The organism is Myxococcus dinghuensis, assembly GCF_024198235.1.
GTDB lineage: Bacteria > Myxococcota > Myxococcia > Myxococcales > Myxococcaceae > Myxococcus > Myxococcus dinghuensis.
Map to the genome: position 1 here is coordinate 57,672 of NZ_JAKCFB010000026.1, position 57,671 is coordinate 115,342.

Sequence of the window (57,671 nt, forward strand, 5' to 3'; positions counted from 1 at the left end):
CTGGAGACGTTGCATCCGCGACGCTCCGACCTCGCTGGAATGCTCGGGACACTGGCGCGACTCCACGTCCAGGGCGCCACGGTGGACTGGGGACGCTTCGATGGGGAAGGCCGCAGGCGCATCTCCCTGCCGACCTATCCCTTCGAGCGGCAGCGCCACTGGCTCGAGGTCCCCACGCCCTGGGCCCCTCCGGTGGATGCGTCGACGCCGCACCCGCTCCTGGGCGCCCGCTGGGACTCGCCTGGAGTGAAGGAGGGGACCACCGTCTTCTCCACGGAGCTGGACGCCAGGCGAACGCCACTCCTCGGCGACCACAGGGTCTTCGGAAGGCCGGTGGTTCCCATGGCGGCCTTCCTGGAGATGGTGGTCTCCGCGGCGGCCCAGGTCATGGGCACGGAGGCGGTGGCGCTGGAGTCCTGGGTGGTGCACCAGCCGCTGGTGCTGTCCGAGCCGCGGTCGTGTGTCGTGCAGACGTTGCTGGAGGCGGACGCGACAGGCCTCGGGTGCAAGGTGGTGAGCCGACAGCGCACGCGCGGAGGTGAAGCGCCATGGACTCCGCACGTGACGTGTCGCGTGGTGTCTGCGTCCATGTCGCCGCCGCAGGTCGACGCGGAGACCTGGCGCCGACACTGCGCCACGCCCATCGACCTGGAGGCGTTCGCTGGGGAGGTCCGCGAGCGTGGCCTCGAATACGGTCCCGCGCTGAGGGTGCTGTCGTCACTCCATCGGGGGGAGGGCGCGGCGCTCTCCGTCAGTGAGGTCGTCGTTGGCACCAAGGATTTCCGAGCGCATCCCGCCCTGCTCGATGCCTGTCTGCGCACCGCCGCGGCCATCGCGCCGTTCCCCTCCGACGGCGCGTTGCTGTTGCCCGTGTCCATCCAACGGGTGGAGGTGTTCCGTCCGTTCCCTTCGCGAGTGTGGGCGTACGCCACGCACCGTACCGAGGCCCCGACGTCCGGACCGCCCACCACGGACCTGACGTTGACGGACGAGGAGGGCTCCGTCGTCGCGATACTCACGGGGCTCGCCGTGCGCCGAGCCGAGCGGGAGGTCCTGCTGCGAAGTATCGACAGCGGCTGGCAGGAGTGGCTCTACCGGGTCGGCTGGTCCCGACTTCCGAGTGGGGAGGCGTTGCGGCCGGCAGGACAGGACTGGTGGGTCTTCCACGAGGATGGTGGACTCGGCGAGGCCATCGTGGCCCTGTTCACGAAGCTCGGTGCCCGCGTCACCTCGGTGCGGCGTGGCACTGGGTTCAGCAGCACTCCTGGCGGGATTCGCGTGGACCCGGCATGCCCCGAGCACTTCGCCCGGTGGTGCGAGCGCGGAGACGCCGAGCCACCCCAGGGCCTGCTCTATCTGTGGGGCCTCGAGACGGACCTGGGCGACACGCCATCCGGAGACGCGCTCATGGCCGCGCAGGTGTCCGGCTGCGTGGGAGCCCTGCACGCCGCACAAGCGTGGATGCGTGTCAGGTCGAGCGCACCCGCGAGGTGGGTGGTCGTCACGCGAGGGACGCAGCGCGTGGGGACGGACCCCCGAGCGCCACGTGTCATCCAGTCGCCGCTGTGGGGCTTCGGCCAGGCGCTCGCGACCGAGCTGCCGGAGCTCCGCTGTCTTCGCGTCGACCTCCCGGTGGAGCCTGGCGCAGGGGACCTCCAGGCCCTGCTGCAGGCCTGTGCCCTTCCGGAGAGCGAGGGGCAGGTCGCCATCCGGAGCGGAGCGCTCTGGGGCGCGCGGTTGGAGCGCGTCCGGCCGCGGGCCGCGTCGCCGCGCAAGGTCTCCTTCTCGTCCGACGCCTCCTATCTCATCACCGGTGGGCTTGGTGGCCTCGGGCCTCGGCTCGCGGCGTGGCTCACGGCTCGCGGTGTTCGCCACCTCGTCCTGATGGGGCGTCATGCCCCGACGGAGGAGGTCCGACGACAGCTCGCCCTGCTCGAGGCGCAGGGGGTCTCCGTGCGCATCGTCCTCGGGGATGTCTGCTCCGCTGAGGTTGTCTCCCGGGTGCTCACGGAGTCGCATGGCGCGCCGCCCGTGCGCGGCATCTTCCACGCCGCGGGCGTCCTGCGCGATGCCACCCTGGGCCATCAGTCGATGACACACCTGCTGGAGGTCCTCGCGCCGAAGGTCCAGGGCGCTTGGAACCTGCATCGACTCAGCGCCGGCCTGGAGTTGGACTGCTTCGTCTGCTTCTCCTCGGTCGCCTCGCTCCTGGGGTCGCCAGGGCAGGCGAACTACGTCGCGGCGAACGCCTTCCTCGACGCGCTGGCCCACCTGCGCCAGTCCCAGGGGCTCCCCGCGCTGACCCTCGACTGGGGCTCCTGGGATGAGGTCGGCATGGCCGCGCGGCTGGCGCGCGAGGGCTCGGCGCCCGGAGGGGATTCGGGGCTGGGCCGCATCTCCGTCGCGCAGGGGTTGGACGTCCTCGAGCGGTTGCTCGGCGAGGGGCATGCCCAGCTCGCGGTGCTTCCGGTGGACTGGCTGCGGCTGGCGGCGCGGTGGCCGGGACTGGCTCGCCAGGCCTTGGTCCAGGGCTTCGTCGGTGGGAGTGTTCCCGGCGCTCGTCCCTCGGACTTCCGGGCCCGGCTGGAGGGGGCCGCGCCGCACCAGCGACGCCCACTGTTGCACCAGCATGTCGCCGGCCTCGTGGCGAGGACGCTCGGCTTGCCCGAGTCGGAGCGGCTCTCGGGGCGAGAGCGGTTGTTCGACCTCGGCTTCGATTCGCTCCTGGCGGTGGAGCTCAAGAACCGCCTCGCGGCCAGCCTCGGGCGAGCGCTGCGCTCGACCCTGGTCTTCGACTTCCCCTCGGTGGAAGGGCTGGTCGGCCATCTGGCGACGGAGCTGGGGCTCGCAGCGGAGTCCCAGTCGCCGGAGGCTTCCAGGTCTTCCGAGCGCGAGACCCTCGCCGCGCAGATCCAGGGGCTGTCTGAGCAGGAGCTGACGTCACTCATCGACCATGAACTGGAGAGCGCGCTGGCCCGCTGAGACCCCATGGCGAAACTACCGTCCCGCATCTCGGAGCTGCCCGCCGTCAAGCTCGCCTATCTCGCGAGCCAACTGCGCGCCAGGCGCGATGTCCTGGTCGCGGAGCCCATCGCGGTGGTGGGAATGTCCTGCCGGTTCCCGGGAGGAGGGGAGGGGCCCGAGGCCTTCTGGGAGCTGCTCGAGTCGGGCGTGGACGCGACGCGGGAAGTGCCGCGCGAGCGCTGGGACATCGACGACCTCTACGACCCGACGCCCGGCGTGAAGGGGAAGATGTACACGCGGCGCGGCGCGTTCATCGACCACGTCGACCTGTTCGAGCCGAGCTTCTTCGGCATCGCTCCGCGCGACGCGAAGGACATGGATCCCCAGCAACGACTGTTGCTGGAGGAGTGCTGGCGGGCGCTGGAGCGCGCGGGCATCCCCGCGTCGGGGCTGATGGGGAGCCGCACCGGCGTCTTCGTGGGGTTGATGCACAACGACTACAACGTGCTCGGTATCCACGCGGGCGTGGAGATGCGCTCGGCCTCGCTCAACTATCCGTCGATGGCCGCGGGGCGTATCGCCCACACGCTGGGGCTCCAGGGGCCGGCGCTCACGGTGGACACCGCCTGCTCGTCGTCCGCGGCGGCGCTCCACCTCGCGTGCCTGAGCCTGCGCAACGACGAGAGCGACCTGGCGTTGGTGGGGGGCGTCAGCCTGAGCTTGTCCCCCCTCACGATGATGTTCGAGTGCGAGAACCGGATGCTCGCGGCGGATGGGCGCTGCAAGACGTTCGACGCCTCCGCCGACGGCTTCGCTCGGGGCGAGGGCTGTGGTGTGGTCGTGCTCGAACGCCTGTCGGATGCGTTGGCCCGGGGCGACACCATCCTCGGGCTCATCCGGGGCTCGGCGCTCAACCACGATGGCCGGAGCAGCGCGCTCATGGTGCCCAACGGTCGCGCCCAGGAGCGCGTCATCCGGACGGCGCTGGAGAGCTGCGGCGTGGAGCCCGGGCAGATCGGCTACGTCGAGGCCCACGGCACGGGGACCGTGCTGGGCGACCCCATCGAGATGGAGGCCCTTCGCGGCGTGTTCGGCCGCGGAGAGGCGCGCACCAGTCCCCTGCTCGTGGGCTCGGTGAAGACGAACATCGGGCACCTGGAGGCCGCCGCGGGCATCGCGGGCCTGTTCAAGGTGCTGCTCGCGCTGCGCAACGAGGTCATCCCTCCTCACCTGCACCTGACGCGGCCCAACCCGAACATCAGTTGGAGCGAGCTGCCGGTGGAGGTGCCGACCCGTCCGAGGCCGTGGCCGAGGGGCGAGCAGCGGCGGTTCGCCGGGCTGAGCAGCTTCGGCTTCAGCGGCACGAACGTCCACTTCGTCATCGAGGAGGCGCCGGTCGTCTCCAGACCGGCGGCCGAACACCAGCGCCCCGTCCACCTGCTGAGCCTGTCCGCGAGGACCGAGGACGCGCTCGATGCCCTGGTGGAGGCGCACGAGGCTGCGTTGCCGGAAGACGCCGTTTCGCTCGGTGACTGGTGTTTCACCGCCAACGCGGGGCGCTCTCACTTCGAGCACCGCGCGGCCGTGACGGGGGCCACCTCCACCGAGCTGCGCGCGGCCCTGGCGCGGCTCCGGGAGGTGGGGCTCCGCCCCGCGATGGAGCCGAGGCGCGGCGCCGAGCGTCCCCGGCCGGTGTTCCTCTTCACGGGGCAGGGGACGCTTCGCCCAGGCGTGGGGCGCGAACTCTTCGAGACGTGGCCGGTGTTCCGGGAGGCGCTCCAGCGCTGCTCGGAGGTGTTGGCGCCGCTCATGGGCGCCCGGCTCGAGGACGTCCTCTTCGGTGGGGATTCCGCCGCGCTCCTCCAGGACTCGCGCTGCGCGCAGCCCACGCTCGTGGCCGTGGAGTACGCGCTCGCCGAGCTGTGGGCGTCCTGGGGCATCCGCCCGGGCGCGGTGCTCGGACACAGCCTGGGGGAGTATGCCGCCGCGGTGGTGGCGGGTGTCCTCCCCATCGAGGACGCGCTCCGGCTGGTGGTCGAGAGAGGCCGGCTCGTCCAGCAGGCCCCCGGCACGGGCGCGATGTTGGCAGTCCCCGCCCCCCTCGCGGCTATCGCCCCGGTGCTGGCGCACGTCAGCAACGTGGTGTCCGTCGCGGCGCTCAACGGTCCCGAGGAGCTGGTGCTCTCCGGGGACGCCGCGCTGCTGGGCGATGTCGCGAAGGCGCTGCAGGAGCTGGGCATCACCAGCAAGAACCTGGCGGTCGCGCACGCCTTCCATTCGCCACTCATGGACCCGGTGCGCGCGCCCTTCGAGGCCTGTGTCGCGGGCGTGCCGTTGTCGGTGCCGAGGTTGACCTTCATCTCGGCGCTCGAGGGAATGCCGGTGGGCGAAGCGTTGACCCGGCCTTCGTACTGGGGACGTCATCTGCGGGAGCCCGTCCGGTTCGCCGACGCGCTGGAGGCCCTGCGCGGCCAGCCCCACCGGACGTGCCTGGAGGTGGGACCCGCTCCGGTCCTGTCGGGCCTGGGGCTGCGGACCATGCCGGATCCGGAGGAGTGGGTCTGGTTGCCGAGCCTGCGTCCGGGCATGGGGGAGACGGCGCAGCTCATCGAGAGCCTGGGCCGGCTCTACGTGCGCGGCTTCGAGGTCGACTGGAGCGCCTTCGATGCGCCGTTCGGGCGACGAACGACCTCCCTGCCCACCTATCCCTTCCAGCGCGAGCGCTTCTGGATCCAGGCCGAGCCGCGGAACGGCGCGCGGGCGAGGACGTCGCGCGCGGAGACGGGGGAGGTGGGCCATCCGCTCGTGGGCGCGCCGTTGCCGCTCGCGGGCTCGAAGGAGCATCGCTTCACGACCGTCCTCGACGACCATGACCCCGAGTTCCTCTCCGAGCACCGTGTCTTCGGGGCGGTGGTGCTGCCCGCGGCCGTCGAGGTGGAGATGGTGTTGGGGGCTGCCCACGTCTCCTCCCGGAGCGAGCACGCGTGGGTGCTGTCCGACATGGAGCTGGAGAGGCCGCTCGTCCTGGAGGACACGCCTCGGGAGCTCCAGACCGTGCTCCTCCCCTCCGAGGGCCACCCCATGGGGTTCGAGCTCCACGCGAGGGACGTGGGCGCGGGGGACGGCTGGGTCCGCCTCGCTCGCGGTTGCCTCGAGCCGTGTCCCGAGGTCGAGGTGCGCGTCGACGTGGAGACGGAGCTGCTCGCTCACTGCACGCCCCCGCGTCCGGCCGAATCCTTCTATGCGCTGATGGCACGCCATGGCCTGGAATACGGGCCGTCGTTCCAGCTCATCGAGACGCTGCGATTCGAGGCGCGAGGCTGTGTCGCCCAGGTCCGGTTGCCGGACCATCACGTCATCGGGATGGAGGCCTATCGGCTGCACCCGCTCATCCTCGACGCCTGCTTCCAGGTCACGGCGGCGCTGTTCATGGAGGCCACGGACGTCGCGGTGGAGCATCGGCAGCGGGTGCCGGTGGCCATCCGACGCCTGCGCTGGCTCCGGCAGTCGGGGAGTCGTGTCTGGGTGCATGCCCGCCGTTCGGACGACTCACGCGCCGACTCGGAGGTGGTGGGCGTCGACCTCCGCGTCCTCGGCGAGGCCGGCGAACTCCTGGCCGACGTCGACGGCCTGTTGCTCAAGAGCGTGGACCTCCGCACGCCGATGGCCGCGTCGCTGGAGTCGTCCCGGGAGCTGCTCTTCGAGCTGGCCTGGCGCGAGGTCGCGCCCCGCTCGTCACGGGGCTCGGCGACGGGAGCGCTCGAGCGTTGGTTGCTCGTGGAGGGAGAGGAAGGCGCCGCCTCCGTGCTCGAGGCGCTCGTGCGAGCACGGCAAGGCTCGTGCGTGACGGTGACGTCGGTTCCAGGCGCGGAGCTCGCGCGCAGGACCGCGGAGCACGTCGTCCTCGACGCGGAGGATCCGACCGCCTTCGCGCGGCTGCTGCGGATGCGGGCGGAGGAGGGCGCCGCGCCGACCACCGTCGTCTGGTTGCCCGGGTCCGGAGGCCGTGACACGCCCGAGCCGTCGACGGAGGCGCTGGCCCGCGCCAGTACCCGGGAGGCGTGCGGCATGCTCCACCTCGTCCAGGCCATGGCCCGGACGTCCTGGTCCTCGCGGCCCTCGCTCTGGCTGCTGACACGCGCTGCGGTGGCGGTGTCGCCGGAGGATCGAGTGGATGGGCTCGTGGCCGCGCCCGCCTGGGGATTGGGGCGTGCCGCCGCCATCGAGCATCCGGAGCTGGGCTGCCGCCTGATGGACCTGGACGAGGGCGCCACGGTCGCGTCGCTGTTCGAGTGGCTGGTTCGCCCGCCCGCCGAGAACGTCATGGCGGTGCGTGGCGCTCGGCTCCTGGGCGCCCGGCTCGTTCGCGCGATGCCTCCGCCGGCTGGCGCCAGCGCTCCCCGCATCCAGCCCGAGGCCACGTACCTCGTCACGGGGGGACTCGGCGCGCTGGGGTTGGCGACCGCGTCCTGGCTGGTGGACCTGGGGGCGCGACACCTCGTGCTGGTGGGGCGCTCGGCCCCGAACGAAGAGGCCTCCTCGTGCCTGGACACGCTGCGGTCGCGCGGCTGCGACATCCAACTGGCCCGGGTCGACGTGGCGGATGCGCTGGAGGTCGAGCGACTCGTGGATGGCATCTCGGCGCGAGGTCCTGCGCTCCGGGGCGTCTTCCACGCCGCTGGCGTGCTGGAGGATGCCGTCCTGCTGAACCAGGACCGGGAGCGCCTGGCGCGAGTCCTCGCGCCCAAGGTTCAAGGCGCATGGAACCTGCACCGGGGGACCTCGGGCATCCCCCTCGACTTCTTCGTGTTGTACTCATCCGCGGCCTCGCTCATCGGAGTCGCGGGGCAGGCCAACTACGTGGCCGCGAACAGCTTCCTCGACGCGCTGGCCCATCACCGCCGCGCCCGCGGGCTGCCCGCGCTCAGCATCAACTGGGGACGCTGGTCGGGCGCGGGGATGGCGGGGCGGGCTCGCGGCCCGGACAGCTCGACGCTGGCGCCACAGCGGGCACTCCGGGTGATGGAGGCCCTGCTGTCCCGCGAGGTCGCCCAGGTCGGCGTGGTGCCCTTCGACGATGCCGGCGGGCGGGCTCCCCTGGCGGAGGGGCATGGCCCGCTGCTCTCGGAGCTGATGTCGCGTGCCCGGTCTCCGAGCGCCGCGGTGGAGCGGATGCAGACGCTGCTCGGGGAGTTCTCCCGGTCGGACCATGCTCGTCGCAGGACGCTGCTCTCGCACTATGTCCAGGGGCGGCTGGGATCGCTCCTGGGCTTCGCGCCGGGGCACGACGTGCTGCGCTCGCGGGCCTCGCTCAACGAGCTGGGGCTGGACTCCCTGCGCGCCGTCGAACTGAAGAACCTGATGGGGCGCGAGCTGGGGGTGGACCTGCCCATGTCGCGGTTCATCGACGGCACCGGCATCGACGGCATCGTGGAGGCGCTGCACGCGCAGCTCGAGCTCGACGCGCTGCTGTCGCGCGCGCCGACTCCGACCTCCGAAGGGGAGATGGAGGAGTTGACGCTATGAAGATGGGAGAGCTGCTCGCCGAGCTCAACCGGCGAGGCCTCGAGGTCTGGTCGGAAGGGGAGACGCTCAAGCTGCGGGGGCCGAAGGGCGCCGCGGGCGAGGAGCTCCGCCTGGCCCTGGCCGAACACAAGGGCGAGCTGCTCGCGATGCTGCGCGAGCGCCAGCGGGTGAGCGAGACACGCCCCATCGTCGCCACGCCGCGCACCGGCCCCGCGCCCCTCTCCTATGGTCAGCAGCGACTGTGGTTCCTCCATCGGCTCGAACCCCGGAGCTCCGCCTACAACCTGGTCATGCCCTTGTCGGTCGAAGGTGGGCAGCTCGACCCGACGCTCCTGGAGCGCTGCTTCGTCGAACTCACCCGTCGACACGAAATCCTCCGCACCCGCTACGCGGAGGAGCAGGGCGTCCCGGTCCAGCATGTCGAGCCCGAGCCGAGGCTCGAGTTCGCGACCATCCACGAGGCCGAGGTGCTGGCCTTCGAGCCCGGTGGAATGGAGGCCTTCCTGCGGCGCGAGGGTGAGCGCCCCTTCGACCTCACCTCGGGGCCGCTCCTGCGCGTCCTCGTGGTGGATCGCGGTGCCCAGGGGCAGTTCATCCAGGTCTGTCTGCACCACATCGCGGCGGACGTCTGGGCTCGGACCCTCCTCATCCGCGAGCTGACGACGCTCTACTCGGCGTTCTCACGGGGCGAGCCCTCACCGCTGTCCCCGCTCCAGCTGCAGTACGCGGACTTCGCGACCTGGCAGCGGGCACATCTACAGGGGGAGGTCCGTCGGGAGTTGGTGGATGCGTGGAGGCGGCGCCTGGAGGGGATGCCTCCCTTGCTGGAGCTCCCCGCCGACCATGCCCGGCCCCGGGTGCAGTCCTACGCAGGGGGAGAGGTCCGCTTCGAGGTGCCTCCCTCCGCCACCGAGGCACTCAAGGCCCTGAGCCACGCGGCCAACGCCACGCCGTTCATGGGCATGCTCTCCGCCTTCTTCGTGCTGCTGCACAGGCTGACCGGTCGGGACGACCTGGTCGTGGGGGCGAACTCCATCAACCGGGGCAGGCCCGAGCTGGAGCCGCTGGTGGGCTTCTTCGTGGACAACCTGGTGATGCGTGTGGACCTGGGAGGGCAGCCCTCGTTCGACACGGTCATCGAGCGTGTCCGCGAGGTGGTGCTCGATGCCTTCGCGCACCAGGACCTTCCCTTCGACCTGCTCGTCGAGGAGCTCAAGCCCCCGAGGACGCTGGGATACAACCCCCTGTTCCAGGCGGTGTTCTCCTGGACGCGCGAGGCGGATGGCCACCCGGCGTCGCCGGGCCTCCGCATCCAACCGCTCGAGTTCGAGACCACCACGTCGCGCTTCGACCTCAACCTCTTCGTGGAGGACCGGGGCGAGCGGCTCACCGTGCGGTTCGTGTTCAACCGCGACCTCTTCGCGCGGGAGACGGTCCAGCACTACGTGGACTGCTTCCAGCGCCTGCTCCACGCGTTGCTCGCCGAGCCCCACCGGCCCGTCACCGAGCTGCCCGTGTTGTCGTCCGAGGAGCGCGAGCGTCTCCTGCGCCAGTGGAATGACACCCAGGGCGAGGGCGCGGACGGGCCCTGTCTGCATGAGCTCATCGAAGCCCAGGCGGGCCGTACGCCGGAGGCCAGCGCCGTCGTCGTCGATGACTGGGAGCTGACCTACGGAGAGGTGGACCAGCGCAGCGACAGGCTCGCGGCCTATCTCCAGACCCTGGGCGTGGGGCCGGAGGTCGTGGTCGGCGTCTACCTGGGGCGCTCGCCCGAGCTCGTCATCAGCTTGCTGGGCGTCCTCAAGGCGGGAGGCGCGTTCCTCGCGCTCGACCCGGAGGAGCCGTCGGAGCGCCTGCGCCGCATCCTCGAGGACGCGCGGCCGAAGGTGCTGCTGGCGTCGGGGGCACATCCGGAGCGCACGGGGATGATCGTCGTCCAGGTGGAGGAGACCTGCTCGGCCCTCCCGGACGTCACGGGGCACCGCCTGCGCAGGAGCGTCACCCCGGACCACCTCGCGTACATCCTCTACACCTCCGGCTCGACGGGGCAGCCCAAGGGCACGCAGGTGACGCACCGGAGCATCGTCAACTACCTGCGCTGGTGCGTGCGCGCGTATCGCCTCCACGAGGGCGTGGGAAGCCCGGTGCTCGGGTCCGTCAGCTTCGATGGCACGCTCACCAGCCTCTTCGCCCCGTTGCTCGCCGGCAAGGCGTTGTTCCTGCTGCCCCGCCACCAGGAGCTGGAGGTCCTGGCGTCCCGGGACTACCTGGAGCGGGACTTCAGCTTCATCAAGCTGACGCCGTCACACCTGCGGGCCTTCGATGGCCTGGGGCGGTTGAAGGAGGTCCTCGACCGCACACGCGCCGTGGTGCTCGGCGGCGAAGGGTTGCATGGCGCGGACCTGGAGACCTGGGCGAAGTCGGGCAGCGGCGCGCGCGTCGTCAACGAGTACGGCCCGACGGAGGCCGCCGTCGCGTGCTGTTTCCACGAGCTGTCGCCGGACGGCGCCCCGCTTCCAGCGCGTGTCCCCATCGGCCGTCCCATCGCGAACACCGAGCTCTACGTCCTCGACCGTCACGGTCAGCCGGTGCCGCGTGGCGTGGTGGGGGAGCTGTACATCGGCGGTGTGGGGCTGGCGCGGGGCTACCTGGGCCGGCCGGCGCTGACGGCGGAGCGGTTCGTGCCCGACCCCTTCGTGACCGGGCGTCCCGGAAGGGAAGGCTCGCGGCTGTACCGCACGGGAGACCTGGCGCGCTGCCTGGCGGATGGGACGCTGGAGTTCCTGGGGCGCGTGGATGACCAGTTGAAGATCCGGGGCCACCGCGTGGAGACCGGCGAGGTCGAGGCGGCCCTGTCGCGACATCCCCGCGTCGTCCAGGCGGCCGTGGCACTCCAGCGCGCGGCGGGAAGGGAGCCACGGCTGGTGGCCTGGGTCCAACCCTCGAGTCCGCGAGGCGCGCAGGACTCGACGTCGTTGGAGACCGCCCTGCGCGGCGCCCTCCAGGGCTCGCTGCCCGAGTACATGCGCCCCGCCGTCTACTTCTTCGTCGACACGCTGCCGCTCACGGCGAGCGGCAAGGTGGACCGCAAGGCCCTGCCCGAGGTCTCGGCGCGCATGAAGGGCGAGGTGGCGCACGCGGAGGGGGACGTCGCGGGCCTGTCCGTGACGGAGGGCAAGCTCCAGGCCCTCTATGGGGAGCTGCTCGGCCTCCAGACCGTGTCGCCGGAGGCGAGCTTCTTCGACCTCGGCGGGCACTCGCTCCTGGCCATCACCTTGCTGTCACGCATCCGTGAGCAGCTCGGGGTGGAGGTCCCGCTGGGCGAGGTCTTCGAGCGTCCGTCCGTGAAGGCCCTGGCCCGGTGGGTGGAGGGGCAGTCGCATGTGCCGGCGCCCCGGCCCCGGTTGCCGGAGGGCGTGGTGGCGTTGAGGTCGAATGGGAGCAACCCACCGCTGTTCATCACGCCTCCTTCGGCGGGCAACCCGGCCGTCTACATCGCCCTCACGCGACACCTCTCGTCGGAGCAGCCCGTCTTCGGCTTCCAGATGCCGGGCGTCATGGACGACACGCCTCCGCCGGGCACCGTCGAGGACACGGCGGCCCTCTACGTCGACCTGATGCGGCGGGTGCAGCCGCGCGGCCCCTACCGCGTCGCGGGCTGGTCCTACGGCGGAATCATCGCCTGCGAGATGGCGCGGCAGCTCGAGGCGCGAGGCGAGCAGGTCGCCTTGCTGGGGTTGATCGACGGCGCGTCGCTCGACCGCAAGGCGGCGCGGGACAGTCGGGACCTGCGCGAGGCGGTGTCCACGGGCTCCCAACTGGTGAAGGTGATGGTGGAGACACCGTTGCCGCGCGACTACGCGAACCTGCGGCTCGTGGGGGAGTGGATGGGCATCAGCCTGCCCGAGTCCCCGGGGGAGTTGCTGCGCACGGACCCGGGCGGCAAGCGCTCCTATCTCCGCCGCCTCATGGGAGACGTGGGGCGCACCGCCCGGAACATGCGCGTCACGCTGCGCGCGGAGCGCACGTACGTCTTCACGTCCTATGGCGGCACGGCGACGTTGTTCCGGGCCGAGCCCCCGAAGGATGGACGGGACTCGCTGGTCGACAGCGTGCGCCGGTTCGCGCGCGGCGGCGTGCGGGTCGTCGTGGTCCCCGGCAACCACATGACGCTCATCATGGAGGACCAGCACGTCGCGGTGCTGGCCCGGCACCTCCAGGCCAGCCTGGACCTGGCGCTGCCGGACTCGCTGGTCCCGCATGGCCCCCGACCGCTGCTGGTCGCCGGCGGGGGAAGCCCGCAGTTCACCAAGGAGGTGGCGTGATGCCGCAGCGAATCCTGGCAATGGATGGAACCTCCATCTCGGGGGGAGAAGGCTATGTCACCGCGGGCATGCTGGGCGCCCTGCGGCAACTGCTCGACTCCGGCGGAGACAAGCGCACCCTGCTCAACCAGGTGGACCTCTTCGTGGGGACCTCCGCGGGGGCCTTCAACGCGGCCTTCTTCGCGCGGGAGGAGGACCCCGACAGCGCCTACGACAAGTGCCTCCAGTTCTGGGGCGAGGTCGTGGCCATGAACAAGAAGGGCGTGTCGCTCGGGCGCTCCCTGAAGGCGCTCGCGGGCCTGAGCTCCTTCCTCGACTCCAGCTACATGCGCGACTTCTTCAGCAGCTACTTCGGGGCGACCCTGCGGCTGGGGGACCTCAAGCGCAAGGTGGTGATCCCCACCTTCAAGCTCGATGGCCAGCGCAAGGGCCTGCGGACGTGGAAGGCGAAGATCTTCCACAACGTGGACCCCGACAACCCGCGCGAGCTCGACGAGCGCGTGGTGGACGTGCTGATGCGCAGCGGCTCGCCGCCGCTCTCCTATCCCATCTACCAGGGCCTCCAGGGGGATGGCAGCGGCTACGTGGATGGCGGTGTCTACGCCAACAACCCCTCGCTGGTGGGCGTGGCGCAGGCCATCCGCGACCTGTCGCGCCGCAGCAGCCAGGATCAGATCGACACGCTCGTGGCGGACCCACCCAGCATGGACACCATCCTCCTGCTGTCGATCGGCAACGGCATCATGTCCAGCTTCCTCGCGCCGGACTTCAGCCACGGCGTCGCCAACTGGGGCTTCGCGCGCTGGCTGCTCGACACCAGCTTCCCCATGGTGCTGGTGAAGATGCTGATGGAGGCGGGCTCGGACGCGGTCCACTACCAGTGCCGCATGATCCTGCGGAAGAAGTACTTCCGGGTGAACCCCGTCGTGGAGAAGCGCCTGTCCGCCTACGACTTGCAGCAGGTGGAGAAGGTGCTCGTCCAGGTCCTGGGGCAGCAGTCCACCGTGGACCAGCTCCAGCGCGCGCAGCGCTGGTTGCTGCGCTCCGGCTGGCTCGTCGAGCCGCAGCCGGGGGCGCAACCCGGTCCATCCACGCAACTGGGCGCATGAGGGGACCCATGGACCCTGTACGGCTAGGAGGCCCGCGATGACGCGGCTCATTCTCGTCTCGGGACGAGGCGGCGCGGGCAAGACGACGGTGGCGGCGGCGACCGCGCTGGCGGCCTCGCGCCGGGGGCTGCGGACCCTGGTCCTCTCCTTCGACGGCACGCGCGACCTGGGCGCGACCTTCGGCGTGGAGACACCGGGCCTCTCCGCCTCGGACGGGCTCCCCGTCCAGCTCGACGAACACCTGCACCTGCTGGAGGTGGACGTCGCCTCGGAGCTGCGTCGCGGCTGGGGCGGCGGACGCGGAGACGTGGCGGTCCTGCTCGGAGGCGGGTGGACCGACGTCACGGCGGAGGAGGTGGCGCTGGCGCCCGGCGTGGACGCCGTGGTGACACTCACCCGGCTGGGGACGCTCACCCGTGAGCGGCACTACGAGCTCATCATCGTGGATGGCCCCTCCACGGCGGGCGCCCTGCGCTTCGTCGCGGGGGCGGAGGCGGTGGGTTGGTTCACCCGCCGGTGGGGGAGCCCCCAGAACGGCACCCGGCGCATGCGTCCGATGCGGGTCGACGCGGAGGGGCTCGCCGCCCTCCAGGGGGCACGCGACAGGCTGATGGAGGTGGACGCGCTGCTGCGCGACCCGCGGGTGACGACGCTCCGGTGGGTGACGACCGCGGACTCGCGGGCGGAGCAGGAATTGCGTCGCGCGTGCACCGCCTTCGGGTTGCAAGGCATTGCGCCGGATTGTGTCGTCATCAATCGCCTCGCCCCCGAGGGCATGGTGGATTCCCCCGGGGTGGAGGACTTCCAACGGCTGCTCGGCTCGCTCCCGGTCGTGGGCATCGCCTCCCGGTCGCCGGCTCCGGTGGGCCGGGAGGCGCTGGAGGCCTATGCGGGGCTGCTCTACTCCGGCGACGACCCCGCACGTTTGATGACAGTTTCGCCCGCACGGGGTTTCGGCAAGGACGCGGTGGATGTGTATAGACTGGAAGTGCAGCTGCCATTCGTGAACAAGGAGGAGGTCAATCTCTCCCGTCGCGAGGCGGAGCTGGTCATCCAGGTCGGCCCGCTGCGCCGCAATGTCCTGCTCCCCAGAATGATTGCTCAGCTCTCCACCGCGGGTGCGCGGATGGAGGGCGATACCCTGGTCGTGGATTTCAAAAGAGAAAGGAGTGCGTGATGACCTGGAATGACAGACGCCTGCCCAGGGGGTTCTTCCGTCTCGAGACCCAGCCGGAGGAGGGAGCGCGCATCGCCGACGTCGTCGACGCGGTGATTCCCGGTGGGAAGGGGTTCGTGCAGCAGCTCTTCCGCGCGAAGAAGGACGTGCTGCAGGCCTTCTCCCATCTGCTCCAGGCCCAGGTCCGGGAGCTGGAGAACATCGACACCGCCATCCAGGACGGCGAGCGGGAGGGGAGTGCTTCGTCCTCGGGCGGCAAGGGGCCGGGGCTCAGTCCGCGCATGCGGACCATCAAGGAGATGATGCAGGAGGCGAGCGCGAGGCGCCGGGAGCAGGACGCCAGCGCGGGGCCGCCGCCGCCTCAATCGCCACCCGCCGCGCCGCAGCCGCCTCAGGGCGGAACCCCCGAGCCGGAGAAGTTCAAGCCCACCTAGACCTGGGCGCGAGTCATCCGCGTAGCGCATCCACGAAGTCCCCTCGTGTTCGAGGCGGGCCTGGGCCCGTCGCGTCCGAGGTCTCGTTCAGGAGGCAGTCGCGATGGACCAAGAGGGACCCGGACGCAGCCTCGCGGAGCGGCTCGCCGCGCTCACGCCGGAGAAGCGGGCACTGCTGGAGCTGGCGCTCAAGGCGCGTCAGGTCCGTCCGACGGTCGCGCCTTCGGACGCGCCTGGCCCGCGCCTGGGGCTGGAGGCCGTGCTCCAGACGGAGTCCTTCGCGACGCTGGCGCCGTTCCCGGAGGTCGCTCCCGCGTTCTCCTGGCTCCTCGCAGCGCAGGGACGCGCCACGCCTTCGCAGGTGGCCCTCGTTCGAGAGGCCCACCAGGACCTGCGAGGGGTCCTCTTCCGCTCCGTGGACCTCGCGGGCGGCGGACGGATCCTCTCGTGGAGCGTGGGCGCGGGGCACGAACTGGTGGACGTGGCGCGGCGCTCCAGTCTCTCGCGCATCGTCGGCCTGGCGTCTTCCCCCGAGGAGCTGGTGGCGGCGCGTGCCCGCGTGCGCGCGCGGGGCCTGCAAGAGCGCATCGAGGTCGTGGGCGGACCCCCGGAGGGGACCTTCGACGTGGCGTTCGGGTTGGAGTCCCTCCGGCGCGTGGAGTCGCCGCGGGCATTGTTCGCTTCGCTCGGGGAGGCCGTCCGCGAAGGCGGGCGGCTCGTGCTCGGAGACCTGTTCCTCCGCACGACCCTGTCGTTGCCGCATCTGGACCGGCTGTCGCTGCCGCTGCTCGATTCACTCGTCGAGTGGCTGGGCGAGAGTGGGTTCGAGGTCCTCGACTGCGTGGACGCGGGCCGCGAGGTCGGCAACTTCCTCCAGGAGTCCGAACCCGGCGCGGGCCTCGCGCAGCTCGGGTGGGAGGCCGGCGACAGCCGGTTGGCCGTGGCGAGCGCCTACGAGTCGTTGGGCGGGCTGCTGCGTGGCGGCGCCGCGTCCTATCTGCTGCTGACCGCGGAGAAGCGGAGGGGCGGTCCACGGGAGCCGCGGGACGCGCGCAACCGGGAGCGGCTGGCGCGGGCACAGCCCTTCGCGGAGCTACCCCACACCTGGCTGTATGCGCCCCGGTGGCGGCCGGTCGCGCGGCAGACTCCTCCGGAGGCGCCGGTCGCCTCGTCGCCGGAGCACTGCCTCATCTTCTCCGATGGCGCGGGGGTGGGCGCGGCCTTGTCGAGGCTCGTCGAGGAGGCGGGAGGACGCTGCGTGTTCGTCCTGCGGGGCGAGGGGTTCCAGCAGGAGGACGCGGCGCACTTCACGGTGTTCCCGCGCAATCCGGAGGACTTCCAGAAGCTGGTGAAGGCCTTGGGTGAAACGGGGTTCACGCCGACGCGCGTGGTCTACCTGTGGGGGCTCGATGTGCCAGCGCCGGAGGGGCAGGGCGTCGCGGCCCTCCAGGACGCCGCGCTGGATGCGTGTGGCGGCGCGCTCTACCTGACGCAGGCCTTGTTGCAGGGGAAGACGGGGGTGGGCACTCCCGCTTCGCTCTGGGTCGTCACGCGCGGGGCGCAGTGCCTGGACGACACCGAGGAGGCTCCCGGGTTGCTGGGCGCACCGCTCTGGGGCGTGGGTAAGGCCATCGCCTATGAGCACCCGGAGCTGGACTGTCATCGGGTCGACCTCGATGCCCGGGACGGGGTGGAGGACGCGGCCCGGAGCCTGGGGGCCGAGCTTCGCGTGCCCGGGCGGGAGGACCAGGTCCTCCTGCGGGCGGCGGAGCGCCACGTGCTGCGGCTCGAGCGCCACCGTCAGTGGGCCTGGGAGCGGGCCGGGCACCTCCAGTTCCGGAGCGACGCCACCTACCTCGTCACGGGGGGGCTCGGGGGGCTGGGGTTGCAGGTCGCGCGGTGGATGGTGGAGCGGGGGGCCCGTCATATGGTGCTCCTGGGGCGCAAGCGCGCCAGCGACGTGTCCACGCGGGAGGTCGGGGAGATGCGCGCGCGGGGCGCGAGCATCGTCTCGCTGGCCGGAGTGTCCGTGGACTCGGACCTCGACTTCGTGATGGCGGGCATCTCCAAGCGCATGCCCCCGCTGCGCGGCATCGTCCACGCCGCGACGGAGGTGGACGACGGCATCCTCGTGCACCAGACCCGCGAGCGGCTGGGGCGGGTGTTCGCGGAGAAGGTCGGCGGTGCGTGGAACCTGCACCGCTGGCTGGCGGGCGCGCCCCTGGACTTCTTCCACCTGTTGTCGTCGTCCACCTCGTTGATGGGGGCCTCGGGCCAGGTCAGTCACCTGGCCGCCACGGCCTTCCTGGACGGGCTGGCGGTCCACCGCCGCTCGCGAGGCCTGCCTGGGCAGAGCTCGAGCTGGGGCGCGTGGGCCGCGCCGGACGATGTCGCGGCGAAGGAGCTGGAGGCGCGCATGCGCAAGCGCGGCGTGGGCATGGTGCCGCTGGCGCGCGCCTTCTCGGTGCTGGAGCAGGTGTTCGGTCCGGTGCCGGCGGTGGTGGGGGTGATGCCCATCCACTGGCCCACGTTCCTGGCGAGCCTCCCCGGAGAGGGACCGCCGCCGCTGTTCGCGGACTTCGCGGCGGAGGACCGGACGGACCGCGCGACGGATGGCGCGCGACGCGAGCTGCTCCGGCGCGTGCGCGCGGGCTCACCGGAGGACGGCCGGCGCGCGGTGCTCGCCTGGTTCCAGGCGCAGGTGTCCCGGGTGCTGGAGCTGGGGGCCGCCCAGACGCCGGAGCCCGAGCAGACGCTGCACGAGCTCGGGCTCGATTCGCTCATGGGCGTGGAGCTGAAGAAGCACATCCACGCCGAGCTGCGGGTCGACGTGCCCCTCCAGTCCCTGCTCGAGGGACGCAGCGTCGGGGCCCTGGCGGAGTCGCTGTACGAAGCGTTGCGCTGAGTGTCGAAAACGGGGGTGGAACGTGTCTGCTGATTGCGTTCAGGTCCGCTTCGTCGTCACGCCGTTCCTGCCGGAGCACCAGCCCGCGCTCGGCGTGAGCACGCTGGTGAGCGTGCTCGCCAGACAAGGCATCCCGGCGGACGTGCAGTACCTCAACGTCCAGTTCATGCGGCAGATTGGCTGGGAACTCTACTACTACCTCTCCTACGCCACGCCGCCGGAGATCCTCGCGGGGGAGATGGCGTTCCTGCCCGCCTCGCCGGACCTGTTGCTGGGAGAGATGGTCTTCGCCCCCGCGCTGTGGGGCGAGGCGGCGGCGGACTGGGAGGCGTACGCGGACCTCCTCACGCCCCTGCTGGAGGTGAAGCAGCACGTGGACGGGGCGACGTCGGGCGGCGCCCGTCGTGAGCAGGCGCTGCACTGGGGGCGGGCGCGAGAGCTGATCCGCGCCCTCCGGGAGGACAGCCCGCGCATCGTCCGGCAGTGGGCCCAGGACATCCTCCGCGACGAGCCGCGCGTCATCGGCTTCACGTCGACGTTCCAGCAGAGCGTGGCGTCCCTGGCCCTGGCCAAGGAGCTGCGGCGGCTGCGCCCGCGCGAGGAGCTGACGCTCGTCATGGGGGGCGCCAACTGCGAAGGGGACATGGGCAAGGCGCTCTCGGACAACTTCCCGTTCCTCGACCACGTCGTCTCGGGGGAGGGCGAGGGCGTCATCCTCGACCTGGTCAAGAGCGTGCTGGAGCCTCGCGGGCGCCCGCAGCCCCGCTACGTGGCCGCGCCGCAGATCGAGGACATGGACTCGTTGCCCATGCCGGACTTCGACCACTACTTCGAGGCCATCAAGGACATGCCCATGGCCAAGCGGGCGAACCTCACGGCGGAGTCCTCGCGCGGCTGTTGGTGGGGCGCCAAGGCGCACTGCACGTTCTGCGGCCTCAACGGCTCCGGCATGGCCTACCGGAGCAAGGACCCGGGCCGCTTCGTCGGGGAGCTGCGCACGCTCGCGCGGCGCTACGGCTTCAACTTCTTCATGATGGCCGACAACATCCTGGACTTGAAATACATCAAGTCCGTCTTCCCGGCGCTCATCACGCAGGGCGACGAAATCACGATGTTCTACGAGACCAAGAGCAACCTCCGGAAGGAGCAGTTGGAGCTCATGGTCGCCGGGGGCGTCACGGAGCTGCAGCCGGGCATCGAGAGCCTCAGCACCTCCATCCTGGAGCTGATGGACAAGGGCACCACGCGCCTCCAGAACGTCCAGCTCATCAAGTGGTGCGAGGAGTTCGGCATCAACGTCAACTGGAACATCCTCTATGGCTTCCCGGGCGAGGCCCCGTCCGAGTACGAGGACATGGCGCGGCTCATCCCCGCGTTGACGCACCTGCCTCCGCCCGGAGGATGTGGGCGCATCCGGTTGGATCGCTTCGCGCCGTACTGGAAGACGCCGGAGAAGTACAACCTGCGGAACGTCCGCCAGAAGTGGTCGTACGACCATGTCTACGCCGCGCTCCCGGCGGAGGAGCGCCGCCGCGTCGCGTACTACTTCGACTACGACCTGGAGGGGGACCTGGACCCTCGCGTCTACCTCCAGGACACGCTGAAGCAGACCGAGCGGTGGCGCGATGGCTACAGCCGCGGCGTCACGCTGGAGCTGCGCACCGAGGATGGACGCTCGCGTGTGGTGGACAGCCGCGAGGGGCTGTCGACGGAGACCCCGCTCACGGCCGACGAGGTCCACCTGTTGAAGATCCTCGACTCCATCCAGAGCGGCAGGGCCGCGCTCGCGAAGCTGAACGAGGGGCGCGAGGACGGGCCGCTGTCGGAGGCGGAGTTCGACGTGTTGCTGGAGCGGCTCCTGGCGCGCGGCTGGGTCATCCGCGAGGGCGTGCGGCTCCTGGGGGTGGTGCTCGACCGGATGGAGCGTCAGCGCATCATCGACCTGAAGATGGCCGCGCAGTTGGGAACGCTCGACTGGGCCCGGCTCGGCGCCACGCCCGCGGTCGCCTCCGCCCGATAGGAAGAAGCCCATGTCCGACCCGGATTCGACTCCCTCCTCGCCCGAGGAGCTGACGCCATTGCAGCGGGCGGCCCTGGCCATCAAGACCCTCCGCGCCCGCGTGGATGCCCTGGAGCTGTCGCGCTCGGAGCCCATCGCCATCATCGGCATGGGGTGCCGCTTCCCCGGGGGCGCGGACGACGCGCGGCTGTATTGGGAGGTGTTGCGCGGTGGCGTGGACGCGGTGGGGCCCGTCCCGGCGGACCGCTGGGACGCGGAGGCCTACCATTCCCGGGACCCCGACGCGCCGTGGAAGATGGTCGTGCGCGAGGGGGGCTTCCTCTCGCAACCCATCGCCGACTTCGACTGCGAGTTCTTCAACCTGTCGCCGCGTGAGGCGAGCTACGTCGACCCCCAGCAGCGCCTCATGCTCGAGGTCGCGTGGGAGGCGCTGGAGGACGCGGGCATCGCCCCGGGTTCGCTCGCCGGGAGCGACACGGGGGTGTACGTCGGCTTCCTCAGCGGCGACTACGGGCGCGTGCCCTTCAACGCGTTGCCCACGCGGGACCTGCCCTACATGGGGACGGGAAACGAGCTGAGCTTCTCCGCTGGCCGCGTCTCGTATGTCCTGGGGCTCCAGGGGCCGTCCATGGTGGTCGCCACCGCCTGCTCCTCGGCGCTCGTCTCCGTCCACCTCGCCTGCCAGGCCTTGCGCCAGGGCGAGTGCTCGCTGGCGCTCGCGGGTGGGGTGAACCTGGTGCTCCACCCGGACAACAACATCGTCCTGTCGAAGATGCGGGCGCTCGCGCCGGACGGGCGCTCGAAGACGTTCGACGCCTCCGCCAATGGCTACGGTCGCGGCGAGGGCTGTGGCGTGGTGGTGCTCAAGCGGCTCTCGGACGCGCTGCGCGACCAGGACCGTGTGCTCGCCGTCGTCCGGGGCTCGGCGGTGAACCATGACGGCCCGAGCGGCGGGCTGACGGTGCCCCATGGGCCCGCGCAGGAGAAGCTGCTGCGCAAGGCCCTGAGGGCCGCCGGCCTGTCGTCCTCGGACGTGGGCTATGTGGAGGCGCACGGCACAGGGACTCCCCTGGGCGACCCCATCGAGCTGCGGGCCCTGGACGCGGTGCTGGGCGGAGGGCGCGGTCCGGAGTCGCCGCTCCGTGTGGGCTCGGTGAAGACGAACCTGGGGCATCTGGAGTCCGCGGCGGGGGCCGCGGGGCTCGTCAAGGTCGTCCTGTCGCTGCGGCACGGCGCGATACCGCCGCACCTGCACCTGAAGAACCCCAACCCCGCGGTCGACTGGGGACAGTTGCGCCTCACGGTGCCCACGGCGCTGACGCCATGGCCCTCGGGGCCACGTCCGAGGGTGGCGGGCATCAGCGGCTTCGGCCTCAGCGGCGTCAACGCCCATGTGCTCGTCGAAGAAGCGCCGCCCGCGCCTCCTCGCTCGCAGGAGGCCACGCCCCGGCCGCTGCATCTCCTGGCGCTGTCGGCTCGGAATCCCGAGGCCCTCGAGGCGCTGGCGCGACGCTACGAGGCGTCGCTCCGTGGACCGGAGCTGTCGTCCGCGCCGCTCGAGGACCTCTGCTTCACGGCGAACACGGGGCGGACACACTTCGCGCACCGGCTCGCGCTGGTCGCGCCATCGCGAGAGGCGATGCTCGCGAGGCTCCAGTCCTTCCTCTCGAAGCAGGAGGTGCCCATGTCTTCAGAGGGCCGCAGTGCGGGGAGCGCTCCGCGAATCGCGTTCCTGTTCACGGGGCAGGGCTCCCAGTGGCTGGGCATGGGCGAGGAGCTCTTCCGGACCGAGCCGGGCTTCCGGCGGACGATGCTGCGTTGCGACGAGGTGCTCGCGCCGCTCCTGGGGCAGTCGCTGGTGTCGCTGCTGTATCCAACGGAGCGGGACGACGCCGCCCGGGGCCGGCTCGATGCGACGGGCGTGACGCAGCCCGCGCTGTTCGCGCTCGAGTACTCCCTCGCGAAGCTGTGGATGCAGTGGGGTGTCGTGCCGGACTTCGTGATGGGGCACTCGGTGGGGGAGCTGGTGGCGGCGTGCGTGGCGGGGGTCTTCACGCTGGAGGAGGGGCTCGGGCTCATCGCCACGCGCGCGCGGCTGATGCAGTCGCTGCCGGCGGGAGGCGCGATGGCGGCGGTATCGGCCGAGCCCGCGTTGGTCGAGTCCGTGCTGGCGCGGTACGACGGTCAGTTGTCGCTGGCCGCGCTCAACGGGCCGCGCAGCGTGGTCATCTCCGGGCGGCAGGGCGCGCTCAGTGACTGCCTCGGCGAGCTGAGCCGTCTGGGCAAGCGCGCCACGCCGCTGCGGGTGTCCCACGCGTTCCACTCGTCGCTGATGGAGCCCATCCTGGAGGAGTTCGGCGTCGCCGCGAGCAAGGTGCGGCTGAAGGCCCCGACGATTCCGCTCATCTCCAATGTCAGCGGCAGGGAGGCGGGCCCCGAGATACAGGAGCCCCGCTACTGGGTGGAGCACCTGCGACGGCCCGTCATGTTCGCGCGCTCCCTGGAGTCGCTGCGTCGCGCGGGCGTCACCGGCTTCCTCGAGGTGGGCCCCCGGCCGACGCTCATCGCGATGGGACAAGGCTGCATCCCCGTGGACGGGACGCGGTGGTGGGGCAGCTTGAGGCCCGAGCGCTCCGACTGGGAGCAACTGCTCGAAGGGCTCTCCTCGCTCTATGTCGCGGGCGTACCGGTGAACTGGCGGGGGCTGGACGCGGGCCGGGAGCGGCGCAAGCTCTCGCTGCCGTCGTACCCCTTCCAGCGGCGGAAGCACTGGATGGAGCTGTCCGACGCGTCGTGGGAGCGTCAGGGCCCTCGGGCCCAGGGCTCCGCCGCGCCCCATCCCTTGCTGGGACAGCGGGTGGTCTCCGCCTCCCAGGTGCGGCAGTACGAGGCGCGGCTGGGGGCCTCCTCTCCCGCGCTCCTCCGCGACCACCGCGTCCATGGCCAGCTCGTCGTCCCAGGGGCGGCCTACGTGGAGATGGGGCTCGCGGCGGGACAGGGTGTCCTGGGAGGGAAGGGCGCCGTCCTCGAGGAGGTGACGTTCGTCCAGCCGCTGCCACTGCCCGACGAGGGCGCGCGGAGGGTCCAGCTCCTGTACACGCCGGAGGGAGAGCGCTCGGGCCGCTTCGAGATCTTCAGCCAGGACGCGCAGGACGGCGACGTGGAGCCCTCGTGGACGCTTCACGCGCACGGACGGCTCGGCGCCGCGACACGCCAGGAGGCGCCGCGTGTCCCGCTGGCGCGGCTGCGGGAGCGACTGTCCGACGAAGTCCCGGTGGAGGCCTACTACGAGAAGCTGGGGCGCGCGGGGCTCGCGTATGGCCCTGCCTTCCGTTCCCTCCGGGAGCTCTGGCGCGGCGGAAACGAGGTCTTGGGACGGATCGCCCCGGCGGGAGCGGCGGTCGCCGAGGCCGGCCGTTACGGACTGTCTCCAGCCATCCTGGACGCGTGCTTCCAGGCCGTGGGCGCCGTCCTGGAGGAGACCCCGGGCGCGACGTACCTGCCCGCGGGCGTCGGCCGTGTCGAGCTGCGGGAGCCGGGTGTCCAGGAAGCGTGGGTTCACGCCCGGGTGACGCGCGACGAGGGGCCGAAGGCGACGGGGTATGCGTGTGACCTGGAGCTCCTGACGTCGGAGGGAGAGGTCGTGGCGTCGGTGCGGCGCCTGCGGCTGCGGCGGGTCTCGCGTGACGCGTTTCTGGGAGCGAGGAGCAAGCACTTGCGGAACTGGCTCTACGAGCTGGACTGGAAGGAGCGTCCCGTCCCCATCCCCTCGCCCCACGAAGGGGGCGCGGAGGCCGGGCCCCGATGTCTCGTGCTCGTGGACGAGGCGGGAGTGGGCGCACGGCTCGTGGACGCGTTGGGGGCACGCGGGTGGAGGGTGTCGACGGCGCGGCACCCCGCGCGAGCGCTGTCGTTCGATGTGGCGCACGTCGAGTCGCTCGTCGCGCGAAAGGATGATGCGTCGCCGCTGCACGTCGTCGACCTGTGGAGTCTCGATGCGCAGGGTTCGGAGTGGGGCGTGGCGGACGTCGCGCTGGCGCACGCGACGCGAGGACTGGCGCTGGCGCAGGCCTTGTTGAGGGCGCGCCAGGGGACGGACGTCTCGCTCTGGCTGGTGACGCGGGCGACCCAGGCCGTCGCGGGTGACGTCGTGGCCGATGCGCCTGTCGGAGCCTCGCTGTGGGGGCTCGGCAAGGCCATCGCGCGCGAGCACCCGGAGCTGCACTGCCGTCGGGTGGACCTCGCGAGGGAACGCTCGCCGGAGGATGCAGACCGGTTGTTGGCGGAGCTGTTGGCGCGGACCGACGAGGACGAGGTGGCGCTGCGGGACACGCGTCGGTGGGTCCCGAGGTTGGTCCGCAGCCGCCGCGTCCCCCTGTCCGGTGCGGAGCCCGAGCCCGCGCTACGCGGTGACGGGAGCTACCTCATCACGGGAGGCCTCGGAGGGCTGGGGCTCGCCGTGGCGCGACGACTGGTGGAGCGGGGGGCAGGGCATCTCGTCCTGGTCGGACGCGGGGCTCCCAGCGGCGCGGCGCGAGCCGCACTCGATGCACTGCGGGAGCACGGCGCGCGCGTCCACGTCATCGCGTGCGACGTGTCGGCGGCCTCGGACCTCACGCGCGCGCTGTCCGGACTGGCGGGTGAGGTGCCGCCCATCCGGGGCGTCATCCACGCGGCCGGGGTCGTCGACGACGGGTTGTTCACGCAGATGACGCCGGAGCGGTTCTCACGGGTGTTCGCGTCGAAGGTCGCGGGAGCATGGAACCTGCACCGCGCGTTCGCCTCGGAGGAACTCGACTTCTTCATCCTCTTCTCGTCCGCGGCCTCGTTGATGGGCTCCGCGGGCCAGGCGAACTATGTGGCCGCCAATGCGTTCCTGGATTCGCTCGCGCATCATCGGCGAGGTCTGGGGCTTCCGGCGCTGAGCCTCGACTGGGGCGGGTGGTCGGACGTGGGCGCCGCGGCGGACCCGCAGCTCCAGCGGCGCATGGAGCTGCTGGGCTTCGGGGGGATTGCTCCCGACGAGGGGCTCGCCTTGCTCGAGCGCGCCCTGACGTTGGACGGGCAACTGGGCATCCTCCCCGTGGATTGGGACGTGCTCGGGCGCAGGGGGCGGTCACCGCTGTATGAGGACTTCGTGCGGAGCGAGGCGTCGGCTTCGGGTGAGGACCTCCGGGCGAAGCTGGAGCGGCTGCCTCCCGTCGACCGTCGCGGCGCGCTGCGTTCGCACCTCGGCTCGCGGGTGAACGGGGTGTTGGGGCGCGCGGTGTTGGAGTCGTTGGATCCGGACCAGGGCTTCTTCGACCTGGGGATGGACTCGCTCATGTCCGTGGAGCTGCGCAACGTGCTCCAGCGGGATCTGGGGGTGTCGCTCCCCGCCACCATCGCCTTCGACAATCCCACCGTGAACGCGCTGGTGGAGCACCTGGCGACGGAGGTGCTGGGCTTCCGGGAGGAGGTCGCGACACCCGTGGGGCCTCCGGTCGACGACGACCGGGAGCTGGACGCGCTCCTGGCGGACGTGGACGTCCTGGACGACGGCGCCGTGCAGGACATGCTGCGCCGGCGGCGCTGAGGGTGAGTGGGGAGAACGCCATGACGACGGATTCCCGACGCATCTCGGAGCTGCCTCCGCTCAAGCTGGCGCTCGCGGCGAGCAGCCTCCAATCGAAGCTCGCGCTGGCGTTGAGCGAGCCCATCGCCATCATCGGCATGGGGCTGCGCTTCCCGGGAGGCTCGGACTCTCCAGAGTCCTATTGGGAGCTGCTGCGCGCGGGGCGGGAGGCCATCTCCCCCATCCCCGCCTCACGCTGGGACATCGACGCGTACTACGACCCGACGCCCGGTACGCCCGGGAAGATGTACACGCGACACGGCGCCTTCATCCAGGGCGTGGAGGACTTCGACCCGCAGTTCTTCGGCATCTCCCCCCGAGAGGCCTCCCGGATGGATCCTCACCAGCGCCTGCTGCTGGAGGTGAGCTGGGAGGCGTTGGAGCGGGCGGGCATCGCCGCGACGGACCTGAGGGGCAGCAGCACCGGCGTCTTCGTCGGGATGATGAACGAGGACTTCTCGCACCTGATGAAGGACGCGACGCAGATCGACCTGCACACCGCCTCCGGGTCGGGCCTGAGCGTCGCGGCGGGGCGGCTGGCCTACAGCCTGGGGTTGCAAGGCCCGACGATGGCGGTGGACGCGGCCTGCTCGTCATCCCTCGTCACCGTGCACCTCGCCTGTCAGAGCCTGCGCACGCGCGAGTGCGACCTGGCGCTGGCGGGAGGCATCAGCCTCATCCTCTCGCCGCTGACGTCCGTGGTGAACTGCGCCATGCGCATGCTGTCCGTGAAGGGCCGGTGCAGCACCTTCGATGCCGGCGCGGATGGCTTCGTCCGGGGCGAGGGCTGCGGGATGCTCGTGCTCAAGCGGCTGTCGGATGCCGTCGCGGACAGGGACCCCATCCTCGCGCTGGTGCGGGGCTCCGCGACGAACCACAGCGGCCAGTCGAGCGGGTTGACGGTGCCCAACGGCAACGCGCTCGCGAAGGTGATGCGCGCGGCGCTGAAGTCCGGGGGCGTGGAGCCCGAGCAGGTGGATTACGTGGAGGCGCACGGCACGGGGACGGCCATCGGCGACCCCATCGAGATGGAGGCGCTGGGCCGCGTCTTCGGTCCGGGGCGGTCGCCCGACGTCCCGCTCGTGGTCGGCTCGGTGAAGACCAACATCGGTCACACGGAGGGCGCCGCGGGGGTCGCCGGCATCATCAAGGTCGTCCTCGCACTCCAACACGAGGTGCTCCCCGCCCACCTGAACCTGGAGACCCCCAACCCCAACATCCGGTGGAGCGAACTGCCCGTCGTCGTATCGCGGGCGAGGCGGCCCTGGCGTCGGGGCGCGCGTCGGCGCATCGCGGGGGTCACCGCCTTCGGCTTCAACGGGGCGAACGCGCACGTGCTCATCGAGGAGGCCCCCGTCATGGAGGCCGGCTCTCCGGAGGTCGCGCCCGTGGCGCCGCAGTTACTGGGACTCTCCGCCCGGTCCGCGCCCGCGCTGCGCGAGCTGGCGTCGCGGTATGCGCGGTACTTCTCCGAGGAAGGTGCGGAGCGCCGCTCGCTGGCCGACGCGTGCTTCACGGCGAACACGGGGCGCGTCGTGTCCACGCACCGTCTGGCCCTGGTGGCGTCGAGCGTGGAGGACGTCCGCGCGCGACTGAAGGCCTTCGAGCGAGGTGAGCCGGCCCCGGGCCTCTGGACGGGCTCGGGGCGGCGAAAGCCACGGCTCGCGTTCGTGTTCGGAGGCGGGACGCAGCGGTGGTCGACGTGGGCCCGCGACCTCTTCGGCGCGGAGCCTGTCTTTCGGGAGGCGGTGCTCCGCTGCGAGGCCGCCCTTGCGCGCCCCCTCGTCGAGGCGTTGTTCAAGCCCGTCGCGGAGGCTCCGGCGGTGCCTCCAGGGCCAGGCCTCGTGTTGCCCGGCTGGTTGGCTTCCCAGTGCGGGCTCGTCCACCTGTGGAGGGACTGGGGTGTCGAGCCGGCGGCGGTGCTGGGCGTGGGGATGGGGGAGTTCGCGGCGGCGTGTGCCTCGGGGGTGTTGTCCTGGGAGGACGGCGTGCGGCTCGCGGGGGCCTTCGCGGACCCGGTCGAGCGCGCGGCCCCTGGCGCGGAGATGGCGGTCGAGACACCGGAGCGGCTGGAGGCGCTGCTGCGTGGCTTCGCCGAGGTCTGTCTCGTGGGACTCGATGACGAGGGACGGGGCGTGTACGCGGGGACGCGGAGCGCCGTCGAAGCGCTCCAGGTCGGCTTGCTCGAGCACGGGGTTCGCGGCGAGTGGCGAGAGTCCACCCGGGCCTTGACCCCCGAGGTCTGGCGCCGAGGGCGCGAGGCGGTTGCGGCGTTGGCTCGCTCGATGTCGCACGCGAGGCCCCAGGTGCCCTGGTGGTCCGCGCAGTCGGGGCGCATCCAGGACGCACCGGGGCCGGAGTCGTGGCGAGGCCCTCCGGGCACCGCCGCGCAGTGGAGCATGTCGCTGGAGCAGTTGGGCGCCGAAGGCGTGGAGGGCTTCCTGGACGTGGGCCCAGGTGAGGGCTGGACGGCCTTGGGGCGGCGTGGCGCGTCCGCCTCCGGACGGCTCTGGGCGACGTGTCTGCGCGGATCCACGGCGGCGTGTGCCCAGCAACGGGAGGCCCTCGCGGCGCTGTTCGCCGCGGGCGCGGACGTGGCCTGGAGCGCGCTCTACCGAGACACCCCACACGACAAGGTGGTGCTCCCGACGAGCTGCTTCCAGCGCGGCCGTTACTGGTTCGACCTGCCGGTGGCCTCCGTGTCCGTCGCTGCCCCACCGGCTCCCGCCACGCTCCTGGCGGAGGACCCCGAGGCGCTCATGGCGCAGCTGGCCCTGGTCGAAGAACTCTCGGAGGAGCAGGTGCGGGCCCTCCTCGAGGGGCAGGGATAGGCCGAAGGTCGCCCGGCGAGGACCGCGTCAGGGGCGGTGGTCCCGGGCGCATGCGTAGACCATGTCCGCGATGGCGGAGAGGGTCTGGAGGTTCTCGACCCTCAAGGCGTCCGCGGGCACGGTGATGCCGTATTGCTTCTCGATGAAGCCCACCATCCGCGCCGTCTCCAGCGAGTTCAGGATGCCGAGCTCGAGCAGGGGCGTGGACGGGAGGAGGTCCTCCGCGTCGCCCTCGAGGATTTCGTCGGCGATGTACCGCGTGAGGCCTTCGAGGAGCTGCGCCTGATTCATGGTGCTCTTCCCCCCTGCGACGAGTCGGGGGGAAGCAAAGCATGTCCGGCGCGCGCGCCAGCAGGGGAGGAGGGGCCTGTTGCTCACTATCCGATGACGCCCGACCCCACCCCCGGAGACGCCGCGCTCAGCCCTTCTTGGCCGAGGGCTTGTTGATGTGGGCGAAGAAGTCGTTGCCCTTGTCGTCCACGACGATGAAGGCCGGGAAGTCGACGACCTCGATCTTCCAGACGGCCTCCATGCCCAGCTCCTCGTACTCCAGGACCTCCACCTTGGTGATGCAGTCCTTGGCCAGTCGCGCCGCCGGGCCGCCGATGGAGCCCAGGTAGAAGCCGCCGTGCTTCTTGCACGCGTCGGTGACGGCCTGGGAGCGGTTGCCCTTGGCGAGCATGACGAAGCTGCCGCCCTCCGCCTGGAACTGGTCCACGTACGCGTCCATGCGGCCGGCCGTCGTCGGGCCGAAGGAGCCGGAGGCGTAGCCCTCGGGCGTCTTCGCGGGGCCGGCGTAGTACACCATGCGGTCCTTCAGGTACTGCGGCATGCCCTCGCCCCGGTCCAGCCGCTCCTTGAGCTTCGCGTGGGCGATGTCGCGCGCCACCACCAGGGGGCCCGTCAGCGACAGGCGCGTCTTGATGGGGTAGCGCGACAGCTCCGCGCGGATCTCGCTCATGGGCCGGTTGAGGTCGAGCTTCACCACCTCGCCGGACAGGTCCGCGTCGGTCGTCTCGGGCAGGTACTTCGCCGGGTCCGCCTCGAGCTGCTCCAGGTAGACGCCGTCGCGGGTGATCTTCCCGAGCACCTGGCGGTCCGCCGAGCACGACACCGCGATGGCCACCGGACACGAGGCGCCGTGGCGGGGCAGGCGGATGACGCGCACGTCGTGGCAGAAGTACTTGCCGCCGAACTGGGCGCCGATGCCCATGCGCTGGGTGAGCTTCAGCACCTCCTGCTCCAGCTCCACGTCGCGGAAGGCGCGGCCCAGGTTGTTGCCGGTGGTGGGCAGCGTGTCGAGGTAGCGCGCGGAGGCGTACTTGGCCGTCTTCAGCGCGTACTCCGCGGAGGTGCCACCCACGACGATGGCCAGGTGGTACGGCGGGCACGCCGCCGTGCCCAGCGAGCGGATCTTCGCGTCGAGGAACGCCAGCAGGCTCTGCGGGTTCAGGAGCGCCTTGGTCTCCTGGTACAGGTAGCTCTTGTTCGCCGAGCCGCCGCCCTTGGCCATGAACAGGAACTTGTAGGCGTCACCGTCCGTCGCGTAGAGCTCGATCTGCGCGGGCAGGTTGTTGCCGGTGTTGACCTCCTTGTACATGTCCAGCGCCGCCATCTGCGAGTAGCGCAGGTTGGACGTGCGGTAGGTGTCGAACACGCCGCGGGAGATGGCCTCCTCGTCGTTGCCGGCGGTGATGACGTACTGGCCCTTCTTGCCCATCACGATGGCGGTGCCCGTGTCCTGGCAGGAGGGCAGCACGCCACCGGCGGCGATGTTCGCGTTCTTCAGCAGCTCCATCGCCACGAACTTGTCGTTGGACGACGCCTCCGGGTCCTTGAGGATGTTGGAGAGCTGGCCCAGGTGGCCGGGGCGCAGGAGGTGGGCGATGTCCCGCATCGCCTCGCGCGTCAGCAGGGTCAGCGCCTCGGGCGCCACCTGGAGGAACGTGCGGCCGGCGGCCTCGAAGGTCGAGACGTGGTCCTTCGTGAGCAACCGGTAGGGCGTCTCGTCCTTGCCCAGCGGCAGCATTTCCTGGAACTGGAAGTCGGTCATTCCGTGGCCTCGTCGAGGTGTCTACGGCGCGCAGGAGTAGCGCCCTTGGCCCCGGGATGGGAACCAAAAGCGTGGGGTGGGGGACCGCCTAGTCGGCCACCGGCTCGAAGTCCTGCTTCGAGGCGCCACAATCCGGGCACGTCCAGTCCGCCGGCAGGTCCTCGAAGGGTGTCCCCGGAGGGATTCCGGTGGTGGGGTCGCCTTCCGCCGGGTCGTAGACGTGGCCGCACGGCAGGCAGCGGTAGCGCTTGGACATGGCGTGAGGATAGCCCGGTCCTTCCAGGCGCGGGGGGCGGACGGTCGGCTGGTGGGCACCACCCCCAGCCGACAACTCGCGGTGGGCCCAGGTTGTGCGATGCTGTGGACCCCCGTGGCTTCTTCCCCTGTACAGGCACTGTTGGTCGGCATGCTGGCGCTGGTCGCCGTCACCGCGCGCGCGGCGGAACCCTCCTCCGTCGAACAGCGAGCCCGGGAGGACCTGGACCGACAGCTCCAGGCGCTGGTGAAGACGCCGCCGCCGGAGGTCCTCATCACCTACGAGGGCCTGCCGGGCGCGGGCACGTCCCGGGGCTACAAGCTGCTGGAGATGGACTTCATCCTCAACGGCCAGCCCCTGGCCGTCCCCGCGCTGGAGACCATCGGCGCGCCGGGCACCCACCGGCTGGCGGCCCTCAAGGTGGAGGAGGGCTCCTACACGCTCGTGTCCCGTGTCACGTACACGAACGACCAGTGGAACCTCTTCAGCGAGGAGAGCGGCTTCCTCTGGAAGATGACCGCCTCCGTCACGTTCCAGGCCCAGCGGGGCCTGCGCGTGAAGGTCCGGGTCGTCCCGGGCATCAACCCCACGGCCCCGGACCCCCGGCTCAAGCTGAAGTTGATGCATGACGTGTCCGCGGAGATGACGGCGCCGCTCGCGGATGCGTCGCTGGCGGACCCTCCGGTCGCGGGACCGCGTGTCGCCACGGCGCCGCCGGTGACGCCTCCGCCCGTCAGCCCCCCACCTGTCACCCCCCCGCCCGTCAAGCCGCCACCCCTGGCCCTCCAGGCGCCGGTCCAGCCGCCCGAGCAGGGGCCGGTGGCGCCAGGGCGGCTGATGCTGAAGGTCCTCTCCGGAAAGAAGCCCGCCCAGGCCACCGCGTATGTCCGGGGCAAGGGGCCGCCGCAGCAGGTCATCCTCGACAAGAAGGCGCGCAAGCCCACGGTGGTGATGCTGCCGCCGGGCGAGTACACGGTGGACGTGCTGTCGAAGGGCTTCCTGGCCCAGACGCGCCAGGTCCGCGTCACGCGCGAGAAGGACGCCGTCGTCTCGCTCTCGCTCTCGCGCGCCCCGTCGAAGAAGAACCAGTTGCCCCAGGTGAAGAACGAGCGCGTGGAGCTGCCCAAGCCGCCGCGTTTCGCCGACAAGCAGTCCGAGCCGCGCAAGGGCTCGACCAACGGGCTGGCCCTGCTGGTGGACATGATGGTCCGGGACGAGTCGCTGCGGCTGCGCGTCGAGGGTCACACCGACAACCGCGAGACGGTGGCCGGGGCGCGTCAGGCGCTCTCCGAGGCGCGAGCGAAGGCCGTGGCGGGGCTGTTGGTCGACGCGGGGCTCTCGCCGGCGCGCGTCGAGTCCGTGGGCCTGGCGGACTCCCGTCCCAAGGCCCCCAACCTGATCCCGCGTGGCCGCGAGCTGAACCGCCGCGTGGACCTGGTCCTGCTGCGCGGCCCGTAGTCCTCCGGGCTCAGCGCCGGGCGTCGCGGGCCGGCGCGCCCGGGCTCACGACGTAGGCGCCCGTCTTCTCGTCCACGCGCGTACGCGGCAACTGGTGGCTCTCCTCGAAGAGCAGGTACGCGGGCTGGAGGCTGCGCCAGAACGCGACGAGGTCCGGGTCCAACCCCGCCTCCTGCTCGAGCTCGCTCAGCCCCGCGGTCGTCAACCGGCGCGGGAAGATGTGGATGGGCGTGTCCCGCTTCGTCTTGGCCCGCGTGTCGAGGGTCATGAGGTACAGCTCCTCGATGGGGGTGTCCTGGATGGCGATGCAGCCGATGCTCACGCAGTCGCCGTGGACGAAGATGTCACCGCCGAGCGGCACGCCGGGCCGCTGGCGCCGGCGGTCCGCGGCGTTGGGATAGCTGACCCGGATGGACAGGTGGTAGCTGCTCCAGGGGTTGAAGAGGTCGAGCGTGTAGAAGCCCTCCGGCACCTGGAGGTCTCCCTGCTGTCGCTTCGGCCCGGGTACGCCGGACGCCGCGCAGAACGGATAGGTCTTCACCTTGACGAGAGGCCCCCGCGCGGGGCCCGCCCAGACCTCCAGCTCGCCCTCGTGCTTGAAGGCGCGGACGTAGAGCTGCTCGGGGGGCCAGGCGACGCCGGCCGCGGAGAAGAGGCGGGTGAGCTCCCCCATCCGTTGCTTGCGCGCCGTGGCGACCCGGTCCTCCGCGGGGCTTGCTGTCGCGCAGAGGAGCACACTGCAGGCGAGGAGGAGGGGGAGGGCTCGGGTCATGCGGCGTGGGACATCTCCGGCCCCACGTCCGTTCCCTCCCTCCGTCAGGGCGCGAAGCGCTCCCGGCGCAGGGGCCGCCAGCGGTAGGCGCATTCGGTGAGGTGGAGCACGGAGTCGAGCCGGGCCCCCGGCGCCAGCGGCCCCTCCTCGAGGTACTCGCAGTACAGCTCTACCGGGGTGGCGAAGCGCGCGTTCCAGGGCGCCCGGTCGATGGTGAGCACGTAGACGTGTCCACCGGCCACCCCGAGCGCGTCGTAGCACTCGACCAGGGGCTCGTGCAGGTCGTCCAGCCCGGTCCAGACGCTCGCCTCCGGAGGTTCGGTCCGGGGGCGCGTGTCGAAGACGCCCACCAGCCGGCCGCCGGGGAACGCGGCCTCCGGGTCCACCGCGAGCGTGAGCAGGTCCCCTTCGCGGGCCATCACCATGTGGGCCTCGCCGAACGTGTGGAAGCGGAACTCGTCGAGCGCGTTGCCCACCCGGCGCATCACCGGGTCGTTCGTCTCGCTCCGCACGAAGTAGCCGCCCCGGCGCCAGTCGCCGCGCGCGTTGCGGTAGCGCACCGCGGCCCGGTAGCTCGCCTGGTAGAAGCACACGCCCAGCAGCGGCGACACGCCCTGGGGCCGCATGTCGCGCAGCGACGACATCAGCACCTGGACCCACGCGGTGCCCCGGTGCAGCTCGGGCTCCAGCGGCGCGGGCAGCAGGCGCGCGAGCCGCCCGGCGTCCACCGCGTAGTTGAGCGAGACGGCCTCCACCCAGTGCGTCTGGACCTGGGTGAGCCAGGGGACGGAGGGGCACTCCTCCATGTCGGGCGTGCTGGGGCTGACGTCGAAGCGCTGGGTGAGCGCCGCGTGGGCCTCGCGCAGCGCCTGGTGGCCGGAGGGCGTGGGCCGCCAGAAGCGCCGCTCCTGACGTGCGTGGCCGGCGCTCACCAGCGCCCGCAGCGCCTCCGAGGGCGTCTCGATGCCGGCCCGCGCGAGCCGCTGGAGGAGGTCGTCCTCCGAGAGGCCGAGCGGCTCGGAGGCCAGCGCCACCAGCGCCGCGAGCGACTCCGGGCTCATACCAGCCGGGCCTCTCGGGCCCCCGACGCGAGCCGACGCATCCGGGCCCGGTGCAGGGCCAGCCCTCCTCCGAACTGCACCAGGAACCACAGCCCGCCGAGCACGCCGAAGGCCTGGTCGGGGAGCGCCGTCATCACCAGCGACATCGCTGCGAAGAACGCGGCCACGATGAACCACTCCCTCCCCATCAGCGCGCCCATCATCGAGAAGGCCGTGGCGAACAGGACACACGCCACCGCGGGCACGAACAGGAGCTCGAACCCGAGTCGCCAGTTGATGAGCGCCACGAGCACCATGCCGGCGATGAACGTCGTCCAGATGGCCCAGATCTGCCGCTCGACGAACGAGCGCGCCCCGGCCGTCTGTCCCCGCTTCAGCACGAAGATGGAGACCGCGTTGAACCCGAGGACGAGCGTCCAGAGGAGCACATAGGGCCCGGGGGCGCGTTGTCCCTGGCTCCAATGCCACTGAGTACCCGCGAACCCCAGGGCGTTGGTGAAGGCATGGAGCATCCAGAGGACGCCCCAGTTCTGGAGCGCGGAGTCATCGCGCGCCTGGGTCACGACGCGGCGGATGAGGTCGAGGGCTTGATGGGCTTCGTCGCGGTTCATCGCGCGGCGGAGTCTACGCGAGCCGCGCGCGCCTGCCTGCCCCGTGCCTTTGCCTGGGGGGAGCGTCCGGTGGCGCACCGCCGCGCGGTCCGATGGTGACGTCGTCGATGACGTGCTACCGCGCACCCTCCATGGCCCCTTCATGTCCCCCGTCGTCGAAGTCGTTGCGTCTGGTCGTGTTCCTGCTCGTGGTCGTCGCCGCGCGCTCGGGGGGCTCCTCGCCGCCCGGCTCCGAGGCCGAGACGCGAGAGGCGACGCGAAAGGGAGGGCGTGTGGCCCCGAGCCAGGACCCGAGGGTCGCGAGCTCCCGCGGGCCTGACGGGGGCACGCCGGACGCGGGCGCGCCCCGGGACGGGAGCCCCGCGGGGGTCGGAGGCGACGTCAGGCCCGCGGCCCTCCGCGTGAAGCGGGAGTCGCTGGCGGGGGGACCCGGCGCGGGAGACGCGGGCCCCATCCCGGCGGATGGGGGCACCGTCATCACCTCCACGCTGTCCGGGACGCTGACGCGGGCGGGGTCCCCGTATCGAATCGTGGGGGATGCCCAGGGCATCGTCACCGTCCCCAAGGGCAAGGTGCTCCGGGTCGAGCCAGGGGTCGTCCTGGACTTCCGAGGTCGCCCGGAGGTGACGCTGGCGGACGTGGACCCGCGGGCACCGAGCAGCGTGATGAACCACCAGAAGGGGCGGGTGGAGATGCGTGTCTACGGCGGCATCCAGGTGCGCGGCACGGAGGCCAGCCCCGTGGTCCTCACGTCGTCCAACGCCTATGGCTGGTGGGGCATGAACTTCATGGGCGAGGGGTCGGTGGGGGATGGCGACCCCGTGTTCGAGCAGATGATCTTCGAGAAGGTGCGCAAGAACGACTACAACGGCGGGCGCGAGCGGACGCGGGGCGCCATGTGGGCGTACTACCCGGGGCCGGTGACCATCCGTCGCTCGACGTTCCGCGACAACCTGGTGTCGGCCAAGTGCGGCGCGGTGGACCTGATGTTCACGGTGGGCTCGCTCGTCGAGGGCAATCGCTTCGAGAACAACCGCACGTCGGACATCGACCGCTTCGCGCAGCCGGGGACCTTCTCCATGGCCGGGGGCGCGGCGCTGTGCGTGACGCATGGACGGAACTCGGTGGTGCGCGGCAACACCTTCCGGGGCAACGTGCTGGAGGCGTTCCGCGGCAGCCTCTACACCTCCCTGGCCCTCCGCCCCTTCCTGACGTGGCCCAATCCCCAGAACATCTACGACCTGGGCGGCGGCGGGGCCATGCACTACTTCCAGCCGAACAACGACCTCGCCGAGGACAACCTCTTCGAGGACAACACCGTGATCCAAGGTCCGGGGTCGGCCATCGTCATCGAGGACATCGGCACGCGCGGCGTCACCCTGCGCGGCAATCGCTTCGTCAACAACCGGGCGGGCTCGGGTGGGGTGGTGGTGTGCTATCGCGCCGTGGGCGAGGTGGAGCTGGTGTTGACCCCCGACAACGTCTTCCAGAACAACACCGCGAACGGGGCTGCCGCACCCGCCGTGACTGGCGAGTGCACGGTCGATACCCAGTAGGCTGCCAGGCGTCGGCCCGGGCCTCTCGCGTGGTGGGAGGCCCGAATAAAGTCGGGCCGGGGTCGTCAGAGGACGCATACACCCCAGCGGGCACCCAGCTCCGAGGTCACCCACATGAACTCCCTCTCCTCCGCCGTCGTCGCCGCCCTCCTCCTTGCCGGCAGTGCCCAGGCCCAGTCAGTTCGCAACCACGTCGAGCGTTCGCAGGACCGCCGGGAGATTCGCGAGGACAAGCGCGAGCTGCGCGATGACCGTCGTGACCTCGAGCAGCTCAAATCCATCCTGGCCCGCTTCGACCGGGCCTGGTCCAGCCGCAACGAGCGGGAGATGCGCTCGGTCGAGTCGTCGCTGCGCCAGGCGCTCCGGTCCGAGCTGCGCGAGAGCAAGCGGGAGCTGTCCGATGCCCAGGCCGAGGCCCGCCGCAGCCAGCGCGAGGTCCGCGTGGACAAGTGGGAGGTTCGCAACGATTCGCTCTGGGGACGCCGGGCCGTCGTCGTCAGCGGCCAGCACGAGGTGCGCGACGACCGCCGGGACGCGCGCGATGACCGGCGAGACGTCCGTCAGGAGGCCGCCGCGCTGCGCACGCGCGTGGCGATCGCCCGTGAGCTGGATGACCTCGACGGCATGCGCTCGGGTGGCACGCTGCACCGCAAGCGCGACCTCATCCAGGAGCTGATCAGCCTGGCCGAGCTGGAGCTCCGCCAGGGCAAGCAGGAGCTGCGAGAGGACCACCGCGAGCGCCGCGAGGACCGCCGCGACGGTTGGCGCTGAAGTCCACGGGGGTGGGCCCGGCGCATTCGCTCGCCGGGTGACACTTCCCGTCCGCCACCGACGACGGTCCTTCCGAATGCCCGCGGGCCGGCGTTGACTGGGGCGCGTGGGCATCTGGACCAAGAAGAACATCCAGCGACTCCAGGGCGAGGACGGTGAGGGCCACGCGCTCCACCGCACCCTGAGCGGGCTCCAACTGACGCTGCTGGGCATCGGGGCCATCATCGGCGCGGGCATCTTCGTGGTGACGGGCACGGCGGCGGCCCAGCACGCGGGCCCCGCCATCGTCCTGTCCTTCGTGCTGGCCGGCGTGGGCTGTCTCTTCGCGGGGCTGTGCTACGCGGAGTTCGCGTCGATGATTCCCGTCGCGGGCAGCGCGTACACCTATGGCTACGCGACGCTGGGCGAGCTGGTGGCGTGGATCATCGGGTGGGACCTGATGCTGGAGTACCTCTTCGCCTCCTCGGCGGTGGCGGTGGGCTGGTCCGGCTACTTCACGTCGTTCCTGCGCGACTACCTCCACTGGAACCTGCCGGCGGCCCTGAGCAACGCGCCCTTCGAGACGCGGCCCGGCTCGCTCGTCCCCCAGGCCACGGGGGCCCTGGTGAACCTGCCCGCCGTGCTGCTCGTGGCGGTGTTGACGGTGCTGCTCGTGGTGGGCATCCACGAGTCGGCCCGCGTCAACAACATCATCGTCTTCCTCAAGGTCTCCATCGTCCTGCTCGTCATCGGCTTCGGCGCGTTCCACGTCGACACGTCGCACTGGCGACCCTTCATCCCCCCGAACACGGGGCGCTTCGGCGAGTTCGGCTGGAGCGGGGTGCTCGCGGGCGCGGGTGTCATCTTCTTCGCCTACATCGGCTTCGACGCCGTCTCCACCGCCGCGCAGGAGACGCGGGAGCCGAGCCGGGACCTCCCGATGGGCATCCTCGGGTCGCTGGCCGTCTGCACCGTGCTCTACGTCCTCATGGCCGGGGTGATGACGGGGTTGGCGCCGTACCAGACCCTGGATGTCCCCGAGCCCGTCTACGTGGCCATCTCCCGGGGCGGGCCTGCCTTGGCGTGGTTGCGTCCGGTCGTCGGGCTGGGCGCCATCGCGGGGCTGGCGTCGGTGGTGCTGGTGATGCTGCTGGGCCAGCCGCGGGTGTTCTTCGCCATGTCGCGCGACGGGCTCCTGCCGCCGTTCTTCGGCCGCATCCACCCGCGTTTCCGCACCCCCTATGTCTCCACGCTCATCACCGGCGGCGTGTCGATGGTGGTCGCGGGCTTGTTCCCCATCGGCCTGTTGGGGCACCTGGTCTCCATCGGGACCCTGTTCGCGTTCATCGTGGTGTGCGCGGGCATCCTCGTGTTGCGCTACACGCGGCCGGACCTGCCCCGGCCCTTCCGCACGCCATTCGTCCCGGCGGTGCCGATCCTGGGCATCCTCAGTTGCGGCGCGTTGATGCTGGGGTTGGGGCTGGAGACCTGGCTGCGGCTCATCATCTGGCTGGCCATCGGCCTGGTCATCTACTTCACCTATGGACGCAAGCACTCGCGGGCCGCGCGCGAGGAGGCCGGCGCGCCGGGCCAGGATTAGGCGGGCGCGTTCACACCGTGCGGAGGGTGACGGGCAGCGTCGCGGGGCCGCGCACCACCAGGGTGCGGTGCCAGGACATCGGCTCGGCGCCGGACTCGAGGCCGCCGCAGCGGTCCAGCAGGGCCTCCAGCATGAGCCGCCCCTCCATGCGCGCCAGGGGCATGCCCAGACAGAAGTGGATGCCGTGCCCGAACGGCAGTTGGTGCGTGCCGGGGCGCTGGAGGATGAAGCGGTTCGGCTCCGGGAAGACGTTCTCGTCGCGGCAGGCGGAGCCCAGCAGGGCCAGCACGGGGGCGTTCTTCGGAATCCTCACGCCGCTGAGGTACAGCTCCTGCGTCGCCGTGCGGAGCACCGCCTGGGCGGGAGGTTCGATGCGCAGGACCTCGTCGATGAACGCGGGGAGGAGGGCGCGGTCGGCGTGCAACTGCCCGAGCAGCTCCGGGTGCTTCGAGAGCAGATGGACGGACGAGCCGAGCAGGTGGACCGTGGACTCGATGCCCCCCACGAGCAGCACGGCGACGAAGGCGAGCAGCTCGTCACGGGTGAGCGCCTCGCCCTGCGGCCGGGCGGCGAGCAACTGGCTCAGTACGTCCTCACCGGGGTGGCGCCGGCGCGCGGCGAGCAGCTCTCCGAAGTAGCCCCGCACCTCCGCCACCGCCTCCCGCGCGATGCGCTTGCGCTCGTGTTCGTCCGGGCGGACGGTGGTGACACCGCCGGTCATCAGGTCCGCCCATCGCCTGAGGTGTGGCCGCATCGCGGGCTCGACCCCCAGCAGCTCCCCCATGACCTCCACGGGGATGCTCATGGCCAACGAGGGCATGACATCCAAGGTGCGGCCCAGCGGCAGTTGTGCCACCACGCGGGAGGTCACTTCCCGGACGCGAGGCTCCAGCCGGACCATGGCGGCGGAGCCGAACATGCCCTGGACGAGCCCTCGCAGCCGCCCATGCTCGGGAGGGTCCATGGCCAGCATGGACTCCGCGAAGGGATTGCCTCCCAGCCACTCGGGGTTGGTGGCCATGCCGAAGCCGCGCGACGAGAACAACTGGGGATGCTTCAACACGAACATCACGTCGTCGTAGCGAGACACCGCCCACAGCCCGCCCGGGTCCACGACGCACACCGGGGCGTTGCGACGCATGTCCGCATAGGCGGGATACGGCGTCGACTTCAGCTCGGGAGACAGCAGGTCGTATCGGACATTCATGCCGTCGGCTCAGATTCGGGAGGGTGACGTCGCGGGGACGACCACGGGTGGATTCTCGTCTGTGTTTCAGCGGAGTCCACGTGAATCTCACCGGCCTTGGAGACAGGGCGTGCCGTCGTTCATGAATCGCAACGTGGCGGGGGATGGCGGCGGCTTGGGGCGGGGATGACCGGAGAGCGACCGGGGGCCCAGCCGACCCCTGGGTCGTCCACGGGGGTGGCTGAACGGAGCCCTGCGCGTTAAACACGACGGCATGTCATCGGTCCGTCGTGGTGGACAGGCTTCTGGGCTTCGTCTCGAGCGGGTTCGCGCGTCACGCCAGTTCTCGGAGGGGCGCTTTCGCAACACCGCGCCCGTGGGGCCCGGCATCCAGGGCAACCCCTTGCCGCTGCTCGGGGAGTATTTCTTCGGCGGGTCGCAACGGACGCCACCAGCGCCCCTGCCGGTGGAGGACCCTCGGCCCGCCTGGGCTGCCCGGCCGGACTCCGGCTTCCGCGTGACGTGGTTGGGACACAGCACGCTCCTCCTGGAGTTGGATGGCGCGCGTGTGTTGACCGACCCCGTCTTCGGTGACCGCGCGTCCCCCATGTCCTTCGCGGGGCCCCGTCGCTTCCACCCCACGCCGGTGCCGCTGGACGCGCTGCCGGAGCTGGACGCGGTCCTCCTGTCTCACGACCACTACGACCACCTGTGCCGCTCCACCATCGAGGCGCTGGCGAAGCGGCGGGTGCCCTTCGTCACGGCCCTGGGGGTAGGCGCGCACCTGGAGGCCTACGGTGTCGCGCCGGAGCTCATCACCGAGCTGGACTGGTGGGAGCGGGTGACGGTGGGGGGCGTGGGCTTCACCGCGACGCCCGCCCAGCACTTCTCGGGGCGGGGGTTGGGCGACCGCAACCAGACGCTCTGGGCCTCGTGGGTGCTGGAGAGCGACCGCCGCCGCGTCTTCTTCAGCGGCGACACGGGGCTCACCTCGGAGTTCGAGGAGATTGGCCGGAGGCACGGCCCCTTCGACCTGGTGATGCTGGAGGTGGGCGCGTTCCACCCGAGCTGGGGCGGCATCCACCTGGGGCCGGAGAACGCGCTCAAGGCCCACGCGCTGCTGGGCAGCGGCACGCTGATGCCGGTGCATTGGGGCACCTTCAACCTGGCGCTCCACGCGTGGGACGAACCCGCGGAGACGCTCGTCCGCCTGGCCTCCGAGCAGGACGTGCGCCTGTTCACCCCACGCCTGGGCACCGCGACGGAGCCGCCTCACTTCGAGCAGACCACGCCCTGGTGGCGTGAGGTGGGCGGCCAGGTCGCCACCGCGGGCGCCCCTCGGGTGGAGGACGGTCAGACGGGTTGATAGCCCTGGGCTATCAGGGTCATCGGAACGATGTGTTGGAACGAGGCAATGGGCGTGGGCATCCTTCATCCATCAAGGAGCTCATGCCCATGCCTCTCATCGCGCTCGCGGGTGTTGGTTCAGGTGCGCTGCACGCGCTGTCGGGGCCGGACCACCTGCTCAGCCTGGCGCCGTTGTCGGTAGGTCGTCGACAGGGCGCCTGGCGAGTGGGTCTGCTCTGGGGCCTCGGTCATGGCGTCGGCACGCTCATCGCGGCCACGGTGTTGATGCTCGTCCTGTCGGCGGTGCACCTGGAGTGGGTCGACCGCTGGGCGGAGCGAGTCGCCGGACTGGCGCTGGTGGGGATGGGGGTGTGGGGCCTGCGGCGGAGGATGGCCTCGGACCCGGAATCGGGCGCGCCCCGCGGCGTGGTGACGGTCGGACTGGTCCACGGCATCACCGGGGCGTCGGCGTTGCTGCTCCTGCTGCCGGTGGCCACCTCGGGGACGGGCCTGGAGCGAGCCGTCTATCTGGGGGGCTTCTCGGTCGGCAGCACCGTGGCCATGTCCGCGCTCACCGCCAGCATCGCGGCCTTCTCCCGAGGGCGTCGTCTCTCGACGACGTTCAGCCGGCACGTGCCGCGCGTCGCTTCTTCACTCTCCATCGCGCTCGGTGGGGTGTGGATGTTGGGGGCGGTCTGATGCCGTGCTCGCACCGTGCGCTCGGGCCGCAAGACCCGGGCCGTGCTCACGGGGGCCGTGGGCGCAGCGCCTTGCGTGGAGCCTTCGCGACCGACGTGGGGTAGTGCTCGTGGAGGACACCGGCCAGCTCGCGAAGCGCGGCCGTCAGTGGTGAGCGGCGGCGCCACACGAGCGCGAGGGTGCGGTATGGCACGGGCTCCGCGAGAGGACGCACCTTCAACTCGGCGCGACGGACCTCGGTGGGCAGGGCGAGCGCGGGCAGCAGGGTGACACCCGTGCCGCTGGCGACCATCTGCGCCAGGGTGGACAGGCTCGTGGCCCGGAACTCGAGTTCGTGCGCGCGGGCACGAGAGCAGAACGCCAGTGCCTGGGCCCGGAGACAGTGTCCCTCGTCCAGCAGGAGGACGTTCGCCTCCCTCAACTCGCCGGGAGTCGCGGGTGTGTCCTTGGTTCCGAGCGGATGCGTGTGGGACGTGACGAGGAAGAACGGGTCCTTTGCGATGACCTCGCGCTCCACGTCCCCTACCTCCGCCTCCAGCGCGACCAGCGCCGCGTCGAGGCTTCCCGCGTCCAATTCGCGGATGAGCACCTCCGTCTTCTCCTCGACCCAGGCCAGCGTGAGTCGAGCGAAGCGTCGCCGGAGGGCGGGTGCGACGGCTGGCAGCAGGTACGGGGAGACGGTCGGAATGACGCCGACGCGCAGGGTTCCCGCGAACGGGTCCCCCACGCGCCTGGACTCTTCCAGCAGGTCATCCGCCTCCAGGAGAATCCGCCGGGCGCGCTCCACCAACTTCTCTCCCGCCGAGGTGGGCAACACGCGCCTGCGGTCCCGTTCGAACAACTGGACGCCCAACGCCTCCTCGAGCAGCGCGAGCTGGGCGCTCAACGAGGGTTGGGAGACGTGGCACCGCGCGGCGGCCTTGCGGAAGCTCAGGCTCTCCGCCACGGCGACCGCGTACTGGAGCTGCCGCAGGGTGAAGGGATGGGGCGCCAGATGCATGAGAGGCGGTGACTATCACGCGACACGCGGACCGCGAGAGCTCCGGAGTGGGAGCCTCGCGGTCCGCTGTCGTGCCTCATGTCCTCCGGGCGTCAGTGGACGCGGCCAGGGGGCAGGTTCGAGCGGGGCGGGAAGCCGGGAATCGCTGCTGGCGCCGCGTCGTCGAGCGCGTGCGAGGCGCGGAGCGATGCGCCGCCACCGAGCCCTGTCGTGAGCTGGAGGCTCGGAGGCCTGCCACACACCAGCGTCTCCAGGTCCTCCCTGCGCCGGCCCAGGTCATCGAAGGTCCGAGGCTGGCCCGTGAGCGGGTCCGGGACGGTGGTGCCGAGGAGGAACGGCGACGGGCCCGAGGGCTGGGTCGCGAAGCGGGGGAAGACGTGGAGGAAGAACGTCTGCGTCTCTCCCGTGTGGCAGCCGTTGCAGGTGTTGAGGGCGAACCGATGACGGGCCTCGGGGTCGACGCCCGGCGCGTCCCAGAGGAAGAAGAAGGGCGCGAGCGAGGAGCCCGCCTGGAACGGCTGGTCATGGAAGAGTGGAGGCACCTGATGCGTCCCCGCCATGACGTCCGCGAGGTTCTCCTGGATGAACGTCACGACCTGGTTCGAGCCGGTGAGGAACGTGTCGGGCGTCAAGGCCAGGGGCGCCGGAGCAAGCCCCGTCGGGCCGAAGTGGAACTCGCGCAGCTCCCACAGTGGCTCCAGTGAGTTCTCGTTGGTGCGCACCTGGCTGATGGCGCTGCCTCGGAAGCGGCCGGGCGCGACGAAGGCTCCGGTGAAGCGGTCGGTGAGGGCCTGGAGCTTCGCGTTGTAGGCGGGAGTGCCGAGCGGAATCTGCCCCAGCTCGTGCCAGTCGCGGGCCCAGCGCTGGATGTCCTCCGGCCCGTCGCCCGGCAGCACGTACTCGAGGATGACCGTGAAGGGCATGGGGTTGCCCTGGGCGTCCGTGATGCCGAAGACGAAGCGCCCCTCGCCCGCGTGTGTGCCCTCCTGACGCAGGTCCAGGCGGTTGACGATGGCCAGCAGGCGGAAGGGGGCGATGTGGAAGTTCAGCGGGGCGCTCGCGCCTCCACTGCGCGCCTCCCAAGGTCCGAGCACGATGGAGGTCATGGCGGGACGCGGCGGGACGAACGAGAAGCCGACCACCTGGGGCTGCGACCAGGTCTTCATCCACCGGCGCACCAGCTCGGATGGATCCAACCCGCCATTCATCCGCCGCATCAGCGTCCCGAAGGTCCACGCGCCGGCGCCCGTGGTGCGCACCGGGTCCTCCACCACGGACAGGTCCGTGATGAACAACTCCTGTTCAGGGGTGACCTCGCACGTGTTCCGCGCGCAGGGTGTCGCGGACTCGCAGCCGTTGGCGGCGTTGCCGTCACAGTCGAACGTCCCCACCACACAGCCCAGACCACAGGTCCCGCCTCCGCAGACCCCCGTGGCGGAGGCCGCTCCACCGCACACGGTGCCGCACGCGCCACAGTTCGCCGCGTCGTCCATCACCGACACCTCGCAGCCGTTGGCGGGGTTGCCGTCGCAGTCGCGGAAGCCGGCCATGCAGTGCTCGGAGAAGGGGACACACGCGGAGGCATTTCCGGCCGCGTCCACGGCGCGGATGAACAAGGTGACGCCAAGCTGGCTGGGCGTGAGACGGAGCCGGACCTCGCCGCGGTCGTCCGCGGCCCCCTCTTCGCCCAGGGGCGTGGAGCAGTCGGCGTTCGCGAACAGCGCGACCCGTGCTTCGGGTTCGGTTCGCGCGCGCAATACGCCCGCGAACGTCCCTCCAGAGAGGGGGGTGAGCCCCGCCTCGACGATGGGATCCGATGGGGGCAGTGAGTCGTGGACGTAGGTCGCCGCCGCGGAGCAATTGGACGCATTGCCGACCATGTCGAGCGCGCGGACGGAGAACACGGTGGTCGTGTTGGCCGCCGCGTTCACCAGGAACGAGAAGTCTCCCGAGACGTCGTGCGCGGTGAACCGGGCCAGTGGGGTGCCCGTGCAACCCGGACCGCTGAAGAGCTGGACGAGCGCGGCGGGTTCGGTCCGCCCCGTCAGCTTCGGGGTGGGAGTCGGGTTCGGAGACCCTGGGATGAAGACGAGCTGGGAGGGGATGGCCGGCGGCACGTTGTCATGGAGAAAGCCGATCGCGGCCGAACAGGCGGACGTGTTGCCCTGTCCATCCACCGCCTTCGCGGAGAAGGAGCTCACCCCGTTGGCGGTCGTCGTCGGCGAGAAGGAGAACGTGCCGCTGGGGGATGCGGTCGTCGTCAGGACGGGGCTCCCCAGGCAGCCGCTGCCCGTGAACAGGCGCACCGTCGCGTCGGGCTCGGCGGTTCCGGAGAGAGAGGTCGCGAGGACGGTGCTGGGTGAGGGCGGTGTGAAGGTGAGCAGCGTGGGGGGCGCGGGAGGTGTCGTGTCCTGCGCGCAGCCCATCAGGTCGAACTTCGCCAGGGAGATGACCTCGATGCCCGTGCGCGGATCGTTGTCCTCCGTCACGTGGAGCCGGTAGCGGGGGTACGCACCGGGTGAGGCGATGGTGTACTCCCGTCGCTCGACGCCCAGCCAGTTCGTCTCGTTGGTGCGCGTGTCGAGCACCGCCCACGTCGAGCCGGTCCAGCCCTGGAGGGTCCAGCTCCGTGGGGCGCGCGACGTGAGCGAGCCGTTGGCGAAGGTGAGCGCGTAGCGGGTGACGTAGCGCGCGCCGTCCATCCATTCGTACTGGAGCCAGACAGGGAGCTGCCCGATGTTGGAGATCCACATCGAGGCGGAGGTGTCCACGTTGTCGAACACCTTCCAGGCGTCGAACGCGGGGGCGTAGATGCTCGAGGCGCTGGCGAGCCCCGAGGGCGTCATGGTGCCCGTCATCACCGGCACCTGGCTGTCGGCACAGGACAGCGCCTGGGCATGTGTCTCCCGAGGCCCAGACGGGGAGGGGAGCGGCGAGGCCGGCTCACACCCAGGCGCGAGGGCCAGGGTCAGCGCGCAGGCCAGGAAGGTTCCGCGAACGGATGAGGGACGATGCATACACGTACTCCTCGCTACGGGGTTGCAAGAGAAGGCTCGTGGCTTTCTCTTAGGCGGGAGCAGCGTGGAGTGGTCGTGGGATGTGACGAAGGCACCTGGACGCGGGACGAGGGCTCCGTCACGAGGGACAAGCGGTGGCCTCGGTGCGGCCGAGCAGCCTGTGCGGCATCCGCCCCCGGGCGCGCTGGGCGCGAAGGAGCACGGGGCCTCGAATGAAGTGGGCCCGATCAGGGTGTCCTCCTGACCGGGCCCGGGGTGCTGCCATGGATGAGGTCCGCACGTTTAATCAGCCGCCTCGAAGTTGATGGCCCATGTCTTGCGATTAGACGACCGCCACGTGAGGTGAGACGAAGTGGCGGGCTGGAATTGCACCAGCATCCTGGGGTGACGGGCGGCTGTGGTCGATCGAACCTGCGACAGCGAATGCTGAGTCTGGAGTGAGAGTCTGAACGTGGGGTGCTCCGCGTCCCCTTGATGTCGCGTGCCTCGACCGTTGGGCTACCCCGCCGTGAGGTGGAATGGCGGGGGCAGGATTCGAACCTGCACTGAAGGCGACCTGGGGATGCTCGGCGTCAATCTACGGCTGAGCTTGAGCTTGTACTCCTGAAACCTTTGCGTGACGGCGGCTAGCCGAAGAGATAGCCCAGGACGGAGTCCCCGGCCTTCAGCTCCTCGACCTCGACGGCGTTCGCCTCCTCACGCGCGAACTTGACGGCCTGCTGCAGCTTCTCGACGCGCTCCAGCAACTGGGAGACGCGGGTCGCGGGCAGGGCTCCCGAGAACTTCACCGTCTTCCAGTACCCGACGACGATGTCCTCGTAATAGACCTCCACCTGGGCGGGGTGCTTCTCGGTGGCCTCGGCCTTCACGTGGTTGCGAGGCACCTTCTTCGTCTTCGCGGTCTGCACCGGCTCGGTCGCCCACAGGCCCTGGGCCGGGTCGGCGACCCACGACTCGGACGGGTCGAGGGTGGGCAGCTTCTTCACGAAGGTGTGCAGGTCCACCAACTGCTTCTCCAGGAACAGGAGGTACGTGGCGGGCGCGCCCTTGAGCAGCACCTTGCCGTCCACGCGCACGTCCGCTCGGGCATGGCAGTTGGTGAGGTCCTTGGTGGCGGTGACGTCGAAGAGGCGGGAGAGGATCTCCTTCGACTTCTTCAACACGTCGTCCGTGCGCACCTGCACGCGCGTGGACTCGGGGGGGAAGCGTTCACCCTCCTCGTCCCGGGGCTGGTACGTGCGGGAGATGCCGTTGAGCAGCGCGGGCTTCTGGAGGTCGTGATGGGCCTGGGTCAGCTCCTGTTGGGAGCGGTTCTTGACGCCCTTCTCGACGGCGATGATCTGGTTCAGCTTGGGCATGGTGCTTTTTCGTCTCGTTCGTTTGGGACCTGTCGACGCCAGACGCCTCGCGTGGCTGACAGGCCGGGAACGAGCCGGATGCCCTCAGTCCGGCCTCCCGTAACCGAGCAGGGTGTCTCCGTCGAACTCCGCGACCCACCCGGTGGGCAGGGCGAGCGCCGCCAGCAGGGCCGGGCGTCGTCGCAGCAGGACATGGACGGGGAAGGTGTCGAAGGAGGCGCCGCCTGGAGGCCCGGGTGGAAGCACCAGCCAGCCGGAGTCGCTCCCCTCGGGGGTACGCACGCGCGCCAGGGCGACACGGGGGCTCTCCTCCCAACCCGGCACCGCGACGAACGTGTCCGAATGGCGGGGGAACAACGGATCCACCCCCACGGTCTGCGTGGTCTCCAGCATCCGGCCCTGGACCCGGAGCGTCGTGGTGATGTCGTCGCGCCAGTCCTGCCGCGGGTCCCCGTCGAAGTCGGGCTCCGTCACCACGAGCGAATCGCCGCGCGGGTCGAGTCGCAGCGAGGACCACCCGAAGCGCAGTGTCCGGCCGGGGATGAGGCCCCCCGGGGGCAGGCGGCCGAGGATCTCCAGCACCCATTCGCCTTGTTCCTCCGCGTCCTCTTCGCACATGAGGACCACGTGCACGCCGTGCAGGTGGCGCTCGAGTCTCAGCTCGCCCATCGTCGTCCCTCCTCCTCCCTCACAAGATAGAAGCTCCGGCCATCGCGTCCCCGAGACGTCATCGCGCGACGCTGGGGGCTCGCGTGGACGAAGCGTCCGCTCAGCGCCCCTGGAAGACGGGCGGTCGGCGGGCCGTCACCGCGGCGAGCCCCTCGCCCAGGTCCGCGCTGCCATAGCTCTCCGCCTGGAGCCGGGCCTCCTCTTCCAGCGCGCGCTGGAGCCCCGCCCGGTCCACGGCGAGCCGGCCCTTGAGGCCCCGCGTGGCCAGCGGCGCGTTCGCGGCGATGGTGGTCGCCAGGGCACGCGCGCGGGCCTGGACCTGGGCGGCGGGGATTGCCTCGAGCGCGAGGCCGAGTCGGGCCGCCTCGCGCCCGTCGAAGCGGCGGCCGGTGAGCAGCAGCTCCGAGGCGCGCTGGGGCCCCGCGCGCAGCGGGACCAACCAGGTGGCACCCATGCCCGGGTGCAGTCCGAGCTGGACGAAGTTGAGGGCGAGCTTCGCGTCCTCCGCGACGACGCACAGGTCACACGCGAGCGCGACGCACAGGCCCGCGCCGATGGCGGCGCCCTCGACCGCGGCGACGGTGGGGAAGGGCAGGTCGAGGATGCTGAGGTAGCGCGAGTAGAACTCGAGCATGAAGGCGCGTGCCTCCTCGAAGCGCGACTGACGCAGCCGCTCCAGCATCTGGAGGTCGCCTCCCGCGGAGAAGGCCCCGCCCGCGCCGGTGAGCACCACCGCGCGCACGTCGTCGCGCCCCCGCAGCTCCGCGACGCGCGCCCGAAGCGCGATGCCCAGTTCGGGGGTCATCGCGTTGCGCCGGGGCGCGTCGTCGAACGTGAGGGTGGCGACGTGGGCTTCGACTTCGAGGAGGACGCCGGGGGCCTGCGTGGTCATGCCGCGAGCCTAGGTCGCGCGGTCGAAGCAGGACCAGCGACGAATCGTGGGGATCGCCCCACGGGCCGGCGTGACGAGCCGCGGCCTCCGACTCTTCCTCGTCGACCTACCGGACCGTCAGCGAGAGGGTGTCGCCCGGGCGGACGTTCAACTCCTGCTCGCTCTCGAAGCGCCGCTCGCTGCCGATGTCGTTGGCGCCGTACGTGCCGATGACCTCGATGCCGAAGCGCACGCGCCCCGAGTCGGAGAGCGCCGCGGGCGGGACGACGAAGGCGCGCGTCGTCATGCCGGGCACGGTGCCCAGGCGGATCCGCCGGGTGGGGCTGAGGACGAAGAGGTTGACGTCCACCTTCTTGAAGCTGCGGACCTCGACGGTCGTGTCCGGGGGCGGCGGCGTGTCGCCCTGCTGGGCCCCGCGCGCGCCGCCACACGCGAAGGCCAGGCCCAGCCACAGGACGAGCGGGAGGAGTCGTGGGCGCATGGTTCCTCCATTCGTCCCGGGCATGGGGTGGGGCCGCGGGGGCTAGTTGCGTGGGGCGACGGGTTCGTCGGTGCGCAGGGACTGGGTGGCGATGCCGGACATGCTCTCCGCCAGGCCCTGCACGGAGCGGGTGGCCTCCTGCGTCTCCTGCACCGTCTTCAGCGTGCGCTGCATCTGGCCGGACAGCTCCTGGATGGCCATGGCCATCTGCTGCGTGCCCGCGTCCTGCGCGCTGACGGCGGCGGTGATCTGCCGCATGCTCGCGCTGGAGTCGCCGATGATGATGGCCAGTTGCTGGAACTGGGCGCTGGAGGTCCGGACCGCGTCGAGGCTCAGGCGCACCCGCTCGTCGCCCTTCTCGCTGGACTGGGCCGCCTCGCGCATGCTCGCGCTCACGCCGTTGAGGACCTCGCGGATGCGGTGCGTGGCGCGGATGGACTGGTCCGCCAGCCCGCGCATCTCCCGGGCGACGACGCCGAAGCCCCGGCCGCTCTCGCCGCTGCGCGCCGCCTCGATGGCCGCGTTGATGGCCAGCATGTTGGACTGGTCCGCCAGGTCCTTCACGGAGTCGACGATGCCGGACACCTCGCGCGTGCGCTCGTCCAGGGCGAGGATCTTCCGCGCCATCTCCGACACCTCGGTGCGGATGGCGGCCAGGTCGGACAGGGTCCGCTCCAGCGCGGCCGTGCCCTCGCGGCCCACCTGTTCGGCGCTCTCCGCGGACGACGCCAGCGCGCTGGCCTTCTCCGCCGTCATCTGCGACGAGCGGCGGATCTCCTTCACCGTCTGCTCCGCCTCCTGGAGCGCGGCCGCCTGGCGGCTGACGCCCTCGGTCTGCTGGTCGCTGGTGGAGCGGAGCTGCTGGACCACCGTGGCCAGCTCGCCCGCGCCCGTGCCCATGCGCTCGGCCAGGTTGCGCACCTCCTGCTGCCGCTCCTCGAGCTTGTGCGTGTAGGCCTCCAGCGAGCGGACCACCTCCATGGAGCGCCGCGCGACGATGGCCAGCAGCGACAGCGTCAGCGCCAGGTAGCCCCAGTGCGTGACGTTGCCGAAGTTGGTGCTGATGGCGCCGATGACCGGCAGCACCGTCATGAACGTGAAGAAGATGAGGCCGCTCAGGCCGATGATGAACAGGCGCGCGTCGGGGTTGCCGCGCCAGGCCTCGAGGCTCGCGATGCCGAGGCACACGATCATCAGGGTGAGCGTGATGGGCAGGAAGGGCACCATCAGGCGCTGTCCCGCCCCCAGGTTCACGACGGAGATGAACGCGCACAGCACGGACACCACGGAGAAGCCCATGGCGCCCAGCCGGAACCAGCGGCGCTCGTTGTTGAGGATGGCGTCGGAGACGAACTCGATGAGCCCCGCTACCAGGAGGAACACGCCCAGGAGCGTGCCGCGCGTCCCGATGAGCGCGGCGTTCCACAGCGCCTCCGGCATGCCGCTCAGGCCCTGCATGATGAGGCCACCGCTGGCCGTGAAGACCGCCAGGCCCGCCAGCATCCGCCGCCGCCAGTGCAGCGCGAACGCGCCACCGGCGCCGGCCGACACCGCCAGCAGGAGGATGGCCAGCACGAACGGCGTCTGCCCGTCGCGCGCGACGGTCGCCAGCAGCGCGTGCCGCGAGCCGAGCTTCGCGTACTGGAAGATGCCGATGTTGGGGTTGCTCGACTGGATGCGCAGGAGCAGCCGCCCACCCAGCGCCTCGCGCGGCACCGGGATGAGGTGCCACGTCATGTTGTGGGAGACCTCCCAGTTGTCCGTGTTCAGCACGCCGCTCGTGTAGATGCGCTTGCCGTTCGCGAAGACCTCGATGGCGTTGGTCACCTCACCCACCAGGAGGGCTGGCTCCGCCCAGGGGCCGGTCGGCATCGGGATGCTCAACCACAGGAACTTGTTCTGCCCGCGCCCGGGGGGCTCCTTGAGCGCATCCACTTCCTTCCATTCCGCCGTGGCGGCTGGATCTTGCGCCCACAAGGGGATGCCGTCCGTGCCCTGGGGAGAGTCCCCCCAGCGGTAGCGCCAACCGTCCGACACGGCGACGGGCGCGGCGTCAGCGTCCGCCCGGGCCTCGGGCGCGACCATGAGCGCCAGCAGCAGGGCGCACCCCAGCGGGGCGAGGCGCGCGGACCGCGGACGCGCGACGGAAAGTGGAACAGGGCTGTCGAGAAGCGTCGGGATAGGGGGGAAGGCAGCCATGGAGCGCAATGCTCGACTGCCCCGCGATGGCTGTAAATACCCGTGCATCCCCTGACATGTAGGAAAGGTTTGGGAAGGGGCCGCGAGGCGGGGGGAGTGAGCCTTTATTGACGAGATGCGGCACTCACAGGAGGGGTGTTTTTGACCCAGTCCGCCGGTCTCCGGGGCAGGGGGACCACCGCCGGGTGGCCCTCCCCGCCGCGCGAGCCATCTCCTCAGAAAGCGCGCGAGCCGCGATCAGAACGTGTGGAAGACGCCGCGGACGCCGAGTGTGAACAGACCATGGAAGCCGTCCTTCACGGCGGACACCTGGGAGGTCTGCGGGGGGATGCCGTCGATGGTCAGCGTCTGGTCTCCCGTGCGCACGGTGTAGCTGCCGATGGAGGCGGTGAGCATGGGCCCCACGGCGAAGAAGCGCGCCAGGCGGTAGTCGCCGCCGATGCTCAGGCGCGCGAAGGTGGGGCCGCGGTCCGTCACGGACGAGTCGAACCGGGCGGGGGCGGTGGCCCCGTTGGGGAGGGCGACCTGCGTGTCTCCCTTCACGTGGCTCTTGAGGATCTCCAAGCCCACGGCCAGGCCTACCCACGGGTCGAAGCGCGAGGTGGGCAGGAAGTGGAAGCGGCCCTCCGGCCCGAAGCGCCACTGTGAGTTGTTGCAGTCGAAGTTCTCCGGGCAGGAGATGTCGTTGGTCTTGGTGAAGACCTTCTCCCAGGTGCCCCAGACGCCGACGTAGAAGCGCGGGTTGATGCGGTAGCCCAGCTCCACGAGCAGCGGGATGGACACGTCCGCGGCGTCGGTGATCTTCAGGTTCTCGGGGGCTCCGGTGGTGCGCGACGTGCCGTGCTTGTACACGTAGCCGGCGCCCAGACCGATGTTGACGCCGATGGCCACCTGCGGGCCGGAGATGTGGGCCGCGCGGACGTCCACATCGACCGGCTCCGAGGTGGAGACGGGCTGTGCTTGCGTCTCCGGGGCCTCCTGCGCGAGCGCCGCTCCCGTGAATCCCAGGGTGGCGACCACCGACAACGTCTTCCAGAGCCTCAGGGTCATGCGTGCTGTCCTCTCCGTATGCGGGAAGGGCGCGGACGTGAGCAGGGGGGACCCTTCCGGAGAACGCGACCCGGGGGCGGAGCGTCCGGCGACGACAGAACCTGGTGGGTGGTGTCCGGCGCTCACCATTGGCCCCGGGGGACGTCGTCGCCTGGGTGAAAGAGCGGCGCCCGGAGGCCCACCAGACGGTGGGGCTCGCGCCAGCCTCGGATGGCTGCTCCACGCGCCACGGTCCGACCCCAACTTGGGCCCGGATGCACCGAAGTCCGGCCGCCGGGCCGGCGGGCCCGTGGACGGCGTCCTTCGCGCCGCGCGGGCGGGAGGCGCCGCATGGAACACAGGGCGAAGCGGGGCCGCGGTGTGGCGGACGTGCTCCTGGGCACGCCCCTGAAGAGCACCCAGGAGTCGCATGAACAGGTGGGTATCCTGGCGGGCGTCGCGCTGCTGGGACTGGATGCCCTGTCCTCCGCGGCCTATGGACCGGAGGCCGCGCTCACCGTCCTGCGCCCGTTGGGGCCCGGGGGCGTCTGGTGGCTCCTGCCCATCACCCTCTCCATCGTCGGGCTGCTGATGGTGGTGGCGTCGTCCTATCGACAGACCATCGCCGCGTATCCGGTCGGAGGCGGGGCCTACACGGTGGCGCGGGAGAACCTGGGGCGCCGCGTGGGGTTGCTCGCCGCGTCCGCGCTGCTCCTGGACTACCTGCTCAACGTGGCGGTGGGCATCTCCGCGGGCGTGGGCGCCATCGTCTCCGCCTTCCCCCGGTTGCAGCCCTACACCCTGTGGTTGGCGCTGGGGCTGCTCGCGCTGCTGACGTTGGTCAACCTGCGGGGGGCTCGCGAGGCGGGCGCGCTGTTCCTGTTCCCCACGGCGCTGTTCATCGGCTCGCTCTTCGCGTTGATCGCGGTGGGGGTGTTCCGGGCGCTCACGGAGGGCGCGGGTGTCGCGCCCGTGGTGGCGCCGCCGCCGCTGCCGGCGCCCTCGGCGGTGGTGGGGGTCTGGCTGGTCCTGCGGACGTTCGCCAGCGGTTGCACGGCGATGACGGGGGTGGAGGCGGTCAGCAACGCGGTGCCGGTGTTCCGTGCGCCCTCCGTGCGCCGGGCGCGCGCGACGCTCACGCTCATCGTCGCGCTGCTCGTGCTGCTCCTGGTGGGGGTCTCCGTGCTCTGCCGCATCTTCGGCGTGGGCGCGACGGCGCCCTCGGGGCCGGGCTACCAGAGCGTGTTGTCCCAGTTGCTGGGGGCGGTGATGGGGCGCGGCGCCTTCTACTACGTGGCCATGTGCTCCATCCTGGGGGTGCTCGCGCTCTCCGCCAACACCAGCTTCGCGGGCTTCCCACGCGTGTGTTGGTTGCTGGCGCTCGACCACTACATGCCCGTGGCGTTCGTCCACCGGGGGAGGCGGTTGGCGTACTCGCGCGGCATCCTCCTGCTGTCCGTGCTCGCCGGGCTGCTCATCCTGGTGACGGGGGCCGTCACGGATCGGCTCATCCCGCTGTTCGCGATCGGCGCGCTGCTCGCCTTCACCCTCTCCCAGGCGGGCATGGTGCTGTACTGGAACCGCCACCCCCAGCTCGCGGGCTGGCAGTGGCGACGGCTCGTCAACGGGTTGGGGGCGACGATGACGGGCCTGGCGCTCGGCATCGTGGTGGTGGCCAAGTTCACCCATGGAGGCTGGGCCGCGGTCGCCATCATTCCGTCGGGCGTGCTCCTGTTCAATCGCATCCACGCGGCCTACCTGCGGGTGCGTGACCAGACGAGCCTTCATCGGCCGCTCCGGGTGGACACACAGGGCCGGCTGGTCGCCGTCGTGCCGATGGGGCGCTGGTCCCATGCCTCCGAGGCGGCGCTCCGCTTCGCCCTGACGCTCTCGCCGGACGTTCGCGTCGTCCACGTCCGCATCGACGACGCGGATGAGCCGGAGGAGACGCTCGAGCGGCAGTGGCCTCGCTTCATCGAACGCCCCGCCCACGAGGCTCACCTGCCACCGCCTCGGCTGGAGGAAGTGGATTCCCCTTACCGAGGCCTGATGCAGCCGTTGCGCGACTACCTGGACCGGCTGCTGGCCGAGGATGCGCACTGCACCGTCGTGGTGGTGGTGCCGGAGTTGCTCGAGTCCCGGTGGTATCGGGCCGTCCTGTATGGCCGCCGCGCCGAGCTGGTGCGCAGCGCGCTGCTGCTGTCCGGCGTCCAGCGGGTCGTCGTCGTCAGCGTCCCCTGGTTCCCGCCACCGACGGCCGGCGTGGAGCGCGACTCCGAACCGGGCACGCGGCCTGACTGAAGTTGTTTCAGCGCGCCGGAGCCCAACTTTCCCGCCCGTGCTATCGCCGCCGCGTGGACCGCTCCACCGTCGACTGCCCCGGGGCACGATGCGCGCGATGTGCCTCCACCACTGACGTTCTCTCGCGTCTTCGAGAATCGAGAACGCAGGGCCTGGGGTGGGAGGTCCCTGTCGTGTGGAAGGTTTTGCCCGGCATGGGCAGACACCCGCCCAGAGAGTGGATGCGACGGGGGGCGGTGGGCACTTCCCGTGCAATGCGCCGCGCCGCCCTGACCGCGTGGCGGAGGGGCGGGAGGCGCGAACGATGAACTACAAATGGTGGGGAGTCCTGCTCGGAGGGACGCTCTGGTCTTCCGGTGTCCGGGCGCACGACTTCCGCGCGGACAAACAGGTCAATGGTGCGAAGCAGGTGGTGGTCAACAGCTATCCGACGACGCTGACCTTCTCCTTCAGCGCGGAGAACATCCACCCGACGCTGCCCTCGGAACTGCTGTCGGCCGTGGACCCGCTGATGTCGGGCTGCACCTTCTCTCCCTCGCCCCCGCAGACGGTCCCCGTGGGCGGCAAGCTCACCTATGAGTGTCCATACCTCGTGGTCAGCAGGGAGGCCTGCCTGGCGCTGGGCGTGTTGGACACGAACCCTTCCACGCCCGATACGGACGTGAGCTTCACCAACGTGTTCTCCGTGGGGTGGGACAGCGGCTCCAGCCAGTCGGGCGTCAACGTCCGGTGTGATCCGGAGCCCATCCTCCCCTGCGACGACACGGTGTACTTCTCGACGTCGTCGTCGACCGACAAGGGGCTGCCCGCGGGACCGTCGCGGCTCTACATCTTCGACCCGGGCACCGCGACGCTCATGCTCCAGGGGGAGAGCGCGCTGCCGTACAACGCCCTCGCGTTCAACCACCGCAACGGCTTCCTGTATGCGATTGCGTCGGACGGGGTGTCCCCGGCCAGCTTCATCCGGGTGGACGCCAACGGGTCGGCGGAGGTCATCGCCCCCGTCGTCTCCGGAGCGGATTCCACGGTGCTGTGGGGCGCTGGCGCCATTCTCGAGGACGGCACGTACCTGGCGTTCGAGATCTCCAGCAACCACATGGTGCACATCGACAGCACGACGGGCGCGACCCTCAGCGACAGGGGCGTGGGCACTCCGGAGACCCTCCGGGTGCGGGACGTGGCCGTCAACCCGCTGACCGGCATCGTCTACGGCTTCAACAGCGCCACCCAGCGCATCACCACCATCGACCCGACCACCGGTTTCTTCACGGACTACCTCCTCCCCTCGCTCATCGATGGAGTTCCGTCCGTGGGCAACTCCATGGTCTCCGCCATCTTCACGAGCGCCGGTCAGTTGTACTTCTACGGCTCGACGGACGAGGACACCGCCGTCGCCAACACGTTCTATCTGGCGGACCTCGTCACGGGAGCGCTGACCAAGGTGGCCACGGGCCCGAACACCCAGTTCGGGGATGGCGCGACGTGCGCCTTCAGCCAGCCCCCCGAGGAGCAGTCAGCGCCGACGCGGGGCCGTGGCTTCTTCGGTTCGAGCGAGAAGGCGTTGAACGAGTGCCTCTCGCAGGGGCCCATCCGCATGGGCGGCCTGGGCCAGGTGCGGACCGTGAACGCCGCGCTCGGAGTGCTGTGGGCGAACCCCGCGGTCGCCGTGGATGGTTCGCCGCGGAGCGAGCTGGAGCGCCTGGAGGTGCAGGTCGCGCGTGAGCTGGTGACGGCCACGTGCAACGAGCGGTTCTTCGGTACGCCCATGCCGGAGAACCTGCACACGCTGGCCGTTTTCGCGGCGCCCCACCAGCTCCTGCTCCAGGACCTGCTCGGGCAGCTGACGGCCTTCAACGACTCCGGCGTCCGGGTCGCCGTCCCGCTGCGAAAGGGCATCTTCTCGCTGGACCCGATGTGGGGCCTCGAGAACGCCGAGGAACCGAAGTTCTGAAAGGAGCCATGGCCATGAAGACGAACGTGGGATGGGTGGTCCTGGTGGGGTTGTGCCTCACGGGGGCGCTCGGCGCCTGCAGCGCCGGAGACGACGACGACACGCCGGAGGGGGACAAGTTCGAGCTGCGGCTGACGGGGAGGGACTCGGCGGGATACGAGCAGGTGTTGCTCGGGGTGTCGCGCATCGAGGTGATGGCGCAGGGCAAGCCCCTGGTGTTCCAGCTCGGGAAGGAGGCACGCGCCATGGAGCTGACGCGCGAGGACCACGCCTACCTGCTCGGCAACTTCTATCTGCCCAAGGCGGCGGAGGAAGCGGAGGTCATCGTGCACTTCGACGATGTGGGGGCTTTCAAGGAGGCGGGTTCCAGTGGCCTCATCAACGCCCGCTCCGGGGCCATCCTGTTCAAGTCGAAGCGCGTGGAGCTCGAGAAGCGCAAGCACGCCGTCATCGAACTGCACCTGAAGGACAGCCTCTTCCAGGCCCGGAGCGCGCGCGTCCTGCTGCCGTCGACCTTCAT

General features: G+C 70.9%; 34 protein-coding genes (2 of these 34 cut by a window edge). 19 read left to right on the forward strand and 15 right to left on the reverse strand.

Going from position 1 to position 57,671, the window contains the following annotated elements; genetic code table 11:
• From LZ198_RS28500 to LZ198_RS28545, 10 genes are all read left to right on the forward strand, one after another.
• Positions 1-2,982: the 3' portion of a type I polyketide synthase gene (locus LZ198_RS28500; RefSeq protein ID WP_253975237.1), read on the forward strand. The gene continues 2,553 nt to the left of window position 1, outside the view; 2,982 of the gene's 5,535 nt are visible here — the last part of the coding sequence; its start codon lies beyond the left edge, outside the window; the stop codon is at positions 2,980-2,982.
• 6 nt (positions 2,983-2,988) lie between these two features.
• Positions 2,989-8,490, forward strand: a complete 5,502-nt coding sequence (locus LZ198_RS28505; RefSeq protein ID WP_253975238.1) for a type I polyketide synthase — start codon at positions 2,989-2,991, stop codon at positions 8,488-8,490.
• A complete protein-coding gene (locus LZ198_RS28510) occupies positions 8,487-12,815 on the forward strand; it encodes a non-ribosomal peptide synthetase (RefSeq protein WP_253975239.1) in 4,329 nt (1,442 codons plus the stop codon). The genes LZ198_RS28505 and LZ198_RS28510 overlap by 4 nt, the downstream gene beginning before the upstream one ends.
• Positions 12,815-13,924 (forward strand): patatin-like phospholipase family protein, encoded by a 1,110-nt coding sequence (locus LZ198_RS28515; protein WP_253975240.1) that lies wholly within the window; start codon positions 12,815-12,817, stop codon positions 13,922-13,924. The genes LZ198_RS28510 and LZ198_RS28515 overlap by 1 nt, the downstream gene beginning before the upstream one ends.
• 37 nt (positions 13,925-13,961) lie before the next feature.
• On the forward strand, positions 13,962-15,101 hold the full coding sequence (locus LZ198_RS28520; protein ID WP_253975241.1) for an ArsA family ATPase: 1,140 nt from the start codon (positions 13,962-13,964) through the stop codon (positions 15,099-15,101).
• Positions 15,101-15,535, forward strand: coding sequence for a hypothetical protein (locus LZ198_RS28525; protein ID WP_253975242.1), 435 nt, complete (start codon positions 15,101-15,103; stop codon positions 15,533-15,535). The genes LZ198_RS28520 and LZ198_RS28525 overlap by 1 nt, the downstream gene beginning before the upstream one ends.
• A gap of 103 nt (positions 15,536-15,638) precedes the next feature.
• Entirely contained in the window at positions 15,639-18,440 is a 2,802-nt protein-coding gene (locus LZ198_RS28530) for a KR domain-containing protein (RefSeq protein WP_253975243.1), read from the forward strand.
• A 22-nt stretch (positions 18,441-18,462) separates the two neighbouring features.
• Positions 18,463-20,460 (forward strand): RiPP maturation radical SAM C-methyltransferase, encoded by a 1,998-nt coding sequence (locus tag LZ198_RS28535; protein WP_253975244.1) that lies wholly within the window; start codon positions 18,463-18,465, stop codon positions 20,458-20,460.
• A 10-nt stretch (positions 20,461-20,470) separates the two neighbouring features.
• Positions 20,471-26,035 (forward strand): type I polyketide synthase, encoded by a 5,565-nt coding sequence (locus LZ198_RS28540; protein ID WP_253975245.1) that lies wholly within the window; start codon positions 20,471-20,473, stop codon positions 26,033-26,035.
• Between the two features lie 20 nt (positions 26,036-26,055).
• Entirely contained in the window at positions 26,056-28,905 is a 2,850-nt protein-coding gene (locus LZ198_RS28545; RefSeq protein ID WP_253975246.1) for a type I polyketide synthase, read from the forward strand.
• Between the two features lie 27 nt (positions 28,906-28,932).
• Here the strand turns inward: LZ198_RS28545 and LZ198_RS28550 are convergent, their stop codons facing one another.
• From LZ198_RS28550 to rd, 3 genes are all read right to left on the reverse strand, one after another.
• Complete coding sequence (locus LZ198_RS28550; protein ID WP_253975247.1) at positions 28,933-29,196, reverse strand: acyl carrier protein; 264 nt, start codon at positions 29,194-29,196, stop codon at positions 28,933-28,935.
• Between the two features lie 127 nt (positions 29,197-29,323).
• Positions 29,324-30,958, reverse strand: a complete 1,635-nt coding sequence (locus LZ198_RS28555) for a fumarate hydratase (protein WP_253975248.1) — start codon at positions 30,956-30,958, stop codon at positions 29,324-29,326.
• An 88-nt stretch (positions 30,959-31,046) separates the two neighbouring features.
• The gene (rd, locus tag LZ198_RS28560) at positions 31,047-31,214 is read right to left on the reverse strand and encodes a rubredoxin (protein ID WP_253975249.1); all 168 of its coding nucleotides are present in this window, start codon (positions 31,212-31,214) and stop codon (positions 31,047-31,049) included.
• Positions 31,215-31,364: 150 nt separating this feature from the next.
• Between rd and LZ198_RS28565 the strand changes: the two genes are divergently transcribed.
• Positions 31,365-32,672 carry an OmpA family protein gene (locus LZ198_RS28565; RefSeq protein WP_253975250.1) on the forward strand — a complete coding sequence of 436 codons (1,308 nt, stop codon included), beginning with the start codon at positions 31,365-31,367 and terminating at the stop codon, positions 32,670-32,672.
• 10 nt (positions 32,673-32,682) lie between these two features.
• On the opposite strand, the gene LZ198_RS28570 is transcribed toward LZ198_RS28565, so the two are convergent.
• Genes LZ198_RS28570 through LZ198_RS28580 form a run of 3 tightly spaced genes read right to left on the reverse strand, consistent with a single transcriptional unit; the run spans position 32,683 to position 35,116 of the window.
• Positions 32,683-33,444: a L,D-transpeptidase family protein gene (locus LZ198_RS28570; RefSeq protein WP_253975251.1), complete on the reverse strand. Its 762-nt coding sequence runs from the start codon at positions 33,442-33,444 to the stop codon at positions 32,683-32,685.
• 44 nt (positions 33,445-33,488) lie between these two features.
• The gene (locus LZ198_RS28575) at positions 33,489-34,505 is read right to left on the reverse strand and encodes a DUF2071 domain-containing protein (protein ID WP_253975252.1); all 1,017 of its coding nucleotides are present in this window, start codon (positions 34,503-34,505) and stop codon (positions 33,489-33,491) included.
• Positions 34,502-35,116, reverse strand: coding sequence for a hypothetical protein (locus tag LZ198_RS28580; RefSeq protein ID WP_253975253.1), 615 nt, complete (start codon positions 35,114-35,116; stop codon positions 34,502-34,504). The genes LZ198_RS28575 and LZ198_RS28580 overlap by 4 nt, the downstream gene beginning before the upstream one ends.
• Before the next feature lie 164 nt (positions 35,117-35,280).
• Between LZ198_RS28580 and LZ198_RS28585 the strand changes: the two genes are divergently transcribed.
• The 3 genes from LZ198_RS28585 to LZ198_RS28595 all read left to right on the forward strand — a co-directional run bounded on the left by LZ198_RS28585 (position 35,281) and on the right by LZ198_RS28595 (position 39,022).
• Positions 35,281-36,672: a right-handed parallel beta-helix repeat-containing protein gene (locus tag LZ198_RS28585; RefSeq protein WP_253975254.1), complete on the forward strand. Its 1,392-nt coding sequence runs from the start codon at positions 35,281-35,283 to the stop codon at positions 36,670-36,672.
• Positions 36,673-36,786: 114 nt separating this feature from the next.
• Positions 36,787-37,443 carry a hypothetical protein gene (locus LZ198_RS28590; RefSeq protein WP_253975255.1) on the forward strand — a complete coding sequence of 219 codons (657 nt, stop codon included), beginning with the start codon at positions 36,787-36,789 and terminating at the stop codon, positions 37,441-37,443.
• A 106-nt stretch (positions 37,444-37,549) separates the two neighbouring features.
• Positions 37,550-39,022 (forward strand): amino acid permease, encoded by a 1,473-nt coding sequence (locus LZ198_RS28595; RefSeq protein ID WP_253975256.1) that lies wholly within the window; start codon positions 37,550-37,552, stop codon positions 39,020-39,022.
• A 10-nt stretch (positions 39,023-39,032) separates the two neighbouring features.
• Here the strand turns inward: LZ198_RS28595 and LZ198_RS28600 are convergent, their stop codons facing one another.
• Positions 39,033-40,229: a cytochrome P450 gene (locus LZ198_RS28600; protein ID WP_253975257.1), complete on the reverse strand. Its 1,197-nt coding sequence runs from the start codon at positions 40,227-40,229 to the stop codon at positions 39,033-39,035.
• 253 nt (positions 40,230-40,482) lie between these two features.
• Between LZ198_RS28600 and LZ198_RS28605 the strand changes: the two genes are divergently transcribed.
• Positions 40,483-41,574, forward strand: coding sequence for an MBL fold metallo-hydrolase (locus tag LZ198_RS28605; protein ID WP_253975258.1), 1,092 nt, complete (start codon positions 40,483-40,485; stop codon positions 41,572-41,574).
• 89 nt (positions 41,575-41,663) lie between these two features.
• Positions 41,664-42,254 (forward strand): hypothetical protein, encoded by a 591-nt coding sequence (locus tag LZ198_RS28610; RefSeq protein ID WP_253975259.1) that lies wholly within the window; start codon positions 41,664-41,666, stop codon positions 42,252-42,254.
• Positions 42,255-42,300: 46 nt separating this feature from the next.
• On the opposite strand, the gene LZ198_RS28615 is transcribed toward LZ198_RS28610, so the two are convergent.
• The 8 genes from LZ198_RS28615 to LZ198_RS28650 all read right to left on the reverse strand — a co-directional run bounded on the left by LZ198_RS28615 (position 42,301) and on the right by LZ198_RS28650 (position 52,920).
• Positions 42,301-43,254, reverse strand: coding sequence for a LysR substrate-binding domain-containing protein (locus tag LZ198_RS28615; protein ID WP_253975260.1), 954 nt, complete (start codon positions 43,252-43,254; stop codon positions 42,301-42,303).
• Positions 43,255-43,346: 92 nt separating this feature from the next.
• Positions 43,347-46,271: a hypothetical protein gene (locus LZ198_RS28620; RefSeq protein WP_253975261.1), complete on the reverse strand. Its 2,925-nt coding sequence runs from the start codon at positions 46,269-46,271 to the stop codon at positions 43,347-43,349.
• 626 nt (positions 46,272-46,897) lie between these two features.
• A complete protein-coding gene (locus LZ198_RS28625; protein ID WP_253975262.1) occupies positions 46,898-47,629 on the reverse strand; it encodes a DUF7873 family protein in 732 nt (243 codons plus the stop codon).
• An 84-nt stretch (positions 47,630-47,713) separates the two neighbouring features.
• The gene (locus LZ198_RS28630) at positions 47,714-48,298 is read right to left on the reverse strand and encodes an immunity protein Imm33 domain-containing protein (RefSeq protein ID WP_253975263.1); all 585 of its coding nucleotides are present in this window, start codon (positions 48,296-48,298) and stop codon (positions 47,714-47,716) included.
• A gap of 100 nt (positions 48,299-48,398) precedes the next feature.
• Positions 48,399-49,190 (reverse strand): enoyl-CoA hydratase/isomerase family protein, encoded by a 792-nt coding sequence (locus LZ198_RS28635; RefSeq protein ID WP_253975264.1) that lies wholly within the window; start codon positions 49,188-49,190, stop codon positions 48,399-48,401.
• 106 nt (positions 49,191-49,296) lie between these two features.
• Positions 49,297-49,671, reverse strand: a complete 375-nt coding sequence (locus LZ198_RS28640; protein ID WP_253975265.1) for a hypothetical protein — start codon at positions 49,669-49,671, stop codon at positions 49,297-49,299.
• Positions 49,672-49,713: 42 nt separating this feature from the next.
• Positions 49,714-51,756, reverse strand: coding sequence for a methyl-accepting chemotaxis protein (locus tag LZ198_RS28645; RefSeq protein ID WP_253975266.1), 2,043 nt, complete (start codon positions 51,754-51,756; stop codon positions 49,714-49,716).
• 351 nt (positions 51,757-52,107) lie between these two features.
• Positions 52,108-52,920 carry a hypothetical protein gene (locus tag LZ198_RS28650; protein ID WP_253975267.1) on the reverse strand — a complete coding sequence of 271 codons (813 nt, stop codon included), beginning with the start codon at positions 52,918-52,920 and terminating at the stop codon, positions 52,108-52,110.
• Between the two features lie 330 nt (positions 52,921-53,250).
• Between LZ198_RS28650 and LZ198_RS28655 the strand changes: the two genes are divergently transcribed.
• The 3 genes from LZ198_RS28655 to LZ198_RS28665 form a co-directional block, all read left to right on the forward strand.
• A complete protein-coding gene (locus LZ198_RS28655) occupies positions 53,251-55,200 on the forward strand; it encodes an APC family permease (RefSeq protein WP_253975268.1) in 1,950 nt (649 codons plus the stop codon).
• 304 nt (positions 55,201-55,504) lie between these two features.
• Positions 55,505-57,151: a DUF6923 family protein gene (locus LZ198_RS28660; protein ID WP_253975269.1), complete on the forward strand. Its 1,647-nt coding sequence runs from the start codon at positions 55,505-55,507 to the stop codon at positions 57,149-57,151.
• Positions 57,152-57,165: 14 nt separating this feature from the next.
• Positions 57,166-57,671, forward strand: the 5' portion of a protein-coding gene (locus tag LZ198_RS28665; protein ID WP_253975270.1) for a hypothetical protein. 10 nt of this gene lie beyond the right edge of the window; only the first 506 of its 516 coding nucleotides appear in the window; it begins with the start codon at positions 57,166-57,168; the stop codon falls past the right edge of the window.

Excerpts from the sequence above, each read along its gene's own strand:
- LZ198_RS28505 (WP_253975238.1), top strand. The coding sequence starts at position 2,989 with ATGGCGAAACTACCGTCCCGCATCTCGGAGCTGCCCGCCGTCAAGCTC.
- LZ198_RS28510 (WP_253975239.1), top strand. The coding sequence starts at position 8,487 with ATGAAGATGGGAGAGCTGCTCGCCGAGCTCAACCGGCGAGGCCTCGAG.
- LZ198_RS28515 (WP_253975240.1), top strand. The coding sequence starts at position 12,815 with ATGCCGCAGCGAATCCTGGCAATGGATGGAACCTCCATCTCGGGGGGA.
- LZ198_RS28520 (WP_253975241.1), top strand. The coding sequence starts at position 13,962 with ATGACGCGGCTCATTCTCGTCTCGGGACGAGGCGGCGCGGGCAAGACG.
- LZ198_RS28525 (WP_253975242.1), top strand. The coding sequence starts at position 15,101 with ATGACCTGGAATGACAGACGCCTGCCCAGGGGGTTCTTCCGTCTCGAG.
- LZ198_RS28530 (WP_253975243.1), top strand. The coding sequence starts at position 15,639 with ATGGACCAAGAGGGACCCGGACGCAGCCTCGCGGAGCGGCTCGCCGCG.
- LZ198_RS28540 (WP_253975245.1), top strand. The coding sequence starts at position 20,471 with ATGTCCGACCCGGATTCGACTCCCTCCTCGCCCGAGGAGCTGACGCCA.
- LZ198_RS28545 (WP_253975246.1), top strand. The coding sequence starts at position 26,056 with ATGACGACGGATTCCCGACGCATCTCGGAGCTGCCTCCGCTCAAGCTG.
- LZ198_RS28550 (WP_253975247.1), bottom strand. The coding sequence starts at position 29,196 with ATGAATCAGGCGCAGCTCCTCGAAGGCCTCACGCGGTACATCGCCGAC.
- LZ198_RS28555 (WP_253975248.1), bottom strand. The coding sequence starts at position 30,958 with ATGACCGACTTCCAGTTCCAGGAAATGCTGCCGCTGGGCAAGGACGAG.
- rd (WP_253975249.1), bottom strand. The coding sequence starts at position 31,214 with ATGTCCAAGCGCTACCGCTGCCTGCCGTGCGGCCACGTCTACGACCCG.
- LZ198_RS28565 (WP_253975250.1), top strand. The coding sequence starts at position 31,365 with ATGCTGGCGCTGGTCGCCGTCACCGCGCGCGCGGCGGAACCCTCCTCC.
- LZ198_RS28570 (WP_253975251.1), bottom strand. The coding sequence starts at position 33,444 with ATGACCCGAGCCCTCCCCCTCCTCCTCGCCTGCAGTGTGCTCCTCTGC.
- LZ198_RS28575 (WP_253975252.1), bottom strand. The coding sequence starts at position 34,505 with ATGAGCCCGGAGTCGCTCGCGGCGCTGGTGGCGCTGGCCTCCGAGCCG.
- LZ198_RS28580 (WP_253975253.1), bottom strand. The coding sequence starts at position 35,116 with ATGAACCGCGACGAAGCCCATCAAGCCCTCGACCTCATCCGCCGCGTC.
- LZ198_RS28590 (WP_253975255.1), top strand. The coding sequence starts at position 36,787 with ATGAACTCCCTCTCCTCCGCCGTCGTCGCCGCCCTCCTCCTTGCCGGC.
- LZ198_RS28600 (WP_253975257.1), bottom strand. The coding sequence starts at position 40,229 with ATGAATGTCCGATACGACCTGCTGTCTCCCGAGCTGAAGTCGACGCCG.
- LZ198_RS28605 (WP_253975258.1), top strand. The coding sequence starts at position 40,483 with ATGTCATCGGTCCGTCGTGGTGGACAGGCTTCTGGGCTTCGTCTCGAG.
- LZ198_RS28610 (WP_253975259.1), top strand. The coding sequence starts at position 41,664 with ATGCCTCTCATCGCGCTCGCGGGTGTTGGTTCAGGTGCGCTGCACGCG.
- LZ198_RS28615 (WP_253975260.1), bottom strand. The coding sequence starts at position 43,254 with ATGCATCTGGCGCCCCATCCCTTCACCCTGCGGCAGCTCCAGTACGCG.
- LZ198_RS28620 (WP_253975261.1), bottom strand. The coding sequence starts at position 46,271 with ATGCATCGTCCCTCATCCGTTCGCGGAACCTTCCTGGCCTGCGCGCTG.
- LZ198_RS28625 (WP_253975262.1), bottom strand. The coding sequence starts at position 47,629 with ATGCCCAAGCTGAACCAGATCATCGCCGTCGAGAAGGGCGTCAAGAAC.
- LZ198_RS28630 (WP_253975263.1), bottom strand. The coding sequence starts at position 48,298 with ATGGGCGAGCTGAGACTCGAGCGCCACCTGCACGGCGTGCACGTGGTC.
- LZ198_RS28635 (WP_253975264.1), bottom strand. The coding sequence starts at position 49,190 with ATGACCACGCAGGCCCCCGGCGTCCTCCTCGAAGTCGAAGCCCACGTC.
- LZ198_RS28640 (WP_253975265.1), bottom strand. The coding sequence starts at position 49,671 with ATGCGCCCACGACTCCTCCCGCTCGTCCTGTGGCTGGGCCTGGCCTTC.
- LZ198_RS28645 (WP_253975266.1), bottom strand. The coding sequence starts at position 51,756 with ATGGTCGCGCCCGAGGCCCGGGCGGACGCTGACGCCGCGCCCGTCGCC.
- LZ198_RS28650 (WP_253975267.1), bottom strand. The coding sequence starts at position 52,920 with ATGACCCTGAGGCTCTGGAAGACGTTGTCGGTGGTCGCCACCCTGGGA.
- LZ198_RS28655 (WP_253975268.1), top strand. The coding sequence starts at position 53,251 with ATGGAACACAGGGCGAAGCGGGGCCGCGGTGTGGCGGACGTGCTCCTG.
- LZ198_RS28660 (WP_253975269.1), top strand. The coding sequence starts at position 55,505 with ATGAACTACAAATGGTGGGGAGTCCTGCTCGGAGGGACGCTCTGGTCT.